This is a genomic window from Corallincola luteus (assembly GCF_004336975.1).
Lineage (GTDB): Bacteria > Pseudomonadota > Gammaproteobacteria > Enterobacterales > Neiellaceae > Corallincola > Corallincola holothuriorum.
This window is the reverse complement of sequence record NZ_SJXE01000002.1, coordinates 288,357-346,027: the sequence shown is the minus strand read 5'-3', so window position 1 is coordinate 346,027 and position 57,671 is coordinate 288,357. Positions and strand designations below refer to the sequence as shown.

General features: G+C 49.6%; 56 protein-coding genes and 2 pseudogenes (2 of these 58 cut by a window edge). 40 read left to right on the top strand and 18 right to left on the bottom strand.

Features of this window, described 5'->3' with window-relative positions; translation table 11 throughout:
- The 5 genes from EZV61_RS08010 to EZV61_RS07990 form a co-directional block, all read left to right on the top strand.
- Positions 1–565, top strand: partial view of a WavE lipopolysaccharide synthesis family protein gene (locus EZV61_RS08010; protein WP_114337673.1) — the 3' portion only. The gene continues 443 nt to the left of window position 1, outside the view; the window shows 565 of its 1,008 coding nt (coding positions 444–1,008); its start codon lies beyond the left edge, outside the window; it ends in the stop codon at positions 563–565.
- Positions 555–1,622 carry a glycosyltransferase family 4 protein gene (locus EZV61_RS08005; protein WP_131414893.1) on the top strand — a complete coding sequence of 356 codons (1,068 nt, stop codon included), beginning with the start codon at positions 555–557 and terminating at the stop codon, positions 1,620–1,622. Before EZV61_RS08010 ends, EZV61_RS08005 begins: the two co-directional genes overlap by 11 nt.
- Before the next feature lie 268 nt (positions 1,623–1,890).
- Complete coding sequence (locus EZV61_RS08000) at positions 1,891–2,994, top strand: glycosyltransferase (RefSeq protein ID WP_165569556.1); 1,104 nt, start codon at positions 1,891–1,893, stop codon at positions 2,992–2,994.
- A gap of 55 nt (positions 2,995–3,049) precedes the next feature.
- Complete coding sequence (gene coaD / locus EZV61_RS07995; RefSeq protein ID WP_114337670.1) at positions 3,050–3,544, top strand: pantetheine-phosphate adenylyltransferase; 495 nt, start codon at positions 3,050–3,052, stop codon at positions 3,542–3,544.
- A 34-nt stretch (positions 3,545–3,578) separates the two neighbouring features.
- The gene (locus EZV61_RS07990; RefSeq protein WP_131414891.1) at positions 3,579–4,292 is read left to right on the top strand and encodes a BUD32 family EKC/KEOPS complex subunit; all 714 of its coding nucleotides are present in this window, start codon (positions 3,579–3,581) and stop codon (positions 4,290–4,292) included.
- 42 nt (positions 4,293–4,334) lie between these two features.
- On the opposite strand, the gene mutM is transcribed toward EZV61_RS07990, so the two are convergent.
- From mutM to radC, 6 genes are all read right to left on the bottom strand, one after another.
- Positions 4,335–5,147: a bifunctional DNA-formamidopyrimidine glycosylase/DNA-(apurinic or apyrimidinic site) lyase gene (gene mutM / locus EZV61_RS07985; protein WP_131414919.1), complete on the bottom strand. Its 813-nt coding sequence runs from the start codon at positions 5,145–5,147 to the stop codon at positions 4,335–4,337.
- The gene (locus EZV61_RS07980; protein ID WP_114337668.1) at positions 5,140–5,640 is read right to left on the bottom strand and encodes a hypothetical protein; all 501 of its coding nucleotides are present in this window, start codon (positions 5,638–5,640) and stop codon (positions 5,140–5,142) included. Before EZV61_RS07980 ends, mutM begins: the two co-directional genes overlap by 8 nt.
- Positions 5,641–5,731: 91 nt before the next feature.
- A complete protein-coding gene (locus EZV61_RS07975) occupies positions 5,732–5,962 on the bottom strand; it encodes a hypothetical protein (RefSeq protein ID WP_131414890.1) in 231 nt (76 codons plus the stop codon).
- Positions 5,963–6,015: 53 nt separating this feature from the next.
- Positions 6,016–6,186, bottom strand: coding sequence for a 50S ribosomal protein L33 (gene rpmG, locus EZV61_RS07970; RefSeq protein ID WP_114337667.1), 171 nt, complete (start codon positions 6,184–6,186; stop codon positions 6,016–6,018).
- An 11-nt stretch (positions 6,187–6,197) separates the two neighbouring features.
- A complete protein-coding gene (gene rpmB / locus EZV61_RS07965) occupies positions 6,198–6,434 on the bottom strand; it encodes a 50S ribosomal protein L28 (RefSeq protein WP_114337666.1) in 237 nt (78 codons plus the stop codon).
- A 138-nt stretch (positions 6,435–6,572) separates the two neighbouring features.
- Positions 6,573–7,247: a RadC family protein gene (radC, locus tag EZV61_RS07960; protein ID WP_131414889.1), complete on the bottom strand. Its 675-nt coding sequence runs from the start codon at positions 7,245–7,247 to the stop codon at positions 6,573–6,575.
- Positions 7,248–7,486: 239 nt separating this feature from the next.
- Here radC and coaBC point away from each other — a divergent pair, with 239 nt between their 5' ends.
- The 3 genes from coaBC to slmA are packed head-to-tail and all read left to right on the top strand — an operon-like array spanning position 7,487 to position 9,780.
- Positions 7,487–8,689 (top strand): bifunctional phosphopantothenoylcysteine decarboxylase/phosphopantothenate--cysteine ligase CoaBC, encoded by a 1,203-nt coding sequence (gene coaBC, locus EZV61_RS07955; RefSeq protein WP_114337664.1) that lies wholly within the window; start codon positions 7,487–7,489, stop codon positions 8,687–8,689.
- The gene (gene dut, locus EZV61_RS07950; RefSeq protein WP_131414888.1) at positions 8,686–9,141 is read left to right on the top strand and encodes a dUTP diphosphatase; all 456 of its coding nucleotides are present in this window, start codon (positions 8,686–8,688) and stop codon (positions 9,139–9,141) included. The genes coaBC and dut overlap by 4 nt, the downstream gene beginning before the upstream one ends.
- Before the next feature lie 45 nt (positions 9,142–9,186).
- On the top strand, positions 9,187–9,780 hold the full coding sequence (slmA, locus tag EZV61_RS07945; protein WP_130566909.1) for a nucleoid occlusion factor SlmA: 594 nt from the start codon (positions 9,187–9,189) through the stop codon (positions 9,778–9,780).
- A gap of 1,521 nt (positions 9,781–11,301) precedes the next feature.
- On the opposite strand, the gene EZV61_RS07940 is transcribed toward slmA, so the two are convergent.
- Positions 11,302–11,766, bottom strand: a complete 465-nt coding sequence (locus EZV61_RS07940) for a BLUF domain-containing protein (protein WP_131414887.1) — start codon at positions 11,764–11,766, stop codon at positions 11,302–11,304.
- 638 nt (positions 11,767–12,404) lie between these two features.
- Here EZV61_RS07940 and EZV61_RS07935 point away from each other — a divergent pair.
- Positions 12,405–13,073 carry a DUF3313 domain-containing protein gene (locus EZV61_RS07935; protein ID WP_130566908.1) on the top strand — a complete coding sequence of 223 codons (669 nt, stop codon included), beginning with the start codon at positions 12,405–12,407 and terminating at the stop codon, positions 13,071–13,073.
- Positions 13,074–13,300: 227 nt separating this feature from the next.
- On the top strand, positions 13,301–14,557 hold the full coding sequence (gene glgC, locus EZV61_RS07930; protein WP_131414886.1) for a glucose-1-phosphate adenylyltransferase: 1,257 nt from the start codon (positions 13,301–13,303) through the stop codon (positions 14,555–14,557).
- Between the two features lie 28 nt (positions 14,558–14,585).
- Here glgC and pyrE read toward each other — a convergent pair whose 3' ends face one another.
- Positions 14,586–15,230 carry an orotate phosphoribosyltransferase gene (gene pyrE, locus EZV61_RS07925; protein WP_114337659.1) on the bottom strand — a complete coding sequence of 215 codons (645 nt, stop codon included), beginning with the start codon at positions 15,228–15,230 and terminating at the stop codon, positions 14,586–14,588.
- 11 nt (positions 15,231–15,241) lie between these two features.
- The gene (gene rph / locus EZV61_RS07920; RefSeq protein ID WP_114337658.1) at positions 15,242–15,958 is read right to left on the bottom strand and encodes a ribonuclease PH; all 717 of its coding nucleotides are present in this window, start codon (positions 15,956–15,958) and stop codon (positions 15,242–15,244) included.
- A gap of 92 nt (positions 15,959–16,050) precedes the next feature.
- On the opposite strand from rph, the gene EZV61_RS07915 reads away from it, so the two are divergent.
- From EZV61_RS07915 to EZV61_RS07840, 16 genes and pseudogenes are all read left to right on the top strand, one after another.
- Positions 16,051–17,037 carry a D-2-hydroxyacid dehydrogenase gene (locus EZV61_RS07915; RefSeq protein WP_240695170.1) on the top strand — a complete coding sequence of 329 codons (987 nt, stop codon included), beginning with the start codon at positions 16,051–16,053 and terminating at the stop codon, positions 17,035–17,037.
- A 66-nt stretch (positions 17,038–17,103) separates the two neighbouring features.
- A complete protein-coding gene (locus EZV61_RS07910; RefSeq protein ID WP_131414885.1) occupies positions 17,104–18,171 on the top strand; it encodes a glycosyltransferase family 9 protein in 1,068 nt (355 codons plus the stop codon).
- Positions 18,172–18,234: 63 nt separating this feature from the next.
- Complete coding sequence (locus EZV61_RS07905) at positions 18,235–19,098, top strand: SDR family oxidoreductase (protein ID WP_131414884.1); 864 nt, start codon at positions 18,235–18,237, stop codon at positions 19,096–19,098.
- 91 nt (positions 19,099–19,189) lie between these two features.
- Positions 19,190–19,507, top strand: a complete 318-nt coding sequence (locus EZV61_RS07900; protein ID WP_114337655.1) for a DUF3301 domain-containing protein — start codon at positions 19,190–19,192, stop codon at positions 19,505–19,507.
- Positions 19,508–19,542: 35 nt separating this feature from the next.
- A complete protein-coding gene (locus tag EZV61_RS07895; protein ID WP_131414883.1) occupies positions 19,543–20,097 on the top strand; it encodes a SixA phosphatase family protein in 555 nt (184 codons plus the stop codon).
- Positions 20,098–20,199: 102 nt separating this feature from the next.
- On the top strand, positions 20,200–21,069 hold the full coding sequence (locus EZV61_RS07890) for a YicC/YloC family endoribonuclease (RefSeq protein ID WP_199405187.1): 870 nt from the start codon (positions 20,200–20,202) through the stop codon (positions 21,067–21,069).
- 288 nt (positions 21,070–21,357) lie between these two features.
- Entirely contained in the window at positions 21,358–22,140 is a 783-nt protein-coding gene (locus EZV61_RS07885) for a DeoR/GlpR family DNA-binding transcription regulator (protein WP_131414882.1), read from the top strand.
- A gap of 36 nt (positions 22,141–22,176) precedes the next feature.
- Positions 22,177–24,012 (top strand): glutamine--fructose-6-phosphate transaminase (isomerizing), encoded by a 1,836-nt coding sequence (gene glmS / locus EZV61_RS07880; protein WP_131414881.1) that lies wholly within the window; start codon positions 22,177–22,179, stop codon positions 24,010–24,012.
- Between the two features lie 53 nt (positions 24,013–24,065).
- A complete protein-coding gene (locus tag EZV61_RS07875; protein ID WP_131414880.1) occupies positions 24,066–24,626 on the top strand; it encodes an HPr family phosphocarrier protein in 561 nt (186 codons plus the stop codon).
- A 2-nt stretch (positions 24,627–24,628) separates the two neighbouring features.
- Positions 24,629–24,688, top strand: a pseudogene (locus EZV61_RS19700) (hypothetical protein); the annotation flags it as partial.
- Between the two features lie 12 nt (positions 24,689–24,700).
- Positions 24,701–24,835: a hypothetical protein gene (locus EZV61_RS19650; protein ID WP_276320495.1), complete on the top strand. Its 135-nt coding sequence runs from the start codon at positions 24,701–24,703 to the stop codon at positions 24,833–24,835.
- 273 nt (positions 24,836–25,108) lie between these two features.
- Positions 25,109–26,431 carry an ATP-binding protein gene (locus EZV61_RS07865; protein ID WP_131414878.1) on the top strand — a complete coding sequence of 441 codons (1,323 nt, stop codon included), beginning with the start codon at positions 25,109–25,111 and terminating at the stop codon, positions 26,429–26,431.
- Positions 26,432–26,442: 11 nt separating this feature from the next.
- Positions 26,443–26,738, top strand: a pseudogene (locus EZV61_RS07860) (endoribonuclease YicC domain-containing protein); the annotation flags it as partial.
- A gap of 677 nt (positions 26,739–27,415) precedes the next feature.
- Positions 27,416–28,675: an AAA family ATPase gene (locus tag EZV61_RS07850; protein ID WP_131414877.1), complete on the top strand. Its 1,260-nt coding sequence runs from the start codon at positions 27,416–27,418 to the stop codon at positions 28,673–28,675.
- Positions 28,665–29,666 (top strand): hypothetical protein, encoded by a 1,002-nt coding sequence (locus EZV61_RS07845; RefSeq protein ID WP_131414876.1) that lies wholly within the window; start codon positions 28,665–28,667, stop codon positions 29,664–29,666. Before EZV61_RS07850 ends, EZV61_RS07845 begins: the two co-directional genes overlap by 11 nt.
- Positions 29,663–31,249: a DUF262 domain-containing protein gene (locus tag EZV61_RS07840; RefSeq protein ID WP_131414875.1), complete on the top strand. Its 1,587-nt coding sequence runs from the start codon at positions 29,663–29,665 to the stop codon at positions 31,247–31,249. Before EZV61_RS07845 ends, EZV61_RS07840 begins: the two co-directional genes overlap by 4 nt.
- Before the next feature lie 81 nt (positions 31,250–31,330).
- Here EZV61_RS07840 and EZV61_RS07835 read toward each other — a convergent pair whose 3' ends face one another.
- Positions 31,331–33,520, bottom strand: coding sequence for a DUF4928 family protein (locus EZV61_RS07835; protein ID WP_131414874.1), 2,190 nt, complete (start codon positions 33,518–33,520; stop codon positions 31,331–31,333).
- Positions 33,521–34,307: 787 nt separating this feature from the next.
- Here EZV61_RS07835 and EZV61_RS07830 point away from each other — a divergent pair.
- The 4 genes from EZV61_RS07830 (at position 34,308) to EZV61_RS07815 (ending at position 39,442) form a co-directional block, all read left to right on the top strand.
- Complete coding sequence (locus EZV61_RS07830) at positions 34,308–35,510, top strand: cation:proton antiporter (protein ID WP_131414873.1); 1,203 nt, start codon at positions 34,308–34,310, stop codon at positions 35,508–35,510.
- A 116-nt stretch (positions 35,511–35,626) separates the two neighbouring features.
- Positions 35,627–36,649 (top strand): Fe(3+) ABC transporter substrate-binding protein, encoded by a 1,023-nt coding sequence (locus EZV61_RS07825; protein WP_170308602.1) that lies wholly within the window; start codon positions 35,627–35,629, stop codon positions 36,647–36,649.
- 29 nt (positions 36,650–36,678) lie between these two features.
- The gene (locus EZV61_RS07820) at positions 36,679–38,319 is read left to right on the top strand and encodes an ABC transporter permease (RefSeq protein ID WP_205695345.1); all 1,641 of its coding nucleotides are present in this window, start codon (positions 36,679–36,681) and stop codon (positions 38,317–38,319) included.
- Position 38,320: 1 nt separating this feature from the next.
- Positions 38,321–39,442, top strand: a complete 1,122-nt coding sequence (locus tag EZV61_RS07815; RefSeq protein WP_131414871.1) for an ABC transporter ATP-binding protein — start codon at positions 38,321–38,323, stop codon at positions 39,440–39,442.
- Here the strand turns inward: EZV61_RS07815 and EZV61_RS07810 are convergent, their stop codons facing one another.
- From EZV61_RS07810 to EZV61_RS07800, 3 genes are read right to left on the bottom strand one after another with little or no spacing between them, the layout of a single operon-like run.
- Positions 39,443–40,069 (bottom strand): bifunctional 4-hydroxy-2-oxoglutarate aldolase/2-dehydro-3-deoxy-phosphogluconate aldolase, encoded by a 627-nt coding sequence (locus EZV61_RS07810; protein WP_131414870.1) that lies wholly within the window; start codon positions 40,067–40,069, stop codon positions 39,443–39,445.
- A 34-nt stretch (positions 40,070–40,103) separates the two neighbouring features.
- Positions 40,104–40,898 carry an IclR family transcriptional regulator gene (locus tag EZV61_RS07805; protein ID WP_131414869.1) on the bottom strand — a complete coding sequence of 265 codons (795 nt, stop codon included), beginning with the start codon at positions 40,896–40,898 and terminating at the stop codon, positions 40,104–40,106.
- A 46-nt stretch (positions 40,899–40,944) separates the two neighbouring features.
- On the bottom strand, positions 40,945–41,925 hold the full coding sequence (locus EZV61_RS07800) for a sugar kinase (RefSeq protein ID WP_131414868.1): 981 nt from the start codon (positions 41,923–41,925) through the stop codon (positions 40,945–40,947).
- 102 nt (positions 41,926–42,027) lie between these two features.
- Between EZV61_RS07800 and malE the strand changes: the two genes are divergently transcribed.
- The 3 genes from malE to EZV61_RS07785 are packed head-to-tail and all read left to right on the top strand — an operon-like array spanning position 42,028 to position 45,701.
- Entirely contained in the window at positions 42,028–43,221 is a 1,194-nt protein-coding gene (gene malE, locus EZV61_RS07795; RefSeq protein WP_114337617.1) for a maltose/maltodextrin ABC transporter substrate-binding protein MalE, read from the top strand.
- A 54-nt stretch (positions 43,222–43,275) separates the two neighbouring features.
- A complete protein-coding gene (locus EZV61_RS07790) occupies positions 43,276–44,271 on the top strand; it encodes an aldo/keto reductase (protein ID WP_114337616.1) in 996 nt (331 codons plus the stop codon).
- Positions 44,268–45,701 (top strand): glycoside hydrolase family 13 protein, encoded by a 1,434-nt coding sequence (locus EZV61_RS07785; protein ID WP_205695344.1) that lies wholly within the window; start codon positions 44,268–44,270, stop codon positions 45,699–45,701. Before EZV61_RS07790 ends, EZV61_RS07785 begins: the two co-directional genes overlap by 4 nt.
- A gap of 104 nt (positions 45,702–45,805) precedes the next feature.
- Here the strand turns inward: EZV61_RS07785 and EZV61_RS07780 are convergent, their stop codons facing one another.
- Genes EZV61_RS07780 through EZV61_RS19645 form a run of 5 tightly spaced genes read right to left on the bottom strand, consistent with a single transcriptional unit; the run spans position 45,806 to position 50,566 of the window.
- A complete protein-coding gene (locus tag EZV61_RS07780) occupies positions 45,806–46,357 on the bottom strand; it encodes a GNAT family N-acetyltransferase (RefSeq protein WP_131414867.1) in 552 nt (183 codons plus the stop codon).
- A 51-nt stretch (positions 46,358–46,408) separates the two neighbouring features.
- On the bottom strand, positions 46,409–47,632 hold the full coding sequence (gene arsJ, locus EZV61_RS07775; protein WP_130566886.1) for an organoarsenical effux MFS transporter ArsJ: 1,224 nt from the start codon (positions 47,630–47,632) through the stop codon (positions 46,409–46,411).
- A 14-nt stretch (positions 47,633–47,646) separates the two neighbouring features.
- The gene (locus EZV61_RS07770; RefSeq protein ID WP_131414866.1) at positions 47,647–48,651 is read right to left on the bottom strand and encodes an ArsJ-associated glyceraldehyde-3-phosphate dehydrogenase; all 1,005 of its coding nucleotides are present in this window, start codon (positions 48,649–48,651) and stop codon (positions 47,647–47,649) included.
- A gap of 34 nt (positions 48,652–48,685) precedes the next feature.
- Positions 48,686–49,717 carry an ACR3 family arsenite efflux transporter gene (gene arsB / locus EZV61_RS07765; protein ID WP_131414865.1) on the bottom strand — a complete coding sequence of 344 codons (1,032 nt, stop codon included), beginning with the start codon at positions 49,715–49,717 and terminating at the stop codon, positions 48,686–48,688.
- 12 nt (positions 49,718–49,729) lie between these two features.
- Positions 49,730–50,566 carry a metalloregulator ArsR/SmtB family transcription factor gene (locus tag EZV61_RS19645; protein WP_131414864.1) on the bottom strand — a complete coding sequence of 279 codons (837 nt, stop codon included), beginning with the start codon at positions 50,564–50,566 and terminating at the stop codon, positions 49,730–49,732.
- Positions 50,567–50,816: 250 nt separating this feature from the next.
- Here EZV61_RS19645 and EZV61_RS07755 point away from each other — a divergent pair, with 250 nt between their 5' ends.
- The 7 genes from EZV61_RS07755 to recG form a co-directional block, all read left to right on the top strand.
- Positions 50,817–52,067, top strand: a complete 1,251-nt coding sequence (locus EZV61_RS07755; protein WP_114337610.1) for a GGDEF domain-containing protein — start codon at positions 50,817–50,819, stop codon at positions 52,065–52,067.
- Between the two features lie 722 nt (positions 52,068–52,789).
- Positions 52,790–53,416, top strand: a complete 627-nt coding sequence (gene gmk / locus EZV61_RS07750) for a guanylate kinase (protein ID WP_114337609.1) — start codon at positions 52,790–52,792, stop codon at positions 53,414–53,416.
- A 60-nt stretch (positions 53,417–53,476) separates the two neighbouring features.
- Positions 53,477–53,755 carry a DNA-directed RNA polymerase subunit omega gene (gene rpoZ / locus EZV61_RS07745; RefSeq protein ID WP_114337608.1) on the top strand — a complete coding sequence of 93 codons (279 nt, stop codon included), beginning with the start codon at positions 53,477–53,479 and terminating at the stop codon, positions 53,753–53,755.
- Positions 53,756–53,781: 26 nt separating this feature from the next.
- Positions 53,782–55,890, top strand: a complete 2,109-nt coding sequence (gene spoT / locus EZV61_RS07740) for a bifunctional GTP diphosphokinase/guanosine-3',5'-bis pyrophosphate 3'-pyrophosphohydrolase (RefSeq protein ID WP_114337607.1) — start codon at positions 53,782–53,784, stop codon at positions 55,888–55,890.
- 27 nt (positions 55,891–55,917) lie between these two features.
- Entirely contained in the window at positions 55,918–56,301 is a 384-nt protein-coding gene (locus tag EZV61_RS07735) for a RidA family protein (protein WP_130566881.1), read from the top strand.
- A gap of 50 nt (positions 56,302–56,351) precedes the next feature.
- The gene (trmH, locus tag EZV61_RS07730; RefSeq protein WP_131414863.1) at positions 56,352–57,044 is read left to right on the top strand and encodes a tRNA (guanosine(18)-2'-O)-methyltransferase TrmH; all 693 of its coding nucleotides are present in this window, start codon (positions 56,352–56,354) and stop codon (positions 57,042–57,044) included.
- Between the two features lie 3 nt (positions 57,045–57,047).
- Positions 57,048–57,671, top strand: the 5' portion of a protein-coding gene (gene recG / locus EZV61_RS07725; protein ID WP_131414862.1) for an ATP-dependent DNA helicase RecG. 1,467 nt of this gene lie beyond the right edge of the window; 624 of the gene's 2,091 nt are visible here — the first part of the coding sequence; it begins with the start codon at positions 57,048–57,050; its stop codon lies beyond the right edge, outside the window.

The following is a 57,671-nucleotide window of genomic DNA, read 5'->3' as shown; positions in this document are numbered from 1 at the left end:
CCGAGATTACGCAAAAGGGTTACCGGTCGTGTTCCATGCCTGCGACTTCTTTTACTTTGGTCTGACCGAAGACTTGCTAGCGCTCTGGGATATACCTTGGTTTGATGATTTGCCCTACGACGAATCACGCAAAGGCCAAGAGCAACATGACGGCTACCCCTATTTTATGCCTGATTGCACACAAAAGTTTTGGCTCAAAGCATTGCAGCGATTTGACCCATCAATCCAAATTAAACACCTGCATGACTACAGCCCCAAATCAAAGCGCCAGTCAGATCTGTGTTACGCCAACAACCTCATCATCGGCGAGCCGGAAGTGGTTGGTTTAGGATTGAATACAAAATTTAGCGGCAGTGAACGAGCGAACCGCATTGGTAGCATCATCACCTACATACATCATTTGGCTTGGCAACGCCTGTACAAGAAATATTGTGATCCTAGCCACCACATTCCCGGTAATGCTGCGGACTGGCTAAGAACAAAATGCTTACGAGGCGCACTCTTATCCAGCAAATGGTTGGAAGGTAAATGGCGATTAAAAAAGAAGCTCAATAATGCTAAATGATAACGGTCTGGATCAACCTCATGCTGCCGGCCCGCATATCTGCCACGTCAATTTAGCCCGAGGTTTTAGCGGCGGCGAGCAGCAAACGTTTAATTTAGTGCAAGCACTAAAGCAACATGGCATACAGCAATCCGTTGTACTATTAAAAGGGTCTCCATTACTTCCGATGTTTGAAGCCATCGGTATTCCGGTTCACGAAGTCAGACATCATCTTTTCTCTTGTATCCCACCCCGTGGCATAAGACCTACGCTGTTTCATGCCCATGATGGCAAGGCCGCCTACTGGTGTGCGATACAAGCCAGATTACTTAACCTTCCCTATATCATTACTCGGCGAGTCGACAATCCAGTAAAGAAACAATGGATAGCCAAAAAAATATACAAAAAAGCAACTGTCGTTGCTTGTTTGAGTCGTGCGATCGCTAAGCAGGTAAAGATCCTTGATAAGAACATCCACACCACCATCATTCCCAGCGGTTATTCTGGTTTTGCTGCGCAACCTGATGCCGTTCAACAGATCAAAAATAGATACCCAAACAAAATTCTGATCGCCCAAATTGGCAAGTTACTGCACCACAAGGGCTATCACGTCACGATTGAAGTGGCGCGCCAATGCGAAGCCTCTCACCCTCAGTATCAGTTTTTATTTCTTGGCAGTGGCCCAGATGAATTGATGTTAAAAAAGCAAGCTGAAGGGCTGACCAACATCGACTTTCTTGGTCATCAAACAGACATCGGCAGTTATCTGTCCGCGGTTGATATCCTGCTTTTCCCTTCGCTATCAGAAGGGCTGGGTTCAACCATCCTTGAAGCATGGCAGCATGGTACTCCAGTTATCGGCAGTGACGCAGGAGGCATTCCTGATCTGATTACTGATGAAGAGACAGGCAAATTAGTCGCTCCCGGTGATGCCTTACAACTTCAACAGGCATTAATCACACTGATCGAAGACGAGCAGAAGCGCAATCAGTATTGCGAAAACGCATTAGAACGTCTTGCGGACTATTCTCCCGAAAGCATTGCAGCGCGTTATTACACTCTTTATAAGGAATTGTAATACCTATATACCAAATAATATCTGTCCTACGCCGGAACTTTAATCACTCACAAGACCCTATGGACTATATGTGATTTAGCGCACAAAAATGGTCCGGTGTAATAGATATGTTTTTCCTAAGAAGTATTGCTTATTTTGCTTTAAGCGAGTGGATTGCAGCGTCTAAGAAGTTAGTTGTTGCCAAGCCTGTTCTGAGCCCAACAATTCATCCGAACTCCCCCATGTTAAGCAACATATGCGGGACTTACGACGAAAAGGTGGCCACAAAATGAGCACACATGCAGCAATTCACCAAGCTAAAGTTATCGGTTTCGTTAACACATGCACCAGCTGGGGCGGGGGCGAAAAGTGGCACTTTGAGACAGCGCAGTTCTGCCACAACCAGGGATACTCGGTCATCTTTTTCTGTCGCCCGGGGAGTGAGATCGAATCACGACTGATAAAGGCCAACATACCGACGCGCCCTTTAACCATCAGCAATCTTAGCTTTCTAAACCTGACAAAGATGGTACTTCTTGCCCGTCAGTTTAAGCAATTAGGCATCACAACCCTGCTACTAAACACGCCGGCAGATACCAAGTTAGCAGCCCCTGCTGCAGTGATAGCGGGTGTTAACAATATAATTTTCCGCCGGGGAATGCCCCATCGCATAAAACGCAATTGGCTAAACTGCTACCTGTTTGAACGTTGCATTCATCGCGTTATCGCTAACTCAGAAGCGGTAAGAACAAGTCTCAGTGACCGCTGTGGTGGCATAGTTCCTGACCGAAACATCACAGTGGTTGAAAACGGTGTCAAATTAGATACTACGATGATTGATGCGCCGCCAATTTACGCAAAGCAAGCCCGCGAAATTGTGCTCAGTACCGCCGGGCGGATGGTCAAACAAAAAAATCAGCTGGCGCTCTTAGCCATGGCCGAAAAACTAAAAATGAAAGGCATCAATTTTGTTCTGCTGATCGCTGGAGCCGGCGAGTTAAAACAAAAACTAACAGAGGAAGTACTTCAACGAGGCTTAAATGACTGTGTGCGGTTTACCGGTTTTGTTACGCAGATGCCGTTACTGTTTAAGAGTACCGATATATTTGTCTTCCCCTCTCTCTACGAAGGTTGTCCGAATACCCTGATTGAAGCCGCGGCAGCGAGCAAAGCCATCGTCGCTTACGATATCCCTCCCCACAGAGAGCTCTTACCTGACGATAAATATGGTCGACTAGTGCCTCTAAATGACATTGATGGCTTAGTCTCAGCAGTCAGTGAATTGGCAAGCTCTGCCGAGATACGTGAAAAAATGGGATGGATGGCAAAGTTAAGGGTTTCAACTCACTACAATCTCGATAAAGCGCGAAAGAAACTACTGGCATTGATTTGATTCATTCTCCAGCAAAGCTATCATTGCCTCATTCTCGTTTTCTGGAACTAACTGAATGACAACTCGCGTTATTTATCCGGGTACCTTCGATCCGATTACTAACGGCCACACCGATCTGATTGAGCGCGCGGCTAAGCTGTTTGACGAGATTATCGTTGGCATTGCAGAAAGCCCCAGTAAAAGCCCATGGTTTTCGCTGGGTGAACGGATAAAAATGGCAGAGCAAGCCACCCAACATCTGCAGAATAAAGTACGAGTGGTTGGCTTTTCAGGCTTGCTGGTCAACTTCGCTAAAGATCACGATGCGACAGTGATGATCCGAGGCTTACGTGCCGTGTCCGATTTTGAATATGAATTTCAGCTCGCCAATATGAACCGCCGACTGATGCCAGGGTTAGAAAGCGTCTTTCTTACACCATCAGAATCCAACTCATTTATCTCATCGACTCTCGTACGCGAGGTGGCTCTGCATGGCGGAGACGTAGAGCAATTTGTTCACCCAGAGGTGGGACAGGCACTAATGCGCCTAGTCTCTGAAAAGCAGTCATAACTCCGTCTTTGAAAACACAGAAAGAAGATTAACATTGAGTAACCCGACTTCTCAGCTCGACTTTAAGCAGTTTTATCAGCGCATCAAACAAGGTGAGGCAACGATATTAGTTGATCAGCCCTTTCTCAGCGGTCGGCGCTTCACAATGAAACTTGATGATGCCGAACGAAGCTATGTGGCGAAACTTTTTACCTACGACAAAGATATGGAGTTGACCGAAAGTCGCCCGTGGGAGCATGAGGAAAATATTCTGCGAGCAATGAGCGGCGTTATCGCCCCCAAAACCTTTGGCTTTGAAAGCTGGCAAGAGGGGGACCAAATGGTCTTTTTATACCTTAGAGAATACCTTGAGGGTGATGAGCTAACATCGGTAGGCACCGACCAAATACCCGCCATGGCTAAATATTTGGCAAGTTTACATCAACAAGGTATCACCAGTAACGACCCCTATATCTATAATTTCATCACCATCGATGGCACGCCGCTGATCATTGATTTCGGTAAAGCAACTCAGCAAGCAGTAAACTCCAGCAAACATCATTACCTCGTAGGACGTGAACTGTTTAAGCTGTACCGAGGAACGCTGGGTTACGACGCCAAGTTAATGGAACAGTTTTGGCAGAGTTACTTCGCTCAATTTGAAAAGCAAAGCTGGTACCGGCAGGCACTGCTAAAATTCTCCGTCAGCCTGCACTCTTTGCGGCAGATGATTCGAAACATTGGCCGCAAACGCCCTGCTCGCTCATAACCCAAATTAGAGGTGAAATCTGCAGTGTGAGGTGACCATTCACTAACGCTGACATATAGCGCAGTACACAGTGCTGCGCTGCCCCAATTTAATCTCTTTCAGTTCAGCACCACAATTGGGGCAAGGCTGCCCCCCTTTGCCATACACTTTCAGTTCCTGAACAAAATAGCCCGGTTTGCCATCACTTTGAGCAAAATCCTTTAGCGTTGTACCGCCCTGCTGAATGGCGCGCGCCAGTACCGATTTGATCTCCTCGGTCAATAATTGGTAGCGGGCAAGCGAGATCTTACCGGCTGCAGTCTTGGGATTTATCCTGGCGGCAAACAAGGCTTCATTGGCGTAGATATTCCCCACGCCCACCACATTGTGATTATCCATAATAAATGTCTTCACAGCGCTCTTACGGCCACGGCTACGACCATAGAGTACATTGGCATCAAATTGTTTAGTTAATGGCTCAGGGCCCAATTTAGACAGCAATGGATGCGCTAAGGGTGTAGCGCCTCCCCACAGGAAAGCACCGAAGCGCCGGGGATCCGTCAGCCGTAACATTTTACCGCTACAGAGGTGGATCTGGATATGGTCGTGCTTATCAGCCACAGTAGTTGAATCAATCACCCGTAACCGCCCAGACATGCCCAGATGGAGTATCGCGCTGCCGATCGCGGTATCAATAAGAAGATACTTTGCACGACGGCGAACCGCTATGATTGTCTGCCCCTCCAGCTGATTAACTTCATCTGGCACCGGCCAACGCAAGCGCTTGTCACGCACCTCCACGCGCGTGATCTGCTTTCCCGTAAGAAAAGGGGTTATCCCCTGTCGACTCACCTCAACTTCAGGTAACTCAGGCATCATTTGCTCTCATTTGGCGTAGAGGCATGGGGGCAATAAACCGTATCGTCAGATCTGACAGCTCCCCCACTTGCTCACCTAAACGGACAAACCAGCGCTGCTTAAATTGACGCAGCAAAATAACTCGAGGGACAGCTTCCCCTGCCAAAGTAATACGAACCACCATATCGGGTTCAGTAAGGAGCTCACTGGCAGATGGCATCTCTTCTTCACTCAAAGGTAATGCCGTCAATCCCAACCACTGCTGCGCCAGACGCCCCGCCTCTTGTTCTGGCATCAAGTTCGCAGGAGAAACACGCCAGCCTTGACCAATCAGCTCCAGCTGGCCTGCTGGATAATCCAAAGTCAGGATAATAGCCTCGGCTGGAATAAGTTCTAAACGGGTATTGGCGTCACCAGATAACCACCGTTTGTGAGTGACATTAAACAGCAGGATCATTGCCAAACAGGCAAAGATCAAAATGTTGTTCCACTGCCTTCTGGTTAAGGCCATATCCGGTGTCCATTTTTGGCTAATACACAAATCAATATGCTAACACTAACCTTAGATAAGAGCATTGCAAGAGAGTCTGGAATTGAAGAGCCTAGGGAGTGAAGAACAAGGTAAAAGAAAAACGCTCAAGCCCCAACGGTAACAAGGCCGTAGTTCCTGTACATCGACGCTCCTGTGCATTAGCACACCCCACGCAGTGCCTTGGGTGCCATGCACCCGCGTCATACCGTACTTCCTGTACATCGACGGCCTTGTGCATTAGCACACCCCACGAAGTGCCTTGGGTGCCATGCACCCGCGTCATACCGTACTTCCTGTACATAACAAAAAGCCCGGCACTAGGCCGGGCTTTTCACTAAGCAAAACAAGTAAGATCTATTTGATCTTAGCTTCTTTATACATCACGTGCTGACGTACAACAGGATCAAATTTCTTGATCTCCATCTTTTCAGGCATGGTGCGCTTATTTTTAGTGGTCGTGTAGAAGTGACCGGTACCGGCTGATGAGTTCAGACGGATTTTCTCACGAACGCCTTTCTTCGCCATGATTTATCCCCTTAAACCTTTTCGCCGCGGGTACGAAGTTCAGTCAGAACTGAATCGATACCCTTCTTGTCGATGATTCGCATACCCTTGGTAGAAACACGAAGCTTCACAAACCGCTTTTCACTCTCAACCCAAAAACGGTGAGATTGCAAATTTGGCAGAAAGCGGCGCTTGGTCGCGTTTTTCGCATGAGAGCGATTATTACCGACAACCGGACGCTTGCCAGTTACTTGGCATACTTTAGACATGTCAGTCGTCTCCGATATAAAACTTTTTAGCTCGAGCGTACCGCGCCCCATATTCGGCCGTCGCCCAAGGCGCAGGAGGGCGCATTTTATACAGGAGACGCACTAGCAGATCAAGAAAAAATGTTATTTCAATAAAAACTATATCCAGCCGCGCGCAGCAAATGAGGTTGATTCAGTTCGACCAACTACCAAGTGATCAAGTACAGGCACATCAATAAAAGCCAATGTTGCCATGATCTTATCGGTAATATGTCGGTCTGCCTCACTCGGCTCACAGACACCGGACGGGTGATTATGACAGAGAATCACCGCCGCGGCATGTTCTTCTATCACCAAGCGTAAAACTTCTCGCGGATAAACCGCCGCCTGGTTAATCGTGCCATGGCTTAACTCTTTGTAAGCCAGCACCCGATTCTGGCTGTCCAACAACAAGAGTGCAAAGCGCTCTATCGGCGAATCACCCATTTTAACCCGTAGGTAACGCTCTACCGCAGCGGGATGATTCAACACATCAGACTGATGTAACTCTGCCTGAAAAACACGACGACTCAGCTCGACCACCGCCTGCAATTGGGCATACTTGGCTTGTCCCAGCCCTTTGGCGGCGCAAAATTGCTGTTGGTTGGCACGCATTAAGCGGGATAGACCATCGAATTGCCCGAGTAGTTGCCTGGCTAAGGTAACCGCATCCATGCCAGTCACACCGGTACGTAGAAAAATCGCGAGTAACTCAGCATCGGAAAGCGCTTCAGCCCCCTGCCGTAAAAGCTTTTCACGGGGGCGCTCTGCCGCTGGCCAATCAATAATTGCCATCAATCTATTCCTCCTTGAAGTGATCTACCTGTTTACGCTTCCTGCGCACGCAATCAGTGTAGTGCAAAAATCCAGCAGTAAGTGTTCACTGTAACCAAGACAGCTGTGAGCGCTCGCTTAAGAGACACAGCTTTCCAAAAAAACTGCGTGGTGTGAGAGCAAAAAGCAGCTAGGGAAACACTGTTCAGCGATTTAGGCTGTGGTAAAGTAACGGAAATTTTTTACCCCGATAAAGAGCTATGTCGTTACAAGGTAAAAAGATACTGCTAGGCATCAGTGCCGGTATCGCGGCTTACAAATGTGTAGAACTCACCCGTCGGCTGAAGGATAAAGGCGCAGATGTACGCATCGTCATGACCAAAGGGGCGCAAGCCTTTATTACTCCTCTGACCTTGCAAGCGGTTTCTGGGTATCCCATTTGTGACGACCTGCTGGATCCATCAGCAGAAGCAGCCATGGGCCACATTGAGTTAGGAAAGTGGGCAGATCTCTTGGTTATTGCCCCTGCCACCGCAGATCTCATTGCTCGCATCGCTGCCGGTATGGCGAACGACCTGCTCTCTACCGTTTGTTTAGCAACACCAGCACCTATCGCTATTGCACCAGCAATGAACCAACAGATGTATCTCGCCGTGCCGACCCAAGAAAATCTGGCATTACTGGCCAAGCGACAACATCTAATCTGGGGGCCTGGGCAGGGAGAACAAGCCTGCGGCGACGTTGGGCCAGGCAGAATGCTGGAGCCAGCAGAGCTTCTGGCACTGATTGAACAACAGTTTCAACCCCACCAACCGCTTGCTGGCGTGAAGATGATGATCACCGCAGGCCCAACTCGGGAAGCACTCGATCCAGTCCGTTACCTCAGTAATCACAGCTCTGGCAAAATGGGGTACGCCATCGCCGCCAGTGCTGCGCAGATGGGCGCAGAAGTCACCTTGGTTAGCGGCCCTGTTGCACTACAAGCCCCCACTGGCGTGCAACTTTTGCGTGTGGAAAGCGCGGCGGAGATGCATCACGCCGTGATGACCACGGCGGTACAGCAGGACATTTTTGTCGCCTGCGCAGCCGTTGCTGATTATCGCCCAGAAGCAGTCGCGGATTGCAAAATAAAGAAAGACAACAGTGAAATGAGCATTAGGCTGGTGCGCAACCCAGACATTCTCGCCGATGTTGCCGCGCTCAACAGTGGCCCTTTTACCGTCGGCTTTGCAGCTGAAACCCATGATGTAGAGACCTACGCCATTGGCAAGCTGCAACGAAAAGGTCTCGATATGATTGCCGCTAATGACGTTAGTGACAGCAGTATCGGCTTTAACAGCGACGATAATGCCCTCACCCTCTATTGGGCTGATGGCAAAACAGAGCTACCTGCCACCAGCAAGCAACAACTTGCTGCGCAACTCTTAGAACAGATCAACCATCGTTATCGGATCAAACAATGAAACAGATTGAAGTTAAAATTTTAGATCAACGTATTGGTGAAGAATTTCCACTACCAGAATATGCCACCCCCGGCTCTGCAGGTATGGATCTGCGCGCTTGCTTAGATAGCGAACTAACGCTAGATCCTGGCGAAACCCAGCTGATCCCTACCGGCTTGGCCATCCACGTCGCCGATCCGCAACTTGCTGCTGTGATCCTGCCGCGCTCCGGTCTAGGTCACAAACATGGCATCGTATTGGGTAATCTGGTCGGGCTTATCGACTCTGATTACCAAGGACAGCTGATGGTTTCATGCTGGAACCGCAGTAATCGTAGCTTCACCATCGCTCCCGGTGATCGCATCGCTCAACTGGTATTTGTGCCTGTTGTACAAGCTGAGCTAAGTATCGTTGACGAATTCCACGCCAGTGAACGTGGTGAAGGTGGCTTTGGTTCCTCCGGTCACAAATAATTTCATTTTCCGCTGATAAGAAGTAAGTAGTACAGGGGATAGTTTATGGCTGCAACGCAGCGCAAGAATCGCCGCCAAGAGATACTGCAATCTCTAGCTGGCATGTTAGAAACCGCACCTGGCGAACGGATCACCACCGCCAAGTTGGCAGCGGAAGTCGGCGTATCAGAAGCGGCGCTTTATCGCCACTTTCCATCTAAAGCCAAGATGTTTGAGGGACTCATCGAGTTCATTGAAGAATCTCTGTTATCACGGATTAACTTAATCCTCGACGATGAGAAAGACACTCTGGCCCGCGTGCATCATATTTTGCAACTGATCCTGGTATTCGCTGAACGCAATCCAGGTCTTTGCCGGATCCTTAATGGGGATGCGCTATTAGGTGAAAATATTCGCTTGAGGGGCCGAGTGCAGTCGTTAATGGAAAAGATCGAAGTGCAGATAAAACAAGTACTGCGTGAGCGCGCACTGCGTGAAGGGCAAGGGTTTCAGGTGAGTGAGACTATTCTTGCCAACATGCTGCTCGCCTATGCCGAAGGCCGTATCTGTCAATATGTTCGCAGTGACTTCAAACGCAAACCTAGCAGCGATTTTGAAACCCTGTGGTCAATGTTACGACATCAACTACTCACCGCTTAAAACAAAAAAAAGCCCGCTTCCTAGAGGAAACGGGCAACTTACCTGAGAGATTTCCACTTACGTGGCGCTGCCTTGACGAAAGTTCGCAGAGGCGCTTGTTGTTCTTATTCGGAACTTATTCACCAATGCATTACCCATTGGTAAATTAGTAATTGTCCTTGCTGCCCTCCACCATAATTTTTCTACCTCTCGCTGGCAATAGAAGTCGGTAATTGTCACCGCAGAGTGTGACTGACATAGCACAAACGCTTGCCATCGCCTTCAGAGATATGCCTTGAGCCGTGTGCGAGATATCGCACAAGAACGTGAGAGATACAGCTTTCATGATGTAGATACATGCCCCAGAAGAACACGCAACCCATTGTTTATGTTTGCTTATAAGGTTAATCATCAAAAAAGGAAATGATTAAATAATTTCACAACACGGGTTAATGCATTGTTAAAGATGGGTTAGAGAGTATTCTTATAGATGTCAGCAGGATGTTGGCACCTCAGGAAGAAAGTAGGGATACCGTTAGGCCGACAAGGAGTTGCGCCTTTGCAGGATGCAGAATGGACCCACTCAGGACGAGTTAAGGACACCTTCAGGATGAAGCGTTATGGCATAGGATATGTCATAAGTTAGGATGACACTAGGACCTCCAACGGATTGGTTAGGAAGTGGAACGGATCCACATTGACATGGATGCCTGCAGGGAAAGCACAGTTGAAACGGGATTGTTTCGAGACCGATTGTCGGGCACAGCGAAAGCTGTGCCCGCTTCGTTTATGGGTCAAACCACTGCATCACTACCCCAGCCCAAAAGCCACCATCAGCACCATATCAAAGGCTAACAAAGCAAGCGGCAGATCTGGGGGCATAATTTCACCCAAGAACCTGAAAGTTACCCATACCTAAGCGTTAAACCGACGATCATTTAGATCAATGACGCTTGTTCGAAGCTAAGCAAGGCTAACCACAGTCCATTTCACCGATGCTATTTGTGCGAGATCTCTTACAAAGGTGTGAGACATTTAGTAAAAAAATCACGAAAAACGCTGCAAAAATCAGACATAAACAATATTTATCAATGAGTTAAAGGTTGCCGCGGTAAAAAAGATGTTTCCTTTCCCTCCTCCTAACATTTTTAACCCATTGTTAACTTCGAGGCAGACGCTATCATTCTAACTGTCAGCAGGATGTTGACACCTCAGGAAGAAAGTAGGGACACCGTTGGGCCGACATGAAGTCAGCCTTTGCAGGATGCAGAATGGACCGCTCAGGATGAGTTAGGAATAGCTTCAGGATTGAGCGTTGTGACATAGGATTTGTCGCAAGTCAGGATGACACAAGGACCGCCAACGGATTGGTTAGGAAGTGGAACGGATCCACAGTGACATGGATGCCAGCAGGGAAAGCACAGTTGAAACGGGATTGTTTCGAAAAAGTTTGTCGGGCACAGCGAAAGCTGTGCCCGCTTCATTTATAGCGTTCAACAAAATGATAATTGCTCTATTCCGGGTATCGCAGCAATGCCCTGCCTACTCGCTGAGAAACGCTTTTATCAAATGAAAGGTCACAGAACAGTATTTCGCTCTAAGCAGCTTAAGCCTTGGATCTGCTAACCCCTTTCCCGAGATCAACTGATTAAAACCCACCTCCGCAGCTTTTTCAGCTACCGTTGTATCAAACCCCATACTCCAATCAGGAAATGAACGCGCCGGCACCACACCTTGATTCAGCAGCTCAATGTCGTAATGTCTGGGATCCGTAGAAATAGCAGCAAACACCTGTTCTACCGCTTCTCTTTCACCTTCGAGAATTTGAAAGAAGCACCCTGGCCGGTAAAGAAGCAGCCCTGTGACGCCCTTTTGCTTATTTGCCTGCCTGGATAGGGCAAGTAACTCAGCCAAGGCTTCTGGCGACCAAACAAGATCACTGACACTGCGATAGACCAATTCATAACAAGTGATGGTGGTGAACCTCTCAGGCTGTTTTGATAGCAATAACCCTAGCCAGTTTTACAACACAAGAACAGTGCCGCAGCAACAAGCTGTGCAATTAGCCAAAGTGATTGTGCGAGATCGCTTACAAAGCTGTAGGAGATTTGGGAGACAAAATGTGGAAACAGCGCATAGAACTCAGAAAAAACAATAAATATCAGATGGTTGAAATTCTATTTAAAAAAAGTTTGCCGAGATTTTTTTTTCTAACATTTTTAACGCATTGTTAACCTGCCACTGCGCGCTAATATTCTAACTGTCAGCAGGACGCTGCAACTGAGTAGACAGGGAGTCACAAAACGCGATTCATGATGAAGAGCGGCGCAGGAAGCGAAAAAGGATGAGGTCAAGGGTTGACCACAGTGGAGAGCTTCAGGAGGAAGCGCAGTAGCTAAGGACAGTTACTGGTTATGGATGACACAGGAACAGCCAGAGGATTGGTCAGGGCTAAAAAGCCCAGCAGGGAAGCGGCAGGGAACTATGTTCGGTGGACGGCATATTCTTTGTAACAGGGCGCATCTGAGATGCGCCCTGTTTTTTTTGTGTGCCACATATTAGTTCACCCCAGCTTTCAATCTTCCAGCGATCCCAGTAGAGTCTTTTATTAACAAACCATTAGCAAATTTCAGAGAGTTCTGCGCATGATCCGCCCTCTAGCACTGACACTGGCACTCGCGTTAATAGCAGCCTGCTCTTCTGCTCCGGAAACGGAACAGACATTTTCCGGCTACTTACATGACTACAACAAGCTAAAACCAGATCCTGAAGATGCCAGCAAACTGGTCTGGTACGCGGAGGATTATTCAGCAAACAACTACGCGATGATCGACGTTGAACCAGCAAAGATCTGGCTGTCACCGAAACTCAGTGATAAGGAGGTGGTACCCGCTGAAAAACAGCAAGCCTTTGCCACCTATCTAGTAAAATCTTTAAAAGAGGCGATCCCGGAGCATCTACGCACCGCGGCCGCGGGTAACAACACGCTAATTATCAAGCCTGCTATCACCGGCTTTAGTACCGGTTCAGCCGATCTTGCCGCCTATCAATACCTGCCCATCGGCCTGATTGTTGTTGGCGCTATGGAAGCAACTGACTCTAGAGATAAAGTACCAGTGATGTTTCTAGAAGCAGAAGCGATTGATAAGGACAGCGGTAAAGTGGTTGCCCAAGTGGTACGCCGCTTATCCGGTAAGGATATTGACCCCGATCTAATGACGGACAATATCGTTGAAGCTTTTTACCCCCAATTAGATGCCTGGGCTAAAGAGCTCGCTGACAACCTGCAAAAACAAGTAGAGAACATTAAGTAAGTTGTAACCAGGTCACAAGCCTCATAGCCACGCTAGGCTTGTGACTATTTGCCCCTGTTCTTGCCCTCTTCCCCCCACCTCAAGTTCTGCGCACAGCCAAGCCTCAACTAAACAACAAAAATATAACGCAAAATCAACAAGTTGACTGGCTTCACAATATCCATCAATGAACTAAACTTAATTTACCCTTGTTACTCCAATGGATATTTGGCCGCGGACGCAACATCATGCATATAGTTAAAAAACCGGCTCGTTTTTTCCCCGATGTATGCCAACGAACCTATACCCTTGTGCTGGCAGGCGGGCGTGGCACCCGATTACACGATCTAACCCAAGCACGAGCGAAACCAGCGACTTTTTTTGGCGGTAAATACCGCATCATCGACTTCACCCTTTCTAACTGCATCAATTCCGGTTTTCACCGTATCGGCGTGCTGACTCAATACAATGCCTTCTATCTGATCGCCCACATCCAGCGTACTTGGGCACGTTACAGTGGTGAACACGGTGAATATGTCGGGATCTTACCCGCAGAGCAGCGGAAAGAATCAGACTGGTATTCAGGCACTGCCAACGCTGTGTATCAAAACTTATGGCTGCTGGAGCGGCAACCGATAGATTTTGTGTTGATCCTCGCAGGCGACCATGTTTACACCATGGACTACCTAACAATGATGGACCAGCACGATGAAACGGGCTCCGATATCACCATCTCAACCATGGAAGTGCCGCTTGAGTTGGGCAGCCTGTTTGGTGTCGTGCTTACCGACGAACATAACCGGATCACAGGCTTTGTGGAGAAGCCTGTGGACTGTACGCCTTACCAAAGCAGCCCGGGCAAAGTACGTGTATCCATGGGCATATATGGTTTTCGCCTTCAGGCATTAAGCCAACTGTTACACGAAGATGCGAAGAACCTGGATTCACAACATGACTTTGGTTACGACGTATTACCTAAAGCGCTCGCTGAAGGCTACGTTATGCATGCCCATGACTTTATTGACGAAGATGGTTTACCCGGCTATTGGCGCGACGTCGGAACCATTGAAGCTTACTATGACAGTAATATGGAGCTGCTCGCTCCCTTGCCGAGGTTAAATCTATACAACCCGGTATGGCCCATCACCAGCTATCAGGAGCAGCGTGCCCCCGGCAAACTCTCCCGTGGTGTTAATGGAGAGCCAGGCACCGCCTGCGACTCGCTGATCTCAGCGGGAAGTATTATCTCCGGCGCCGAAGTTACAAGAAGTGTCCTGAGCTACGACGTATGCATTGCTGCCAACAGCGAAGTGAATCACTGTATTCTGTTACCTCAGGTCAAGATCGGCAAAAACTGTCATATCAATCATGCCATTGTCGACGAGGAGTGTGAGATACCTGACGGCACCGTGATAGGAGATGATGCGGAGTTAGATGCGGAACGCTTTTTGGTGACAGACGATGGTATCGTCGTCGTAACGAAAGAAAGATTGAACCGCATCTAAGCGGTTCAATCTGCAACATTAACCTGCTTTAGGCGATGCCATACTCCTGACGATACGCTTCGACCGAAGCCAGCTGGGCTTCTTTGCCCGGCTGTTGCGCCAGATAGCTGATCAGATCCTTCAGCGTCACGATAGAGATCACCTGACAGCCGAAGTCTCGCTCGACTTCCTGGATCGCTGACAATTCACCCTTACCACGCTCCTGACGATCCAACGCAATAAGAACACCCGCCAATCCCGCCCCATTTTGCTCAATGATGGTCATCGATTCACGGATCGCAGTACCCGCAGTGATCACGTCATCCACCAACATAATCCGGCCTTTCAGTGGTGAGCCTACTAAACTGCCGCCTTCGCCATGGGTTTTCGCTTCTTTGCGGTTAAAACAGTAAGGCGCGTCGACGTCATACTCATTGGCCAAAGCAACGGCGGTTGCACTGGCGATCGGGATACCTTTATACGCCGGACCAAACAGCACGTCGTAAGGAATAGCCGCATCTTGTAACGCTGCTGCGTAGAACTTGCCTAAGCGAGCCAGATCGCGTCCAGTGTTAAACAGGCCAGCATTAAAGAAATAGGGGCTGGTGCGACCTGATTTGAGGGTAAACTCGCCAAAGCGCAGTACCTCACGCTCCAACGCAAATTCAATAAATGCCTTTTGATACTCTTTCACGGGAATAGTCCTTACTCTGCCAACGCCGCGTTCTGTGCCGCGATGATTGTATCGATACCACTTTTTGCCAGCCCCAACATCGCGTTAAGCTCTTCAAAGCTAAACGCTTCCGCTTCTGCCGTACCCTGCACTTCAATCAACTTGCCTTGATCAGTCATCACCACATTCATGTCGGTATCAGCTGCTGAATCTTCCAGATACTCCAGGTCACAGACCGCTTCGCCTTTGTAGATACCAACAGAGACCGCCGCAACCATCTGCTTCAATGGATCCGTGGTGATCAGCTTTTCTTGCTGCATCCAGCGCAGCGCATCCACTAACGCCACACAGGCGCCAGTGATCGAGGCAGTACGTGTACCGCCATCTGCCTGCAGAACGTCACAATCCAGAGTGATCATATGCTCACCCAAGGCCTTTAAATCGACCGCTGCGCGTAACGAGCGTGCGATCAATCTCTGAATTTCTAAAGTTCGTCCGCCTTGCTTGCCCTTCGCAGACTCGCGTTGATTGCGGCTATGGGTTGCCCGTGGCAACATGCTGTATTCAGCGGTAACCCAGCCCTGTCCCTTGCCTTTCAAGAAGCGAGGAACCGAGGTTTCCACAGATGCAGTACACAGTACCTTGGTATTACCAAACTCAACCAATACCGAACCTTCGGCATGGCAAGTGTAGTTTCGGGTAATTTTAATAGGGCGGACCTGATCTGTGGTTCTACCGCTTGGGCGCATAGTGGCTCCGATTATTTTGAGTAAGATGTGTTAAAGGCCACTATTATAGTCTTCAACGATAGCGATAAAAGGCAAAGTTAACAGTGAGTCCAATGAATCTTTCCGCCACCCCAAAAATGCTGCATGGCGTTGTACTCGATTTGGACACGCTTCATCCGCAAGACCTCGACCTTAGCAAGCTGGATCGTTGTGTCACAAAGTGGCAGTACCACGGACATACCGCGCCTTCGCAACTGCATGAACGCCTGACTAACGCCGAAGTGATCGTCACCAATAAAGTGGTGATCGATGCCGCCGCCATCGCAGCTGCCCCAGATCTAAAATTGATCTGCGTAGCAGCGACCGGCGTCAACAACATCGACTTGGTCGCCTGCCATGAACACAATATTACCGTATGCAACTGCCGCAACTACGGCACTGCCAGTGTCGTCCAGCATACTTTTTCGCTGATCCTGGCATTGGCTAATCAACTACCGGCCAATCAAAAACTTATCGATTCGCAGAAATGGCAAAACGCAGCGCAGTTTTGTTTGTTGAACCACCCACCGCAGCAACTGGCTGGCAAATGCCTGGGGATCGTTGGCTATGGCACGCTGGGTAAAGCGGTGGCTCATGTCGCCGAAGCGCTTGGCATGATCGTACTGATCGCGGAACGTGCCGATGCCGAATCGGTACGCCCGGGGCGAGTCAACTTTAAACGCTTGCTGCGCAATGCCGACGTGCTGTCACTGCATTGTCCGTTAACGTCAGACACCCGCAATCTATTGAGTGCAGAGATGTTAGCGCTAATGAAACCCAACGCATTGTTGATCAATACCGCCAGAGGCGGCTTGGTTGACGAACAAGCATTGGTCAAAGCATTACAGGAGAACAAGCTCGGCGGCGCGGGCGTTGATGTGTTGAGCTACGAGCCGCCAAACAACGGCAATGATCTACTCGACACACAGCTCGACAACCTGATTGTTACCCCGCATATCGCATGGGCCAGTGCAGAAGCCCGGCAGATGCTAGTAGATCAATTGGTGGAAAACATTATCGCCGCTCAGAACGGACTGCCAATCCGGACGCTAGCACCATAACGTTTTGCGCAATACCGCTCGCCAGCGCATAATATCAGCTAGATCGCTGATTAAACGCTGGAAACTATGTCTTCGTTACCTTACGGTGCCCCCCACTCTATCTGCTTACTAAGGCTCTCCTCGATCGGAGATGTCTGTCATGCTGTCGCTACCGTTCAGGCGATCCAGCGCCGCTACCCCGGCGTGCCCGTGACCTGGATACTGGGTAAAGCAGAGGCAAGCTTGCTGCAGGGCTTACCCGATGTAGAGATCATCGTCTATGACAAAACGAAAGGGTGGCAGGGGATCCTAGACGTCAGACAACAACTAAAGCGACGCAAATTCGATGTCCTGCTGCATATGCAGGTCGCCTTTCGCGCCAGTATTCTCAGCGCTTTTATCAGCGCCAATAAAAAATATGGCTTCGACCGCGCCAGAGCTGGCGAAGGTCAATGGCTGTTTAGCAATCGCCGCATCGGCAAACAAACCCATGCCCACGTGTTAGAGGGATTTCAGGCATTCGGTGCCGCCATTGGTGTACCGCCACCGCCGCACCCCTTATGGCAGATCCCCGTCAGCGACAGTGACAGCCAGTATGCGCAAACAGTGATCCCCGACGGTCAGCCAGCACTGATTATCACGCCCGCCGCCAGTAAAGCCGAGCGCAACTGGACAGTAGCAGGCTACGCCGCCATTGCCGATCATGCCGCGCGGCAGTCACTCAAGGTGATCTTATGTGGTGGGCCTAGCGCCATGGAAAAAGCGCTGGGTGAACAGATCAGCCAAGCCTGCCAGGTGGCCGAACCGGATAATCAGATAGGTAAAAGCAGTTTAAAACAGCTGCTCGCACTCCTTGGCAGAGCACGGGTTGTATTAGCACCAGACACCGGGCCGGCTCATATGGCGGTCACACAAGGCACGCCGGTTATAGGCTTGTACTGTCATTCAAACCCTCGACGCACCGGCCCCTATCTGTGGCCAGATTATGTGATCAACCATTACGATCGTCTGTGCGAACAGCAACATGGTAAGCCGTGGCAAAATTTACCTTGGGGTACCCGGGTAAAAGGCGATGGCCTCATGGCTGAGATCACCATCGACGAAGTCAAAGCGATGTTTAACCGCGTACTGGTAGAGCAATCTCAACGCAGCTAATGCAAACCAGTTTGCACTGAAACGCCAGCATTTCACCATAAACGGATCCCAAAGGACGATAGCATGGCAAATATACTGATCGCCGGTTGCGGCGATGTCGGCACAGCCCTCGCCCAACGCTTGCTTGCCGCTGGCCACCAAGTCACTGGAATACGCCGTCATCCGCCACAAACAAGCAGTGCGCTGCAATATCTAGCGCTGGATATGACTCAGCCCGATAGCTTGCTTCAGCTTACCCAGCCGTATGACTACCTGTTTTTCCTACCAACGCCAGATCAACACACGGAATCAGGCTACCGCGCAGTGTTTGTCGATGCCTTTACCCATCTCAGCCAACGCCTGCAACAACTCGCAGCTCAGCACAACACAGCATTACCAACGATCTTTTATATCTCATCGACTGGCGTCTACGGACAGAACCAAGGGGAGTGGGTCGATGAAACATCCACCACCGCTCCTACCCGCTTTAGTGGCCGCGTTTTACTTGAGGGCGAAGCACTGGCAGCCAAACTTGGCGGCACCATTATCCGTTTTTCCGGTATCTATGGTCCGGGGCGAGAGCGCTTAATCAACAAAGCCCGCGAACTGAAGCAGATCGCAGCCACGCCGCCCAGCTATACCAATCGCATCCATCGCGACGATTGCGCTGGCGTACTGCAGTTTCTGTTACAGCTGTCAGAACAGCAGCACAGCTTGGCGCCGGTTTACCTCGGCACAGACAGCGATCCTGCGCCGCAGCATCAGGTGCTCGATTTCCTCGCCCAAGCCCAAGGATTGGCACCATTGCAAACCGTGGCCGCAGCCGCCGATGCCACCCAGAACAAACGCTGTCGCAACCAGCGCCTGCTCGATGCCGGCTACCAGTTTATCTACCCCAGCTATCGCCAAGGCTATAAAGCGGTGATCGATAATATGGCCAAGGGCTAGGTGGCACCAGCTCGCAGATGACCAACAGACGGATGATCCCTCCCAGAGTTTCGGTTAGAGTGCTTGCACTCTGTTTGTTGTATGGCTGGTTATGTATATAGATTTAGGCTCTTTTAGTTGGCTGATCCTGCTGTTTGTTATTGGCGGTTATTGGTGGCGCGCCCGTGAAGTAAAGGAGCTGGCGCTGAAAGCCGCCCGTGCCCATTGCGAACAGATGAATGTGCAACTGCTGGACTATTCAACCTACCAGCAGCGCCTGCGTATTAAACGCGGTAGTGATGGTAAACTGCACCTTTTGCGCACCTTTCAGTTTGAATTCTCTTCCATGGGTGAAGATCGTTATCTCGGTAAGATCGAAATGCTTGGCAAACGTATGCAGCATATTGAACTGGCACCACACCGCATCTAACAGCATCGGCCACACGCTCGGGGCATAAAGCAATTATGAGATTCACCATCAGCAAGAACGGTATCCGCCTCCTGAGCATCATTAGCCTCTATGTTGGCAGCAGCCTTTATTCATTTGCCCAACCCGACCTGATCTATCTGTTGCGCCATGCGCCAAAACAAACCGACGCAATCGACAGCAAAAATCCGCCCATCAGCGCCGACGGAGAGAAGCTCGCACAACGACTGGCTGTGCGCCTTAAAGATGAACAGATATCCGCAGTGATCAGCAGCCATCTGCTGCGCACCCAACAAACGGCACAGCCCACAGCCAACGCCCATCAGCTAACAGTGACCATCCCCAGTCAAGCCACCTCACTCACTGCCCATGTCGATGAAGTTGCCGCGCTGGCCATGGCGCAAGATGGCGTCGTTCTGATCGTGGGTCACAGCAATACCGTGCCGATGCTGATCAAAAAACTAGGAGGGCCACCGCTGACCAATCTGAGCGAAAATGCCTATGGCGACCTGTTTATCCTTAGATTGACTCCCGATCCGACACCCAGCTCCAAAGTCGGCCCCAAACTCCAGCAGGAACGGCTAAGCTGGTAATTAGCTGATTAATCACAAAACAGAGTCGATCAACCGTTTAACCATGGTGTCGGCTCCCCTATAATCCGAGCATCAATTTTTGACGCATTAGCAAGGTTGCCAATGACTATTCACAGCATGACCGCCTACGCACGCCACACCCTGAAGGGTGAATGGGGCACCGCCGTATGGGAAGTTCGCTCCGTTAATCAACGTTACCTGGAAAGCTACCTGCGCCTGCCTGAGCAGTTTCGCGGCTTAGAGCCAGTATTACGCGAGCGTTTCCGTAAGCGCCTGAATCGCGGCAAGCTGGAGTGTAACCTGCGTTTTGATGCCAGTGCCGAGAAGCAATCCAAACTGCAAATAAACGAGGCGCTAGCCAAAGAAGTGATGCGCTGCGCAGGCTGGGTGAATGATCAAACCTCAGGCTCCATGCACTTGAACCCCCTCGACGTGTTGCGCTGGCCCGGTGTGATGGAAAACGAAGAAGCGGATATTGATACCATCTCCACCGAACTGTTAGCCGCATTCGACGAAACCCTGAACCAGTTTATCGCCGCCCGCGCCAGCGAAGGCGACAGCCTGGAAACGATGATCAGCCAACGTCTCGATGGCGTGATGGTTGAAGTCGCCAAGGTGCGCGAGCAGATGCCAGCAGTAATGATCTGGCAGCGTGAACGCCTCACCAACAAACTGGAAGACGCCAACGTCGAACTCGACAACGGCCGTTTAGAGCAAGAGATGATCCTGCTGGCGCAACGCTTAGACGTTGCCGAAGAGCTAGACCGCCTCGAAGCCCATGTGGCAGAAACCCGCAAAATCCTGAAAAAAGGCGGTGCTATCGGCCGTCGTCTCGACTTTATGATGCAGGAGTTTAACCGCGAATCGAACACCCTCGCCTCCAAGTCGATCAACCAGGAAGTCACCCAGTCAGCGGTAGAACTGAAGGTATTGATTGAACAGATGCGCGAGCAGATCCAGAATATCGAGTAAACGCATCTAAGCCTGATATCCACCGAAAACAGAAAATGCCGCTTTTAAGCGGCTTTTCTATATGTGACCAAATCATACGGCTTCAATATGCTTGCCATGGCAGAAACACATTGTGCGAAACATTCGTAACTTTATTTAGCCAATCGAAAGATCCCCTTTACTCAACACCAACTATAATTGCTTTCTAATCGCCATTTTAGAGCTTCAACTTAAACTCAAAAGTTTCGTTTGACCCAATAAGTTTCGAACTGGTATAGTCGCAGCCCCAAAAACGAAACATTAGGTGTTATGTCTAAACGCAATACACAAAACCGCCGACACCAAATCGTTGCCCAGCTGCAAGCGCAGGGTGAAGTCAGTGTTGACCGACTCTCCAAAGAGTTTGATACATCCGAAGTCACTATCAGAAAAGATCTGAGCGCATTGGAGAAGAGCGGTATATTGCTGAGACGCTACGGTGGCGCCGTGCCTTTACCGAAAGACCTGCTCAGTGATTCAAGTGAAGCAGACGATCAAAAAGTTTCGAAACAAAAGAAACCTATCGCTTTGGCTGCAGCTGCGCGTATACGAGATCACAACCGGATCATCATTGATAGCGGCAGTACCACAGGCGCGCTCATTCCCGCCCTGAATTCGAAACAAGGCCTAGTGGTGATGACGAACTCAATAAAAGTCGCCAACGCCTTACTTGAACTGGAAAACGAACCCACGCTGTTAATGACGGGCGGCACCTGGGATCCGCACTCAGAAGCATTTCAAGGCCAGGTCGCTGAACAAGTACTCAGGGCTTACGACTTTGACCAGCTATTTATCGGTGCGGATGGCATTGATCCGGAACGCGGCACAACCACCTTTAATGAGTTAGTCGGTTTGAGTCAGCAGATGGCTGAAGTCGCACGAGAAGTAGTGGTGTTAATCGAATCAGACAAAATCGGTAGACGGATCCCAAATTTAGAGTTGCCATGGAGCAATATCGATACTTTGGTTACTGATGCCGACATATCACCACAAATAAAAGCAGATATTGAACGCCATGGTGTCACCGTCGTTTGTGCCACGATGGATAGATAACCTAACAACGAATATGAATTTTCTGGAGAATCGAACATGTGTGGAATCGTAGGTGCCGTAGCGCAACGAAACGTAGCTGAAATCTTGGTAGAAGGCCTGAAGCGTCTAGAATACCGCGGGTATGACTCAGCGGGCATCGCCGTACTAGATGCCAATGGTGAACTACAACGCGTACGCCGCTTGGGCAAAGTGAAAGAGCTAAGCGACGCTGTCACGGCCACCGCGACCAATGGCCCTATCGGTATTGCGCACACCCGTTGGGCAACCCATGGCGAGCCAAGCGAAATTAACGCCCACCCACATATCTCCAGCGGCACCCTATCCGTCGTTCATAACGGCATTATCGAGAACCACAATGAGCTGCGTGAAATGCTTCGCGGCAAGGGCTATAGCTTCGCATCACAAACCGATACCGAAGTGATTGTGCACCTGGTTCATCACGAGTTGAAAACCGCCAGCAGCCTACGCGAAGCAGTGCAAAAAGCGGCCACACAGCTGGAAGGTGCTTACGGCACAGTAGTATTGGACAAAAATGACCCTGACCGTTTAGTTGTTGCACGCTCAGGTAGCCCGCTGGTTATCGGCTACGGTATCGGCGAAATGTTCTTAGCCTCTGATCAGCTGGCTTTGTTGCCTGTTACCCGTCGCTTCAGCTATTTAGAAGAGGGGGATGTCGCAGAGCTTACCCGTGGCGGTGTAGAAGTTTTCGACATTGATGGCACACCTGTTCAACGCGAAGTGATCGAGTCTGACGTAGAGCATGATGCCGGTGGTAAAGGCAATTTCCGCCACTTTATGGAGAAAGAGATCTTCGAACAGCCAGTGGCATTGCAACAAACCCTGGATCAACGTGTATCTACGAGTGGCGTCAATATTGACGCTTTCGGCGAAGGCAGTGAGACACTGCTTTCCAAAGTAGAACATGTACAAATCTGCGCCTGTGGCACCAGTTATAACTCAGGTATGGTGGCCCGCTATTGGCTGGAAGCGATTGCCGGAGTGACCTGTAATGTTGAGATCGCTTCAGAGTTTCGCTATCGCAAATCTGTTGTGCGTCCCAACAGCTTATTTGTCACCCTGTCTCAATCAGGTGAAACCGCAGACACCCTCGCCGCATTGCGCCTAGCAAAAGACATGGGTTATATGTCTAGCTTGGCCGTGTGTAATGTACCGGGCTCTTCTTTGGTACGTGAATCAGACCTCGCCTTCATGACCAAAGCCGGCGTAGAAATTGGGGTGGCTTCCTCTAAAGCGTTCACCACGCAATTGGTTGCGCTGTTGCTACTCACCTTAGGCATCGGCCGTTTGCAAAACAAGATCACGGCAGAGCGCGAAGCGGAAGTGATCAGTGAGCTGAAAGCCGTTCCCGCCAAAGTGGAACAACTGCTGCGTGGTTCTAAAGCCATTGAAGCCTTAGCCGCTGACTTTGCAGATAAACAACACGCATTGTTCTTAGGCCGTGGTGATCAGTACCCCATCGCGATGGAAGGGGCGCTGAAACTCAAAGAGATCTCCTATATTCATGCGGAAGCGTATGCTGCGGGTGAACTCAAACATGGTCCATTGGCATTGATCGACGCAGAGATGCCGGTGATTGTGGTGGCGCCTAATAATGAGCTGCTGGAAAAACTGCATTCAAATGTAGAAGAAGTACGCGCCCGTGGTGGCCTGATGTATGTATTCGCAGACAAAGATGCGCAATTTGTCAGCGACGACACCATGCAAGTGCTGGATGTTCCTCACTGTGACGACTTGGTCGCGCCGATCCTCTATACGGTACCGCTGCAACTGCTGTCCTACCACGTCGCCCTGATCAAAGGCACCGATGTCGACCAGCCACGCAACCTAGCCAAGGCTGTCACCGTGGAATAATCCACCAAAACGAATCATGCAGATGAATAGCCGGGCCATACCCGGCTATTTTTTTGCCTAAAATAGCTGACAACCGCCTACGCTCGCTGGTTTCTCTTCTTGGTTTGGGAAGTCGACTCGGCGACGAGATCCGCGTGCAGGCTTCAGGGCCGGATGCCGAGGAGGCGATCATCCAACTAAGCCAAGCTATCCGCAATGGCCTTGGCGAAGCGTGTGGCAAAGCACAAAGTTGTGCAGCAACTAACGCAACTCCTCTACCAGAAGAACAACCACTTTTAGGCCAAACCAACGACGATCCGAATACGCTCAGTGGCGTAGCCGCATCGCCAGGCTTAGCCATTGGCCAAGTTTTTCAGCTGGTAGAAGAAACCTTTGAGTTTGCAGAGCAAGGCACTGACGTCACAACTGAACAACAGCAGTTAAGTGATGCGATAGAGAAAGCCAAGCAACAGCTGCAAACATTAAAAGCCGATGTCATCTCCCACGGTAGTAGCGAGCAAGCGGCTATCTTCGATGCGCACCGAGAACGGCTCAATGACCCAGAATTGACCAACTGCACGGCAGAGAAAATTACCCAAGGCAAATCGGCGCTCATAAACACGGTAAATGGGTAGGCGTGTGCGGCGGGATAGCATCCGACACCCAAGCCGTTCCCCTATTGATTGGCCTCGGCGTTGATGAACTTTCAGTGAGCGTCCCCACCCTACCAGCGATAAAAGCACAGGTGCGTGAGCGTTCGTTAAGTGATTGCCAATCACTGGCGCAACACGCACTCACACTGGAAACGGCGGCAGAGGTGAGAAACGCCAGCCCAGTGCGCTGAAACTATTTCTCGACGGAACGCGCGCAACAATTGAAACGTCGCTGATACCAGCGGCGTTTTTTTTCTTTTCACACCCAATATGAATAGCGAATATGCCCTCTCTACGCTTGCGCAACATCATGCGCCAGCCAATACCCAACATGTATCCCACTCGGTTTTATGCGCATTAAAAAGAGAGAACCAACACTTTAGTGCGCATAAAAATGCGTAAAGTTGCTTTTTTATGCGCATTAAAGTGTAATAAGTAGAGTAAAACATGCTCATGGGAAGACGATGCAGAGATTATTGCTCGAAAAACTACTGCTCTGGAAAGCCAAACCAGCGCGTAAACCCCTGCTGATTGATGGTGCCCGCCAGACAGGAAAAACCTACCTGCTGCAATCCCTGCTGGGAGATAGCTTCGAGCATGTGCTACGCGTTGACTTTCTTGAATCACCCGAAATGGCCGAGGCCTTTGCTGGTTCATTGACGCCAGAAGAGGTAATAGTCAACCTTGAGTTACTCACTGGCGAACAATTTAATCCCATCACAGACCTACTGATCCTCGATGAAATCGGCGAATGCCCACGTGCCGTCACGGCGCTCAAATACTTTGCCGAAAAAGCACCACAAATGTATGTGGCCGCCAGCGGCTCCAATATTGGGCTACTGAATGCTTTCCCGGTAGGCAAAGTCGAGCAACACAACCTGCGCCCACTTACCTTCCGCGAGTTTCTAATCGCCTCTGGTGAAACAACGCTTAGCAAAGCATTTGCAAGCCAAGCAAACTCAGCCGCCGCCCACAGTAAACTGTTCGACAAACTCACTGACTACTATTTTACCGGCGGCATGCCTGAAGCGGTGCGGATCTGGTTTGATATGAAAGAGCACAGCATTATTGAACGAGTGCAGGCCGTTTCAAACCTCCATAGCGATTTGGTTTCCGGTTACCAACGAGACTTTGGTAAATATTCCGGCAAAGTAGACGCAGGCTTGATCGAAGCCGTATTTAGCAATGTGCCATCGCAACTCTCTTCCGTCATTGACGAATCGGTGAAACGGTTTAAGTTCAAAGGGATCCATCAACGAAAATCACGCTACAGTGAGCTAGAAAGTGCCATCACATGGCTGGATAAATGCCGCTTAGTACTAAAAAATTACCCTATTGATGGCACACCACGAAACCCGCTCGCTGCATATCAAAAACAAAACATGGTTAAATTATTCATGTTTGATGTTGGGCTGCTTAACCATATGCTGGGTGTCAGCTACAGAGAAATCAAACAACAGGGCTATGAATATAAGGGATTCGTCGCGGAAAGCTTCGTGCAGCAAGAGTTTGCAGCACAAGGTATCGACCCCACTTTCTCTTGGGGCGATGCCCGCGCAGAAATCGAATTCATCGTCGCGGATGACCAAGGCAACATCATCCCCATCGAGGTGAAAAGCGGCAAACGCACCAGAGCTAAATCCCTACAGTCCTACATCAACAAATGCGCGCCAAATAAAACAATAAAACTGACAGGAACGCAGGGATCATCCCCAGTAGAACGGCACAACATTGTGTTGCCGCTCTACTACAGTGAATATGCTATTAGTCGGCATTTGAAGCGGTAACTAGCAAACTGGAAGATGCCAACGTCGAACTCGACAACGGCCGTTTAGAACAAGAGATGATCCTTACGGCGCAACGCTTAGACGTTGCCGAAGAACTCAACCGCCTCGAAGCTCATGTGGCAGAAACCCGCAAAATCCTGAAAAAGGCGGTGCTATCGGCCGTCACCTCGACTTTATGATGCAGGAGTTTAACCGCGAATCGAACACCCTCGCCTCCAAGTCGATCAATCAGGAAGTCATCCAGTCAGCGCTAGAGCTAAAAGTGTTGGTTGAACAGATGCGCGAGCAAATTCAAAATATCGAGTAGTTTTTTACCCTTCCAATAAGCAACAGCTAAATCCAAAGCCAATTGGGTAGTAAAAAGGGCTGTCACTTAGCCTGCTCCACAGTTTTCTTTTGTGGAACAAACGTTTACTAGCCACGCCACTTCAACAACAATAAGCAATAGATGAATTACGGAGTGTCGTATGAGTAAGCTCAAGGCCAAGACGATAGAGTCAACCCTAAGAGCTAATTAACTTGGACGTTATAGCGATGGTGGCAGCTTATATTTGATGCCCCCAAGGCGATAAGCCTTACTTGATACTGCTTTACTACGGCAGAAAGCCCAACAAGGTGAAGATCCGATCGCCATGCATGATACTAAAAGGCTCGACCATCTACATGTACATCTCCGATGAATATATTTCCTCAGCCGGAGCCTCTCGGTAAGTGCAATGTCATATGGGTAGAAAATAAAATATATGAGTGGACAATAGAAAATATTGAGCTTCGCGATAAAGAAACGTTAAATTAAGCAGAAGGAGTGCAATTGCACTCCTTCTATGCTGCAAAGCGTTCAATAGCTAGTTTAAGATCAAGCTAGCAGCGATCATGAAGTGACAAACAATCATATGTGTTAGAGTTGAGAAAAGATGACTCACAAGGTAGCTCCCCCCAACTGCCTGATAGTACTAGCTTAAATTAAGTATTCTTGAGGATAAAATGCACGCTTTAGATAACATTGGTTTTGATAACTTCAAAGCCTTTAGAGAACGCCAAGACGCTAGTGTATCCACCGTTTCTTTGTTCTTTGGATACAACAACTCTGGTAAAAGCTCGATTTTAAGAGCTGTTAAATTCCTTTCGGATAGTTTTAAAGCGAAGCACACCAATTTCTTTACCGAATCGGTATTAGACTATTCTAGCTCTTCGATGAGAGGGGCTTCTCATCGAGAGCTGGAACACATTGTTGGTCACGGCCTAGGCTTTTCGTTAGGGTGGGGAGACACTTCACTTAGTTTCAAGTTGAAACAAGGTGGTATTGATCCTGAAATCGTCGAGGAGCTAGTTGTTACCCTCGATGGAAAGGAGCACCATTTTCTGCCTTCTCTTGGCGAGGACAGCTCAGCTAACGCGTTTGCTTTGAAAGGAAATGATGAAGACGAGTTATTTATCCATGGAATGCGGCTAGTTAGCGACAAGTATGATTTTTCTCCAATTAATGAACTCCTTGATTCTTTCTCAGAATCAGTATTTCACCTTAACTCAACCAGAGCTTTCCCGCCCCGCGAGTTCTCTGTAGGCATTGGGGTACCTTTGGAGATAAGTCCAGATGGTTCAGGAACAGCTGAGTTGATTTGGCATCTCGCAAGCATTGACTCCCCATCATTCAAAGACATTAACGATTGGCTAGAACAAATATCTGGAAGGGTGATTAGTGTTGATGGCCCTTCATTAAGCGCGGGAAATGGGAAAAGAATGGTTCGGCTAGAAACTGTTGGCTCAAAAATGACGCCCGGAGACGGAGGTGCTCGGCGTGTTTCGGTATTGGACTCTGGGGAAGGTATTGCACAAGTACTACCTGTGATTACGCTATGCGCACAAGCTGCAAATGGCGAGCTGGGTGACTTTCCAATCGTCACAATAGAGCAACCCGAACTACATCTTCACCCCGATGCAACTGTCGCACTAGCAGAGTTCATATGCAATTGCGCGCACAAAAACAAAAACGCTCGATTCATCATTGAAACCCACTCAGAGAGCTTTTTGTTGTCCCTTCAAAAAGCACTTGTTGAAAAGAAGCTATTGAATGAAGACTTCTCTTGCAACTGGGTATCTAAAAATGGCTCTAGTAGTTTGATTAGTAAAGTGTCGTTCGATGATGATGGCTATATTCTCGAGAACTGGCCAGAAAACGTATTCGGTGAAATCTTTGCTCAGACCAGAAGCTTGATCGACGCGAGGGAAAAGAGTGCGTCTTAACCTTCATCAAGATTTATTCGACAGCCAATATGACGCTGAATTAACGCAAATTTTCATTGAGGCATACAGAAAACGAGTTTCGGTTCACATAGAGCACGCTGATAGCTTCCAGTCTTGGCTAGGTACTAAGGACAAGGCGACCAAAGAGAGGTGTGCATATGTATTGAGCGCCTCAGCTGCCCTGCACGCTGGGTGCAAGTCACCATGTACATTTAGCATTGTGGCAAATGGTCAAGGCTCCGATTGGGATTCTAACTCGCCAACAGTGGAAGCTTGTGAGGTTGATTATTTACTCCAGCTCCCAACAACCATTTCTTTGGAAAATGGACGAAATGATAGAAATTTCCTGCTCTCATTCTGTAAGAAAGAGCTGCGGGCTAGGCTTTTGGAGCTAGAATCTCAAAAAGCCTTGGAGTTTGATGGAGCTGGAGGTATCAATGAGCAAATTAACCATATGAAAGACAGGTATGTTCAGCACCCGGCCAACAAACATAAGTATTGGCTTCTCTTTGATGGTGACTCTCCTAGTCCAGGTCAGACTTCTGAGCCTGCAAGAACACTAATAGATCTTTGTAAGGAACACGGATTCAAAAACTTCCACTGTTTAGCTAGGCGAGCAATTGAAAACTATCTTCCCGTATCACCTAAAAAAAACATAGCGGAAGTCTACCATTTGTTTGGCCTTGATGATGAAGAACTAAGAGAACAAATAGAGTGCTTTAGTGAGCTCAGCGATGACCAACGGAGCCACTTCCACACGAAAGAAGGTCTGAGAAACCAAAGTTGTAAAAAATCAGGCTTATTCACAGACATCCCTCGCCAACTCAGAAGAGGGTTTAGAGTCAGAGTGGACTCAGTGTTTAATCATGGCCCTAATGCCAAATGTGAAGATTTTGAACCTCTGCATAGCCTCCTTGAAAGTGAAGGTATGATTGAGGAGCTACGGAAATTTCTAAAACAACTCGATTTTACCACTAGGAAAATAAGATGACGTTTCAAGCTATACAAGAGCCTAGAGTATCTTATCTCGAACAAATCATGCTTGAAATTGAATCAGGGCTAGTCAAGGTTCCGCGGTTTCAGCGAAAAGATGTATGGGATTGGAAAGCTCAAAGAGATCTTCTGTGTAGCATATATGAAGGGCTGCCAATTGGCGCGATTCTACTATGGCAGACTCGTCTGCCCAACATTAAGTCCCGAGATAATATCGGACCATTTCGGGTACCGAAGCAAGAGTTCAGCCCCAATCATTCCTACATACTAGATGGCCTACAAAGGCTAACGACCTTGTATTCGATGGTCTTTCACCCCAGAGAAAGCGTGGTGACAGAGAAGAAAAGCACTCTTCCTAGCTACGAAGTATACTGTGATTTAGAAGCATCAACTATTGAGGACAAGTTCGTCCTAGCCTCCCAGCTACAAAGACTTGATATCGATCCCTTATCTCCAAATTACTATCCAATGAGATTCGTTTTCAATTCAAAGGAGACGATGAGATTTCAAAGGAACATCAGCGAAAAGAATGAAAGCTGGATTGACAGTATTGATGAGTTAGTTTCAGCATTCAAAAACTACAAGCTTCCGATTGTTCCTCTCTCTTCTGATGACCAACAACTAGCCACTAAGAGCTTTGAAAGAGTGAACTCACGAGGTGAAGACATGTCTGAGACGCACATGTTAAACGCTTTGAGTTACTCAGATAAATTTGAACTCCTTGAACAAATCGAGGTGTATTCTGAGAAATACTTAAGCGAAACACCTCTTTGGCAGGACGGGCTCGACGACGAATTCATTCTAATGGCAATGAAGCTGGCTGTAGGAAAAGGACCTTACTTTAAGCAAACTGATGAACTAGCCAGCTTAATAGGGAAAGAGCAAGTAGAAATCGTCTACAAAGCCATCAAGCGAATGATTGACTTCAGTCAAGCGGAACTGTTTATCGAAGCTCCAAACGCCTATCCATATAAGCTTCAAATGCTTGGCTTGACGTATGCGTTTATGAATGACGCTACAATCGAAAACAAAAAGCTAAAAGCCTGGTACCACCTAACATCATACTACGGTCTTTTTGGCTTAACAGGACGAGTTTCAGAGAACGCCCTAAATGATTTGATCAGATTTGTTGATTGGGGAGTGTACAACTGGAGCTCCTCATTGCCAGTCAAACTACTTCCAATTCCCCAAGATGTTAATTACAGATCTTCGAGAGCTAAAGCTCTACTTTACGCAATGGCTGCTAGGCTAGATGGTAGAGTTGATTCGGAGTATCGCCAAGACATTGCCAAAAAGAAAGGCCGCTCTGTTTCTCTGGCCAAAGAGTTTTCTGACGAAAATAGGCGAGTTGGTTTCTTGTTTATGACAAAAGATAATGACTTCTCGGTTTCTGCGTTGCCTGAAGAAGAATTAGAACTACATTTCCTTAACAGAGAAATTCTGGACTTGTACCAGAAAGGACTTCTGAATGAGTTCGCAAGTGCTAGAGAAGAACTCATTTTCAAGTGGGAAGTTAGTCAGTTTGTAGACCCCTCCTTGGATGAGCTCAGTATATCCCTTGATGAAAGATTGCAAAAGTAATCTTACTTGCTGCCGATAATGTAGCTATATCACTTAAAAGAGGGAGGGAACTTATTACTCCCCCCCTCTTTAGGATAAGCACTATGCCATGTCAGGTATCTGAATTCGTAGAGACATGTCGTTCTCATTCTGTTCAATAAGCAGGTTGTATACCTCGAGAAGCTGACGAAGTTTTGTTATCGCCTCTACTCGCTCAAACACAGCTATTTCATCGATGTTTTGAGCAATGAACTGCTCAAGAGAAAACACTTCCACTTTCTTGGAAAAATCGGAACACAGTCCTTCATGTTTGGCTTGAGCCGTCTGTGAATCAACGACCCCGCTCGGCACAAGCAGATAGACCTTCCTACCACTATTTGCATTTTCAAGCGCTTTCTTTCTATGGTCAGCTGTTGGGGTTTTAGTTACATGAAATACGGTCTGGCCAACTTCAAAATCTCCTAGTCTGCCAGTTTGAATGTCTGCGGTAGTCACTCCGTGGTGTTTAATTTTGACGTCTTCCCTATCCTTATAACGAAGCTCCAGCTTTGCGCCAACAAGGTGTTGAGCTACAGCACCTGGGCTAGTTACTTTTGCCTCGAGTAGTTTAGATACAAATGCTGATAGGGTCTTAGAGCTATCAAAAGTGACATCGATGCCTCCAAGTTGGTGATGCTTTTCAAGTACACCAATAACATATCGATACAACAGCCCAAGGGTGTATTCTGTCGCGTTATCTCCAACACTCTGATCTTTTGAGACTATGCTGTATACCTCATAAGCTAAGCGCATAAATTCAAGACCAGCTCTCTTCGTGGCTGTACTTGTTCTTCCCTGCTCGCCATCAGATGCCAAATAAGATTTTCCTTTCTGAGCTAGAGCGAGCTTCACCCTATGTGCAGTATGGAGCCGGACTGAACGATCACTAAAAAAGACTCCCTTGTCTGTAGTCTTAGCATCCTTCAACTGTTCGAAGGACCAGTATCCATCCTCCAAATTGTAAAGAACAACCAAGGCTGAATAGGTGCGTCCCTTTTCAGGTAAACCTGAAACTTTTTTAATGTGTGCATCATTCCATTCGTTAATTAAGTGCTCCATTTGATATGCTGTAGATTGCATTGGCTCGGTCAACACTTTCTTTTTCTTCTCCTGTGGCAACGCCACCTTTTTCTCTCTGGTCCTGTAAATAGAATAAAAAGGCGTCAAATAATTCTCATCTATCCACTCAATAACCTTGGTACATACCGCATCACCAAGACAAAACAAGGCATCGCTCACAGAAGTCTTAGAGGCAAAGTTAAACGACCCAGCTCCCATTAAACGCGCGCATTCAAGTGGCGAAAGCAATCTAGCGTCAAACTGCCCTTGACCAGCCCTCACGACTATTTGCTTTGCGCTTCCTCCCTTAGCGGTCCTCAAGCAACCTGCAATTCCATCCGTTCTCAATTCTGCAGTTGACTGTTTCTTACCATCCCTTGCTCGCATCCTACGAAAAGCCGTAGCGTATTCGTAGTTTTCTGCATTAACACGAGAATTTATCCACTCCTTATGCCTTTCGAACATTTGGCTGAACAAATACTCAGTTCGCTCTTTATCCCACCACTTTTCATCAAGGTTCAGCATCTCACTAAAGACACCGTTATTGATGGGTAGCAGAGGGAGATCTCCCAAGAACCATTCGAGATCACTATTTTTGGCAATAAAGTCTATTAGTTGTTTAGGCCTAGCTGGATGCGGAACCTCTTTTTCAATTCCTGTAGTTTGAGTAACAACGCCATAATCGGTGCTATGTCCTATTAAGAATACTCGTTCTCTACTTTGAGGAACAAAGTGCTTAGCATCTATCAAAAAGATATCCACTAAATAACCAATATCATTTAAACGCTGCACTAAGAACCTGAGATCTTTGCCATTATTGCTTGTAATCAATCCTTTTACATTCTCAAGCATTATCATGGCCGGCTTGTTTTCGCCCATCTCAAACAGAATCCTCAGAAAGCTGTCGATTGCTGAAGACTCTTTTCCTTCTTGACTTCCTTCCCGAGAGCCAGCTGAGGATACGTCTGTACATGGGAACGAAGCATGTGCGAGAAATACTGAAGGTAAATGCGCCCCATTAACATCAAATACATCTGCAACTACGTAATTAGAATCATTACCAAAATGATTTTGATGCTGCCTGAACTTCAGTAAGCTACGGTCGAAAGAAGCGGTATGCTCCCAGCCTCCGTTTTGCAACCCTATCTCTACCAGTCCTATCCCAGCAAAAAAATCTAAAAAATCTTTCTTCATCTAATATTTCCCAAACATCCCACTTTTAACAGCCGCACCTCTGGCTTTCTTAGGTTTTAAGTAGAGTTTTCTATTGAAGTTCTAAAGTCCACATCAAACTCTGCCATCTCTCCCATAAGGACCCACTATAACAGCGAGGTGGTCTGGAACCTCTCCTTTTCTCTTGTGTTGGTGTCAGTGTTTGAGTCCTGTCTCAGCAATTCAGCTAGCTCTCTCAACGAAAACCAAGCCTTCCTAAGGTGACGCCTAAACTCCTGACGCCGCAGATATTATCCCCCCCAAAAAACACATATTTTATTTGCATAGCACTTAAAAAAATTCTTTCGAGAAACTCTGAATTCTTCGTGCACCCGCATTCAAACCAGACCTTGTAGCGAGGACTGAGACATTGATCCCTCAACAGCCCTTATTCCTCGCTAATCTGCTAAGCGAAGTTAGGCGTCTGCATGGTTTTGGTTAAAAAATGGGCGGGATGCAGTAGCCAGATAGATAACAATCATCGTTCAGCTTTCTGACGGCTTCAGTATTTAGTCTGTGCCCCAACCAATTTAAACAGTGTTGACACACTTACATTGGCTATTTCGTCAAGTGAGTAACGCTCTTCCCCATAGCGCTCCAAACTTCCCAAGAATGACGCCCCGCTCCAGCCCCTAACTAACGAAAAGTTAATTATAAAAAATCCGGTATAAACAGAATAATGACATAGACTTAGAAGCAACATCCGCCCCGCCATGTCGTTGGTAACGACGCGGTGTTATCTAGCGCTGAAGATAAACAGGGAACCAGCATGTACGTCAACTTAGCGATCTTAGCCGCCTTTATTTTTGTTTATAGCATCACCTGTGGCGGGCTTTCCCGCACCCCCATTAATGGCGCGGTGGTGTTTTCTGGCTTTGGTCTCATGGTTGGCCCCTTAGGGCTGGGCGTTCTAGATATATCGCTGGATACAGAACTGCTTAGGTTATTAGCTGAGCTCACCCTAGCGATGGTGCTGTTTACCGACGCCTCCAACGCCAATCTTGCGGTGCTCAAACGCAACTTGCAGCTCCCCCAACGTTTACTTTTAGTGGGCTTGCCTCTGACGATCATCTTAGGTGTTGGGGTCGGCTGGCTGCTATTTGATACGTTGACATTATGGGAGCTAGCCCTACTTTCAGTCATTTTGGCGCCCACCGATGCCGCGCTTGGTAAAGCTGTAGTCACTGTTCCCTCCGTTCCGGCACCCATAAGAGAGGGGCTAAACGTAGAAAGTGGCCTTAACGATGGTATCTGTGTCCCGATATTGTTTGTGTGCTTGGCGCTCGCCACTGGTAACAGTGCCGATGAAAGCTCGACGATGCTGGCCTTACACCTACTGCTGGAAGAGATTGGTATCGGTTTGATAGTTGCTGCCGCAGTGACTGTCTGTGGGTGTTGGCTGTTTAAGCAATGCAATGAACGTGGCTGGGTGACTAATACCTGGATGCAACTGCCGGTGCTTACGCTGGCGGTTTCATGCTTTACCGTGGCGCAGGCCTTAGGTGGCAGTGGTTTTATTGCTGCGTTCTGCGGGGGCTTGCTGTTTGGTTGGCTGATCAAAAGCCAGCAAAAACATAAATTATTGCTCGCTGCCGAAGGCTCTGGCGATACCCTGGCACTGATTACCTGGGTGGTATTCGGCGCAACGGTGATCGCACAATCGATACCAGCGTTTAGTTGGCATATTTTGCTTTACTCAGTGCTCAGCCTCACTGTTATTCGCATGCTTCCAGTATTCTTGGTACTCAGTGGACTTAAAATGCCCGCCCGCGAAAAACTGTTTATTGGTTGGTTTGGTCCCCGCGGCTTAGCCAGCATCGTATTCGCTGTGATCGTACTGGACACGCATTTAGCTGGCGCAACGACGATTACCATGACAGTGGCCTGTACCATCATTCTTAGCGTGTTAGGGCATGGCCTCAGCGCCAATCCACTGATTGCCGCTTTAGCCAGCAGATTGAAGAAATCATAAACCGTTTTAATCCTCAGCATGATGACGGTTTTATTTAGTTTTGAACCATAAATGAGAATGGCTATCATACGCATTGATGCGCTGTAATTAATCAACTCTGATGAGTAGGAATACAAATGAACAAGGCACTATTGACCATCACGATCACCCTTTTTCTGCTCTTTTCTGGCTTAGCTCAAGCCGCTTCTAGCGAAGTGAATGTCTACTCCTCACGCAAAGAAGCGCTGGTCAAACCCTTACTCGATAAGTTCACTGCTGAAACCGGCATCAAAGTGAACCTGGTGACAGGCAAGGATGATGCGCTGATCACTCGCCTACAAAAAGAGGGTAAACGCTCACCGGCAGATCTTCTGATCACCGCAGACGCAGGCCGCTTGTATCGCGCCAAACAAGCCAACCTGCTGCAGGTCATCAACAGCGATGCAGTCAATAGCAACGTGCCAGCGCATTTGCGTGATGCAGAGAACTACTGGGTAGGGCTGACGATGCGTGCCCGCCCGATTTTCTATGTTAAAGAGAAGGTGCAAGCCAGTGAATTGTCGACCTATGAAGCATTAACTGCGTCGAAGTGGGCAGGTCGCATCTGTATCCGTTCCTCCAGTAATATCTATAACCAGTCCCTTATTGCTTCAGTGATTGCCGCAGACGGTGAAACCGCCGCCGAAGCGTTCGTGGCTGGCTTGGTAAAGAACTTCGCACGCCCACCAGCGGGTGGCGACACCGACCAACTAAAAGCCGCGGCAGCAGGTATGTGTGACATCGCCATCGCCAACACCTATTACTTTGGACGCCTTGCTACCAGTAATAAAGCGCAAGATCAGCAGGTAGTGAATAAACTGGGTGTGTTCTGGCCCAACCAACAAGGTCGCGGCACCCATGTGAATGTCAGTGGTATCGGCATCACCCAAGCAGCCAAAAATGTACCGGCGGCAACCCAACTCATTGAGTTTATGCTCACCCAACAAGCACAGACCTGGTATGCCGAGGTTAACAATGAATATCCAGTGGTCACTGGCGTTGCTCCCTCAGCCACACTTACCAGTTGGGGTGAATTCAAGGCTGATGCCACCAACTTAACCAAGCTCGGTGAGCTCAATCGACGTGCTGTCGAGGTGATGGATCGCGCCGGTTGGAAGTAAGTGGTTTTTATTAGCAGTAGAGAGATAACTTGCTCAGACTTCGAGCCAACAGACTAACTTCTATCGCCTTGCTGGTGGCACTGCTGCTAGCCACGCCGATCTTGGTCGTGTTCGTACAAAGCACCCTTGGCACGGAAGAGGTATGGCGCCATCTGTGGGACACAGTACTGTTCGATTATGTCAGCAACTCTTTGTGGCTGGTGGTTGGCGTCGGCGTCTGTGTGTTACTGCTTGGTGTGCCCGCGGCATGGCTCGTCGCCTGTTGCGAATTTCCATTTCGGCGACTGCTGACGGTTTTACTGCTGTTACCTATGGCGATGCCCGCCTACATCATCGCGTACACCTATACCGGTATTTTTGACTTTGCCGGGCCCGTTCAAACTCTGCTCCGCGATCTAAGCGGACTCGGGTATGGCGAATATTGGTTCTTCGAGATTCGCTCACTTCCCGGCGCCATCATGATGCTGGCGTTGGTCCTCTATCCTTACGTGTTTTTAATGAGCCGGGCCGCCTTTATATCGCAGCCCGGTAATATCTTAGATGCCAGCCGCAGCCTTGGCCTGTCGCCTATTCAGGGATTTTTTAAAGTGGCCCTGCCAATGGCGCGGCCAGCTATTGTCGCTGGTTTGTCTCTGGCACTGATGGAGACTTTGGCGGACTATGGCACGGTGGAGTATTTCGGTATTGCCACCTTTACCACCGGCATTTTTCGAACGTTTTACGGCTTTGGTGATACCGCCGCAGCAGCACAACTGGCGATGTTACTGCTCTCTTTTGTGCTGGTTCTGCTGGTAACTGAAAAGTATTCCCGGCGAAAAATTATCTATTTCAGCGCCGCCGAGCACACAACCAGCAACAACAGGCATGAGTTACGCGGTGGTTGGGGGGCACTTGCCACCCTCGCTTGCGCCATCCCATCGCTGTTTGGCTTTGTGTTACCTGCCGCCATGTTGCTCTATTGGAGTCTGGGCAGTGAAGAGCTGGCCAGCGCGGCGTTTCTAACCATCGCATGGAACTCTTTTTCCCTCGCGGGTATGGCCGCACTGATCTCGGTGCTGCTGGCGCTGATCATGGCTTACGCCCTGCGGATCCATAAAAATACCGTCACTCGAGCCGCGGTGCAGTTCGTTTCAATGGGCTACGCCCTACCCGGTACTATTATCGCCATTGGCGTGCTGGTGGCCTTAACCTGGGTTGACCATCAACTGGTGGCAAGGGTCGAAACCGCACTGAATCACGCCGGTGCCGATATCGATTTTGGCTTGCTGTTCTCCGGTACTCTGGTGGCGTTGCTATTTGCCTATACCGTACGCTTTTTGGCGATCTCGCTGGGCGCCGTACAAAGCGGCCTGCAAGCAATTAAGCCTAGCCTCGACCAATCCGCGCGAACGCTGGGGCATACGCCGGTGCAGGTGCTGAAAAAAGTACACTTACCTTTGCTGAAAGGCAGCGTACTCACCGCCCTGCTAATTGTTTTTGTCGATGTTTTGAAAGAGTTACCAGCAACCTTGATGTTGCGGCCTTTTAATTTCAATACCTTGGCGGTACGCGCCTATGAACTGGCGTCAGACGAACGCTTGGTCGATGCCGCGCCAGCATCCTTGATGATCGTGCTGGTGGGACTACTGCCCGTGCTACTGTTAAACCGTTCTATTGCAAAGAGTCATTAGTATGCCTTGTTCAGCGACACCGTCAGCACCCGTATCAGGTTATGTCGCCGCTTCGACTGCGCAGCCGGTGCAGTTAGATCTGCAACAATTGAGCGTCAACTACGGTGATGTTAGCGCAGTAAAGTCGGTCAGTTTACAGCTGCACCAAGGGGAAATCGGCTGTTTGTTGGGCCCCAGTGGTTGTGGCAAATCCACTTTGTTACGCACCATCGCTGGCTTTGAAACCCTGCAACAGGGGCGCATTACGATGCACGGCGTGCAACTGGCTGAGCCAACACATCAGCTCCCCCCAGAGCAACGCAAGATCGGCATGGTGTTTCAGGATATTGCGCTGTTCCCTCACCTCACCGTGGCGCAAAACATCGCTTTCGGATTACGCCAGCAGACCAAGCAACAGATCCAACAGCGGGTCTCCGAACTGCTGAAACTGATCGGTTTGCCGGATACCGAAGAGCGCTATCCCAGTTCATTGTCTGGCGGGCAACAACAGCGGGTGGCCTTGGCCAGAGCGCTGGCTCCTAAACCGGATCTGCTGCTGCTGGATGAGCCATTTTCAGGATTAGATGCGACGCTGAAAGAGACTCTGGTGCCGGAAGTTAGACAGATACTGCAGAAAGAGAATATCACCGCGCTGATGGTCACCCATGATCAAATGGAAGCCTTTGCCATCGCCGATCGCGTGGCCATTATGCAGCAGGGAAAAATTCACCAGTTTGATACGCCATACGAGATCTACCATGCTCCGAAAACCCGCTTTGTGGCCGACTTCATCGGTCAGGGGCATTTTGTTCCAGCATTGGCGTTTAATCACTGCGAGATCAAAACCAACTTCGTCAATGCATCACTGCAATTTGAACATGGCTTCGACGTTGAGACCCCAATAGAGCTGCTGATCCGTCCTGATGATCTGGAACATGACGACGACAGTGAGCTCACTGGCACCATCATCAGTAAACAGTTCCGTGGCACCTCCTTCCAGTACGAAATTGAACTGCCTTGCGGCGAACGGGCGCTATGTATCGCTTCAAGCCACCATGATCATGGAGTGGGAGAAGCGATAGGGATCCGGCTGGATCTGCAACACGTGATTTTCTTTGTTAAGGACAGCCCCGGCGAGGACTGACTAATCCAGCTGGCTGGTGGCCTTAGCTAAATCAGTGATCCCCTGCCAATCACCGGCTTCAACCATGGCATTAGGGCAAACCCACGAACCACCGACACACACCACATTGTCGAGGGCAAGATAATCAGCGGCATTGGCCTCGCTGATGCCACCCGTTGGACAAAATTTGAGATTGCCAAACGGGCCGGCAAATGCTTTCAACATACCCACACCACCGGCTTGCGCTGCGGGGAAGAACTTGAGCAAATTAAAGCCATACTGCTGCGCTCGCATCACTTCGCTGGGCGTACTGACACCGGGAATTAAAATGAAATTGTTGGCAACGGCAGCCTCTGCTAACTGATCAGTCAGCCCCGGTGATACCGCAAAATCAGCCCCTGCGGCTTGCACTTGCAGCAACTGTTCCGCGCTACACACAGTACCGGCACCTACCAGCGCATCCGGCACATCTTGTTTAATCGCCTTAATCGCATCGAGCGCACACGCTGTGCGCAGTGTCACTTCAAACACATCGATGCCGCCCTTCGCCAGTGCCGTTGCCAACGGCACGGCGTCAGCTAAACGCTTAATGACCATGACCGGCAATACCGGATAGGTGCGTTCAATCAGTTGTTGCATTTTGTCCATGTCTGGTCCTCATATCCCGTTGTAAACCTTTAGCTTATGCCAGTTTGTCTGGCTGAAAACCCAATTGACGTTGGATCGCCTGCGCCGCTTTCATGCAAGCAGTGATCGCCCGCTCTTGCGAGACACTGGGTTCATTCAGGTTATCGCTGTAAGCACCCAAATAGGGCACGGTCAGTGCCGCAAATGCTTCACCCTGTTCATTACAGATCGGAAAGCTGATGTTAAGAATGCCTTTGATCTGCATGCTTTCTCGTACCAAGCGGCGATCCCGACGAATACTGTCTAATTGCGGTGCTAACTGTTGTCTTAACTTTGGGTTAACCGCCTGACTGTTCCATAGGCGCTGCTGCATCGAATCACCCGCTAAAGCCAGCAACAACCAGCCAGAGGTTGACTCAAACACATCCACTTGTGTCCCTAAACGTACAGTAAAGCCCATTTTTCCTGGGCTTTCCTGTCGCGCTGCGACCACTAAATTCTCTTCTTCGGGTACCACTAGATGGCACGATTGCACCAGCTCTTGGCTAAGTTGCTGCATCACCGGCAGCGCCATTGCACGCAGCCGGTCTTGCGGTGGGTAACGATGAGCCATTTGCCAAAGACGCATACTGAGTTGAATACCACCCGCGTCATCAATCCGCAGATAACCGCGGGCTTCGAGGATCGAAAGCATCCGAAAGATCTCGTTGATACTTCTTTCTAATTTTTCGGCAATTTGGTTCTTACTCAATGGCCCAGACTGCTGTGCCAGCAGCTCTAAAATGTCCAACCCTTTCTCTAATGCGGGGGCCGTATAGGATGATTTTTCTGACTGTGGTTTTGTTGCCAAAACAAGACTCCCAAACTGATATAAAAACAGGCACAACGAAAACAGCTCAATACTTTAACGCAGGCATCATGGCGACGGGAATAATTGCGCCAAATTGTGAGATGACGCTGGCCGCCAGTATGTGGCCACAACGCGCAGCAGCCTCGCCACCAGCGCCCGTGAAACGGGCTGCAAGATAACCGGCATTAAATGAATCGCCCGCCGCCGTAGTGTCTTGCACTACGGCTAGCACGCTAGACACGGCAACACATAGGCCATCGGCCTGAACATGAGCCGGGGCTTGCCCACACTTAATTACCCCTTCACAGCCTTTGGGCAAAATAGCATCAGCCACGAGGTCTCGGCCGTGTAATGCAGATTCGTCTTCCAACGTCAGTAAGTTCAAACAAGCCATCTGCTTCGCTTGCTGCATCCACTGCATCGCGTGCTGATGATTGCGCCACAGTTCTGGTCGAAAATTACTGTCGAAAATGAGCCGCCCCTGCCTTTCAACAAAGCGTACCAATTCCGCCATCAGCTGCTCACGCCCTTGGTCATCGAGAATGGCGAGGGTAACACCGGTCAGATAGATGGCATCGTAGGGCTCTGACCACCCCGAAGGTAGGCGAGACAAATATTGTGATGCAGCGGAGCCTGCCCGTTGATAACGAAAGCTACGTTCACCGTTTTGGTCGAGATGGATCTGATAACGTCCGGTGGCTTGCTCAGACAACAGGGGGACACCGGAGCAATCCAGCCCCTCCTGTCGCCAAGACGTAAGCAGTTCGCGACTGCTGTCGCTGTCTCCTAATGCTGAAATAAAGCAAACCTGCTGCGCATCCCCGACCAATCGTTTTAAGTAGATGGCAAAGTTAATGGCATCGCCACCATAAACGGTCGCTGAATGATCGGCCGACGACTCCTCTAAACAGGCATGCGCACGCTGTTCCAGCATCGCCTCACCGACCACCGCCACCGACTTAACATCCTGCCAATGAAACTCATCGATAAGTGATGTTGATCTCGTTTTTTCAATTTTTAGGTTCACAATCAGTCAACCCTCTGCAATTTTATATACGAAATTATTTTTCACCAAAGAAAACAAGAGCGCAAGCTTTAGATTCAAAATCTTGCCATAACAGAGGTGAACATGAACAAAATCAGATTTACTACAACGCGGCTACTGCAAACCAGCATCGTATTCACGGCGGCGCTACTGGGATCGGCGAATGCAGGGATGAAGCAGGGCGCATTAGAAATTTGGGCAGATAAGGGCACGGTGCAGATGCAAGCCGTTGCAGCCAAGTTTACCGAGGATACTGGTATCCCTGTCACCGTGGTTAAACAGGGCGATGCTCCCGGGATGTTTGGCATCGCCGCTGGCGGTGGCGAAGGCCCTGACATTATGTTGTGGGCTCATGACAGATACGGTGATTGGGGCACTGGCGGCTTGATCCAACCGCTGAAGCCCAGTCGACATATTCTGGAAAATACTCTTGATTACGCTTGGGATGCCGTCACGGTGAATGGCGATATCTTCGCTTATCCCATCGCCATTGAGGCGGTAAGTCTGATCTACAATAAAGCCCTCATCGACCAAACACCGGCAAGCTTTGAAGCGATGTTTGAGTTACATAAATCACTCATGTCTGAAAGTAAGGTCGCCGCCATCGCATGGGACTACAACAATACCTATTTTACCTGGCCAATACTGGCTGCCCATGGTGCCAGACCATTTGCCAAAACCGCCAAAGGTTATGACACCAGTGAAACCGGTGCCAACAGCGAAGGTGCCATCTATGGTGCGCAATTACTTAAACGCATGATTGATGAAGGACTGATGGAAAAGCATATCGATTACTCCGTCATGGATATGAAATTCTCGAAAGGTGAAGTGGCGATGGTGATCAGTGGCCCATGGTATTGGGATGATCTGGATAAAACGGGTATCGACTTCGGCGTCGTGCCACTGCCCAGAGTCAATGGTCATCACAGTAAGGCATTTGTTGGTGTCTATGGTGCAACGATTAACGGCAACACCCCAAATAAAGATCTCGCTGTCGAGTTTATTGAAAACTATCTGCTCACCCAAGATAATTTGACGCTCTACCACAGCAGTAATGAACTGGGTGTTTCTGCCAATAAACAATTAAGGCAGGTCATGCTCAAAGACTCCCGCCTTGCAGCAACCTATCGCAGTGCTGAACTCGGCGAGCTGATGCCGAATGTCAACAAAATGGGCCAGTTTTGGTCGGCGATGAATGCAGCACTGTCCAATATCACCACCGGGCGGCAATCACCAGAATCAGCCCTCAATGCCGCGGCCAAACGTATTGTACGCTAAGCAACGAGCACCATTTGCGGCACTATTTTTCATCACTTACAGAGACATCATGTTATGAAATTCAAACAACCTAAACGCCTTAATCGCGCAGTCTCTGCACTGGGTTATGGCTGCTGGGGCATCTCCGGTGGCGACAGCTGGACCGGCGGCAGTGACAAAAATGCTATTCAAGCCATTCACGCAGCAATCGCTGGCGGCATAAACTTTTTTGATGTCGCACCTGTCTATGGCTTAGGGCACGCGGAAACCATTTTAGGTAAAGCCCTGCAAGGAAAGGCACGCCAAGACCTGATCATTGCCAGTAAGTGCGGCCTAGTTTGGGACAAAAACAACAACGTCAGCAATGACTTGTCAGCCGCCAGCTTGCTAAAAGAGATCGATGACAGTTTGACCAGAATTGGCACTGACTATCTGGATATCTATCAGATCCATTGGCCGTCAGCCGATCAGCCGTTGCCGCAAACTCTAGAAACACTGCAAGCGATCCAAGCCAGTGGCAAGGTGCGCCATCTAGGGGTGAGCAACTTTTCACTAGCTGAGCTCGAACAAGCCGATACGCTGGCGCCAATTTGCAGCTATCAAGGGCTGTACAACATGCTCGAACGTAACCCTGAGTACTATCACTTCATTGCTTTGAGCTATCGCACTGAGCAACAGATCCTTCCCTACTGCACACAGCAGGGACTCGCGTTCTTTCCCTACAGCCCATTAATGCAGGGCTTACTCAGTGGTCACTTCGATGTCGACGCGCCTCTGCATGAAAATGATGTACGCCGTCACAACCCCAAGCTCCAAGGTGAGCTGCTACCTAAATACATGCAGATCATTAACGTACTGCAGGAGTTCGCCGGAGCATTGGGCAAACCGCTCAATGAGTTGGCCATTAATTGGTTAGCAGATCAGCCTGCGGTCACCTCGGTTATTGCCGGGGCGCTCAACGCCGAACAGGTGGAAGCCAACCTCAACGCCATGACATGGGAATTAACCGACTATGATCGCCAAGCCCTAGAGCAATTACTGTCACCCTATCAACAGGAGGGCTTACTATGACGACCATTAAGCCATCTCAATCCGCTGATATCGCGACTCCTGACTGGGTCAAACAAGCCGTTTTTTATCAGATATATCCTGATCGCTTTGCCCGGCGTGAAGCGCCTGCTCCATTGGGGGTTAAATTCAAACCCTGGGGGACACCCGCAGAGCAGCAAGGCTTTCAGGGGGGTGATCTGTATGGCGTTATCGACAAGTTAGATTATTTGCAGCAGTTAGGCATTACCGCGATCTACCTCTGTCCAATATTCAGCTCCGCCAGCAATCACAGGTATCACACCTTTGACTTTATGCAGGTTGATCCTCTGTTGGGCGGTAATCAAGGGTTACGAGAACTGCTGGACGAAGCACATCGGCGCGACATGAAAGTCGTGCTAGATGGGGTCTTCAACCATGCCAGTCGCGGCTTTTGGCCATTCCATCATATTTTAGAATGCGGTGGTGACTCCCCTTACATTGATTGGTTTAAAATCCAAGATTGGCCCCTCAATCCCTATCCAAGCAATGCTGATGAGCCCACCAATTATGCCGCTTGGTGGGATCTGCCTGCCCTGCCTCAGTTCAACCACAGTAATCCCGGCGTGCGTCAGTATATCTATGACGTAGCCAAATTCTGGCTAGAGTTTGGCATTGATGGCTGGCGTCTTGATGTTCCTTACGAGATCGACGATGACGAATTCTGGCGCGGATTCAGGGATGTGGTTAAAACCGCTAATCCTGACGCTTACATTTGTGGCGAGGTGTGGGAGAAAGCACAGCGTTGGCTGCAAGGTGACATGTTTGACGCCACCATGAACTACACCTTTTGCTGGGCAAGTTTAAGCTACTTCGGTGCTCATACCCTCAATGGCTACCAGCGCAACCACCTCACCCTGGAACCACTCGACAGCAAGGGCTTTCAGCAGGTTATTAACCAAATGCATGGCTGGTATGACTGGCAGATAAACTTCGCCCAGCTCAACTTGTTGGGCAGTCATGATATGGCTAGACCGTTGTGGATCTTATCGGAGGACAAAGCGGCACTACAACTATGCTGGCTGTTTATGATGACCATGCCAGGAGCGCCCTGTATTTACTACGGTGATGAAATAGGCATGTCATCTGCAGACGATCCATATTGCAGAGAGGCCTATCCGTGGCACGCCCCGGAGCAGCAGGATAACAACATGGCGGCTCAGCTAACGACATTGATCCAACTGCGTAAACAATATCCGACCTTGGCAACGGGTGATTTCTGTTTTCAACAGAGTGACGACAACGTGCTCCGCTACCAGCGAAGCTCACAACACCAGACTCTACAGGTGGCAATAAACCGTAGCAATACAGCGCAACCGCTACAGATTGATGATGCCAACATCGTCTACGGAGAGCTTAACGACGGCTATTTGCCAGCACAATCCGGTGTGGTGCTGCTACTGAACAAGCGCTGATTAACTGCAGGTAACTAGTCAGAATGAAAACGGCAAAGCCACCCAGCAGGTAAATCAGCCTCACGCTCGATTTGCCTGCTGTGAGCCAATGAAGGATCGCGGGGTTAAAGTACTTTTTGATACAGTGCTAAATCCAACCAGCGGTCAAATTTAAAGGCCGATTCGGTTAGAGTGCCGGCGTGGACGAAACCGAGCTTTTCGTGCAAGCGAATACTGGCGGTATTGTCGGCATCAATGGCGCCAACCAACACATGCACCGACTGCTGCTCTGCGCGCTTGATCAAAGCCCGCAGTAGCAGCTCCCCTAATCCCAGCCCCCGATGCTGCGGGTGGATATACACGGAATGTTCCATGGTCTGATTGGCTGCGGGTTTGTCACGAAACAGGCCGTAACTGGCAAAACCCTGTAGGTAACCTTGCTCATCAACGGCACCAATCACCGGATAGCCAGCCGCCTGTTTTTGTTGGAACCATTGCGCGATATCCCCTTCACTGCGCGGCTGGTATTCGTACAATGCGGTGGAGTTGAGGATCGCATCATTGAAGATCTCTCTGATCACTGCACCATGCTCACTCATATTGCAATCTACCAGCTTGGCAGCGGGGCTTGCCGCATAGGCATCGTGTGGTGGTAAAGGCGGTAAGGCTGACGACATAACTATTCCGGTGATTGATACGGCGAACAGATCAGACACAGCTTAACAAACTCATCGAGTTACCGGCAGTGGCTTATGTTTGGGCAGTGCAACGGAGATGGCTGCAGTCATCAGCAAGAGCCCCACCGAGAACCAGAGGCACGCCGCTAACCCCCAATATTGATATATAACGCCAGATAAAACGGTCCCTAGCAGTCGTCCCATGGCATTGGCCATGTAGTAAAAACCAACATCCAGCGACACACCATCTTCGCCAGCATAGCTAACGATCAGGTAGGAATGCAGAGACGAGTTCACTGCAAAGACCGCACCAAAGGCCAGCAGGCCGATTACAATCACCCACTGCGGCTGCCAGCCCGCTTGCACCGAGACAGCCACCCCAGTGGTTACTATCGCTAACAAGCCAGCCCAGACTAGGGCTGAGTGGCCATCGGGTACCCGGCTTTGCGCCTTGCCCGTTAGCTTAGGTGCCACACTTTGCACCAGACCATAAGCGATGACCCAGCTGGCCATAAAGCCACCAACCCAGAGGTGGCTCCAACCAAACACGCTACCCAGATAAACCGGTAACGCCACCACAAACCAGACGTCTCGCGCAGCAAACAAACAGAGCCGGGCGGCGGATAAGATATTGACGCTGCGGCTTTTCGAAAAAATCTCGGTGAATTTGGGTTTGCGCTTAGTTTTGCCTAAATCTTTTTGCAACAGCATCAGGCTGGCTATCAGCACCAAACACAATACGCCAGCCATCAAAAACATTGAGCCACGAAAACCGATCCATGCCAGCAATGCACCACCGATAAAGAAGCCGATCCCTTTCAGCGCATTTTTCGAGCCAGTCAGGATCGCCACCCATTTGTAGAGCGTTCCCTGCTGGCCATTAGGCACTAACAGTTTAATGCTGCTTTTGGCGCTCATTTTATTGAGATCTTTGGCAATACCGGAAAAGGCCTGCGCCAGCATCACCAAGGGCACCGTTAGCCAGCTGTCTGGCACGGTTAACATCATTAACGCCAGCACCTGCAATGCCAAACCGACATTCATGGTGCGATTTAACCCTAACCGCGCCCCCAACCAACCACCGACAAGGTTGGTCACCACACCAAAGATCTCGTAAAACAGGAACAGCATCGCCACCTGCAGCGGCGTGTAACCCAACCCATGGAAATACAACACCACCAACATACGCAACGCGCCGTCGGTCAAGGTGAAATTCCAATAGTTGAAAGTGACAACTAAGTACTGCCGCACTTCGCTAGATAGCTGCTTTATCATCTGAGAACTGCCCGTTAGCCCGCCAAGCCGACTTTGCGTACTAACTCAGCGGTACGCGTGGCATATCCCATCTCGTTGTCATACCAGGCATAGATTTTTACCATGCGGTTTTCGACCACCATAGTGGAGAGCGCATCGACAACGGTCGAACGCTGGTCGCCTTTGTAATCGATCGACACCAATGGCCGCTCTTCATAACCCAAGATACCCGCCAACTCATTCTCGCTGGCCTCTTTCAGCAAGGCATTAACCTCTGCCACTGACGTATCCCGCGCCACATCAAACACCATGTCGGTCAGCGACGCGTTAGCCAACGGCACGCGCACCGCATGACCATTAATTTTACCTTTTAACTCAGGGAAAATTTCAACAATGGCGGTTGCTGAGCCGGTGGTAGTTGGGATCAACGACATACCGCAAGCGCGCGCTCGACGCAGATCTTTGTGCGGTGCATCCAATATAGTTTGGGTATTAGTGAGGTCGTGGATCGTGGTCATCATGCAGCGCTCAATACCGAGCTTTTCATGAATAACCTTGATCACGGGCGCTAGGCAGTTCGTCGTGCAGCTAGCGGCGGTCACGATAGGATGCTGCTCAGGATCGAAAATATGCTCGTTCACGCCCACCACGATGTTGGCGATACCCGGCTCTTTTACCGGCGCAGACACCACAACCCGCTTCACGCCTTGGGCCAGATATTGCTGTAAAATTTCAGTACTGCGATGCACGCCGGTGGCTTCCAGCACCACATCACAACCAGACCAATCCACATCAGCAATATCACGCTGCTGCGTGCATCTGATCGGCTTACCATCGATGATCATATTGTCGCCATCGGTAGCCATCAGATGATCCCAGCGCCCCTGCACTGAATCAAACTCCAGCAGGTGCGCCAAGGTGGCGGTATCACCGGCCACATCATTGATCTGCACAAACTCTAACTCAGGCCAATCATAAGCCGCGCGCAAGGCCAAACGGCCAATACGGCCAAATCCGTTAATGCCTACCTTAATCGTCATGCTGTCATCCTTTATCAAAACAGATTCGTGTCATTTAGTTCGTGGCGTCGGTGCGAAACCAGTGCCTTGTGCGGTTGGCAAATGCCACCAGTGAAAGCATTACCGGTACTTCCACCAGCACCCCTACCACCGTCGCCAACGCCGCCCCGGAATGCAGGCCAAACAGCGAAATCGCCACGGCCACTGCCAATTCAAAGAAATTTGAGGTTCCGATCATGCACGCTGGTGCGGCAATGTTGTGGGGCAGCTTTAACCGTTTAGCAAGGTAGTACGCGATGGCAAAAATGCCATAGGTTTGCAGCATCAATGGGATGGCGATTAACACAATCACCTGCGGCTTGGCCAAAATGGTTTCCGCTTGAAAACCAAATAGCAGAACCACGGTTGCCAGCAAACCAACTATCGACCAAGGCTTCAACATCCCACTAAATTGCTGCAAACGCTGCGGTTGTTGATCGCAGTGCAGCAATTTCCGCGTCACCACGCCCGCCACCAGCGGGATCACCACATACATCAACACTGATAACAGCAGCGTTTCCCAGGGCACATGAATATCTGTTACGCCCAGCAGAAAACCGGCAATGGGTGCAAATGCAAACACCATAATCAGATCATTAACCGACACCTGCACTAGCGTGTAATTGGCGTCGCCTTTAGTCAGCTGACTCCAGACAAACACCATGGCGGTACAAGGCGCAACGCCCAGTAACACCATACCGGCTATGTAAGCCGTTGCATCAGCCTCTGGTACTAAGCTGGCAAAAAACACACGGAAAAATAACCAACCCAATGCCACCATGGTAAAAGGCTTAATCAGCCAGTTAATCACCAGTGTCAGTACCAGTCCTTTCGGGCGCTTGCCGACATCTTTAATGGCGGACAGATCCACTTGTACCATCATCGGATAGATCATGATCCAAATAAGCACCGCCACCAGCCAGTTAACATGGGCATACTCCCAACCTGCCAATGTGGCAAACAGATCAGGCATGGCAACGCCCGCAACCACACCGGCAACAATCGCTAGTCCCACCCAAAGCGTTAAGTAACGTTCAAATATACCCACGTTAATAGCCTCTTAGTTACAGCACTGCTGAACCCGTTCAGGGCGGTCACCCATCGCTTTCAGCCGTGCTTTTTCATTATTAATCAGTGCAGGATTACCGATCCGTGTGGTTGCCAGTACATGCACAGCCCATGGCGGCAAGGCATCACTCAAGCGATAAAAAACCCATTGCCCCTGACGCTTATCCTGCAACACGCCCTGCTTACGCAGCTGAGCCAGATGGCGAGATATTTTCGGTTGTGAAAGTTGCAATGCCGTGACCAGCTCGCAAACACACAGCTCGCCTTCATCCTGCAGCAACATCAATATCGACAAACGAGTAGAGTCCGTCAGCGCCTTAAAGAATTGGTCGGCTGACAGATCGGAGGATTGCGGCTGTGGTTCGTTTGCATCAGTGTGCTCCCCCCTATTGCCACGCAGGGGCGCTGTATAGCTGTGCAACAACACGGCCACTCGCTGCTGAATATCGGCAAAGGCGTTGGCAAATGCCAGACTATCGCTGCCAATTTTTGGGTCGCTGATATCCCAGTGCAACTGCGCTACCGCTACTGGCAATGCACCACACTCCTGATTCGCTTCATTGCACAGGGTAATAATCAGGTCAAAATCATCGAGGCAATAGTCCGTTAGCGGTTGGCTGCGCAAGCGATTAACGTCAACGCCCTCAGCCTGCAATAACGTCAGCGCTCTGGGATCGATCGGCTCTGGCGCCGTTCCGGCGCTGGCCACCTCAAATTGTTCAGCGCCAATATGGCGCAGCCAAGCTTCAGCCAGTTGGGAACGGGCTGAATTGCCGGTACAGAGAAACAGTACCTTGGCTCGCTGACGCTGACATTGATTAACTGGCATGGGACTAATTAAACCTTCAAGTTACATATGGATTTCCATATATGCGACATTCCATATGTTAGTTATGGATACCTCATCCGTCAATGACAAATGCCCGCAACACGGAAATAAACATCACCGGCGTCTAACAACGACAGTCGACAAATAGTCCGAAAAAATGCAGCAAGCTCTCTTGCTGCGGTAAGTTGGCGTTTTAGGTTGGGATATTTTTACTGGAGCTGTGTCATAAAAATTTACAGCACTTGATGGTATGCTCAGCCTAATCCTAGGCCGCTATATTCGATTCATGCCTGTAGTCACATCATTAGCACTACCTACACTGTTGCCACTGTTGGCTCTATTCCTGATCGCACCGCTATCAGGATTAAGCTTGGACTATCAGCAACTCTTAAAGTGGTTACCTTATCCGCTGTTTATCATGGCTGCGGGGCTTGGTCACATGTATAGCTTGGGCAGACCAGTCGCCCTCGCTTTAATTCTGACTGCCAGCTACTTAGTGCTGCAGGGGCCGCTGCAAAGCAACCTGTCGGTAATACCCACGCATCAGCTATTTGTACTACTCACACTGTTGCTGCCTTGCTCGCTGCTTACCCTCTCTTTTCTACCGGAATCTGGCTCGCTCAACCGTCGCTTTGTTCTGCTGTTACTGCCCACTGCCGCACTCACCGGTATCGCTGCTATTTTTTGGCAGCCATCGGCAACAGCTCCCAGTGAGTGGCAAACGCTATTTAGTCTACGACCAGCCCCCGCGGTGTTTGCGCCGATCTTTAGCCTGTTGCTTGCGGTGGTCATCGCGTTAATCCTGCTATTTCGACAAACATTGCTGCAATGCCCTTGGCAAGGCACGTTGCTCGGCTGTTTAGTTGCAACATCACTGACATGGGCGATGTTCGATAAGACACTTATCTCTAGCCTGATGTTTTGTACCGCTGCGGTGGTGCTAATTTTGTCCGTGCTATTTCAAGGCCACTATTTGGCATTTCGCGATCAATTAACCGGTTTACCGGCACGGCGCTCGTTAGAAAATGCATTTAAAGGGGTTGGACGGCGCTACGTCGTCGCCATGATGGATGTTGACCACTTTAAAAAATTTAATGACACCTATGGCCACGATGTAGGTGATGATGTGCTGAAGATGGTGGCAGCTCATATCGCGCAGGTCACCGGAGGTGGCACCGCTTACCGCTATGGTGGCGAAGAGTTTACCGTGCTGTTTAAACGTAAAACCTTAGATGATTGCATTGAACATCTGGAGGCCGTACGTGAAGCCATCGCCGACTACTCCTTGGTGATCCGCGACAAAGAGACACGCCCAAAAGACGCTAAAGCTGGCAAGCAGCAACGAGGCCAGGCGATCCGCGGGCGGCGAGTTTCAGTGACCATTAGTATTGGCGTTGCCGAACGTGAGCCCGGCGTCGACCAACCTATGCAGGTATTAAAAGCCGCAGATAAAGCCCTATATAGAGCGAAGCAAGCGGGCCGAAACTGCTTAAAGGCATAACAATTAGTTGAGTAGCAGAAACACCCATATCCGCAGAAAGCTTCACGCCGCTGAACACAGTGGGTGTACGACCGCCAAGGATAGCGGAAATGTCGAAATAGCAGGGAGCACTTCTCGACCGTACATCCTGCACACAGTGTGCCCCGCGCAGCGTTTTGGGCATCGTCGCTCCTGTGCATTAGCACACCCCACGAAGTGTACTGGGTGCCATGCACCCGCGACAAGGCTCACCCCGCGCAGCGCAGTGGGTGTACAACCGCCAAGGATGGCGGAAATGTCGAAATAGCAGGGAGAACTTTTCGACCGTACATCCTGTACACAGTGTGCCCCGCGCAGCGTTTTGGGTATCGTCGCTCCTGTGCATCCATGCACCCGCGACATACCGTACATCCTGTACATAAAAAAATCCCCGGACAGGCCGGGGACTAAAATAAGGGAATGTTTTTAAAGAAACGGTTTTTGACTAAAACCAAAGCACTTTCTTCACTAGGTAAGAGTGAGCTGTACAAAGAAAGTTCAGAAAATATTTCAAAATATTTCAAAACGCCAAATAGTGTGAAGCAGGTCGCATTAAATCCACTATATTGCGAGCCGTTCCAAAAATAATAATCCAACCCATCACTGTGACATCAGTGCATAGGTGGGAAATTGTAATTTTTTTCTGCCATGTTAGGCTATGTCGCCTTTCAAAACAGACGAAAGCGCTCGCGCCAGGAAATCCGATGAACGCGCCCGGAACTCTCTTTATTGTTTCAGCTCCCTCTGGAGCTGGTAAATCTAGCCTGATTGCTGCACTACTTGCGCGGCACCAGCAGGCCACCATGGAAGTCAGTATCTCCCATACCACCCGACAGGCGCGTCCGGGCGAAGAAAACGGCAAGCACTACCATTTCGTTTCAGTAGCTGAATTCAAATCACTGATCACCGCAGATGCCTTTTTCGAACATGCCGAAGTATTTGGCAACTTCTACGGCACCTCAAAAGTGAACATTCAACAGCGACTGCAGGCTGGCGTGGATATTTTCCTGGATATTGATTGGCAAGGGGCGGAACAAGTTCGCCAGCAGATGCCGGAAGCGAAAAGCATTTTCATTCTGCCACCCTCGCAAGCGATCCTTGAACAACGTTTGAGTCACCGAGGACAAGACAGCGCTGAAGTGATTGCCCAACGTATGACCAAAGCGCGCGCAGAAATGAGTCACTATCCGGAATATGATTTCCTCATTATTAATGATGAATTTGAGAAAGCGCTGGACGATTTAGACGCGATCGTACGCTGTCATGGACTGCGCCGAACTGGACAAGCGATTCGACATAACGATATGCTCAAGCAATTACTGGCAGAATAGGCCTGGATCGGCTAGAATTCGCGCCCTTTTGATAAAACTTCCTCATGACTGGAGAGACAGATGGCTCGCGTAACCGTTGAAGACGCCGTAGATAAGGTCGGTAACCGTTTTGACCTGGTTTTGGTTGCGGCTCGCCGTGCCCGCCAAATTGCTGTTGAAGGCAAAGAAGTGCTGGTCGACGAAGAAAATGATAAGCCAACCGTATTGGCACTACGTGAAATCGAAGAAGGTCTGGTGACCTCATCAACGATGGATCAAGAAGATATCCAAGCCGTGCGTGAGCAGGAAGCAGCCGAATTAGCCGCTGTTGCCGCAATCGCCGAAGGCCGGTTAGGCTAGGCGAACGGTAGGGCAGGCGGCCACGCGTGTACCTATTCGAAGGATTGAAGGAGCAGATCTCTGGATATCTTGAACCTGCTCAAGTGAGCCAGGTTCAGCAAGCCTATATTGTCTCCCGCGATGCCCACCAAGGGCAGATGCGAACAAGCGGCGATCCGTATATTACCCATCCGGTCGCCGTGGCTCGCTTCCTTGCTGATATGCGCCTCGATCACGAGACGCTGATGGCAGCGCTACTTCACGATGTCATCGAAGATACCGAGCTTAATCGTGAAGATCTGGCCGAACTGTTTGGCTCTACGGTGGCAGACTTAGTCGAGGGCGTTTCCAAACTCGATAAGATCCAGTTCGACTCGAAAGAGGAAGCCCAAGCAGAAAACTTCCGCAAAATGATCATGGCGATGGTGGTCGACATCCGCGTCATTCTGATCAAGCTGGCCGACCGTACCCATAATATGCGAACTATCTTCGTCCTGCGCCCTGATAAGCGTCGCCGCATCGCCCGGGAAACGCTCGAAGTTTATGCGCCATTGGCAAACCGGCTGGGTATTCATAATATTAAAAACGAGCTGGAAGATTTAGGCTTTCATGCCATGTATCCAGCCCGCTATCGGGTAATTAAAGAAGCGGTACGTAAAGCAGCAGGTAACCGCAAAGAGCTGATGCGTAGCATCAAAGAAGAGATCGAAGGACGTCTGCAGGATGCAGATGTTCCTGGCAAAGCCGTCGGACGCGAAAAACACCTGTACAGCATCTATCGCAAAATGGTCAGCAAAGAGCTGCAGCTGCATGAGGTGATGGATATCTACGCGTTTCGTGTCATCGTCCACTCAATTGATGACTGTTATCGCGTTCTGGGCGTCATGCACCGTTTGTATAAGCCAAGACCGGGACGTTTTAAAGACTATATCGCGATTCCCAAAGCCAACGGTTATCAATCTTTACATACCTCATTAGTTGGTCCCCATGGTGTGCCCGTCGAGATCCAGATCCGTACCGACGATATGGACCAGATGGCAGACAAAGGGGTAGCGGCACACTGGGTTTATAAGCAAGATGGCGATCGCTCAGGCACCACAGCACAAGTTCGCGCACGCCAGTGGATGCAAAGCCTGCTGGAGTTGCAACAAAGTGCAGGCTCCAGTTTCGAATTTATTGAAAACGTAAAAACTGACCTGTTCCCGGAAGAGATTTACGTATTCACCCCAGATGGTCGCATTATTGAACTGCCAGACGGTGCGACACCGGTCGATTTTGCCTATGCCGTGCACTCAGATGTCGGTAACACCTGTGTCGGTGCCCGCGTTGATCGCAAAGCCTTTCCACTGTCACAAAAGCTGAAGAGTGGTCAAACGGTCGAGATTATTACCTCTCCAGGCGCCCGACCGAATGCAGCATGGTTGAATTTCGTCATCACCTCGAAGGCGCGAGCCAAGATCCGTCAGTTACTTAAACGGTTGCGCAGTGAAGAATCGACGGCACTAGGTAGACGTTTAATCAATCATGCATTGGGCGCTAAGCGCCTCGAAGATATTCCTGAAGCGCAGATTGAGCGCGCACTCGAAGCGCTGCGTCAGCCATCCCTCGAAGACCTGCTCAGTGAAGTAGGTTTGGGTAATGCGATGAGCGCCGTGGTCGCTCGACGTTTGTTAGGTGAATTAGACGATGCGTCAGGCACAGACAGAAACCACTTCCCGATCCGTGGTGTCGAAGGCCTACTGCTTAGTTACGCAAAATGTTGTCATCCGATCCCTGGTGACCCGATTATCGCCCATGTCAGCCCCGGAAAAGGCTTAGTGATCCACCATGAATCCTGCAAAAATATTCGTGGATATGATAAAGAGCCTGAGCGCTATTTTGCTGTTGACTGGGACGAAGCAAGGCTCGATGAAGAGCAATTTCTTGCGGCACTTCGCATAGATATTGTTAACCATCAGGGTGCACTGGCAAAATTGACCGCGCTCATTGCCAATACTGATGCCAATATCCATAGTCTGAGTACTGAAGAGAAAGATGGCCGAATTTATCTCATCCATCTGGTACTCACCATCAGGGATCGTGTTCATCTGGCCGGTGTCATGCGCCGGATCCGCGTGATGCCTGATGTACTAAAAATCAGTCGTAACCGAAACTAAAATAACAATCTTACGAAGGCAAAAAAAATGGCAAAGACCATCATTGCAACAGACAAAGCACCAAAGGCTATCGGCACCTACTCACAGGCAGTTAAAGTAGACAATACCGTTTATCTATCAGGCCAAATCCCTTTAGTACCAAGCTCCATGGAACTGATCAGTGAAGACTTCAGTGCTCAAGTCAGGCAGGTATTCGATAATTTGACCGCCGTATGCGAAGCCTCTGGTGGTTCACTGAACGATATCGTAAAGCTCAATATCTTCTTACTCGACCTAAGCCACTTCGCCACGGTTAACGAGATAATGGCCGAGTATTTCCAACAGCCCTACCCTGCGCGAGCAGCTATCGGTGTTGCCGCATTACCAAAAGCAGCACAGGTCGAAATGGATGGCATCTTAGTCACCGAATAATCCTTTTTCGCAAGGCCGCAGATGCGGCCTTTTCTTTTGTAGATTGATCCATGAACCATTCTCGATTCTCCCGCATATCCGCCCTGCTTGACCGACGCCAGCCCGATCTCACCGTGGTCATGGATGAAGTGCATAAGCCGATGAATATGGCCGCTATAATTCGTAGCTGCGATGCCATTGGCATCCCTAAAGTGCACGCCATCTGGCCAGAAAAATCGATGCGGATCTCTGGCAATACCGCCTCAGGTAGTCAGCAGTGGGTCGACGTTGCTGTTTATCAAGATGCCGAAAGTTGCTTAAGTAAGTTAAAAAGCGAAGGGATGCAGCTTGTGGTGACCCATCTAGATGCCAAAGCTGTCGACTTCCGACAAGTGGACTACACACGACCCACAGCCATTCTTGTTGGTCACGAAAAGTTTGGCGCATCAGAAACGGCTTTGGCCTGCGCCGATCAAACCATAGTGATCCCTATGCTTGGCGCAGTCCAATCACTTAATGTCTCTGCTGCAACCGCGGTGGTACTCTATGAAGCACAGCGACAACGAGAGATGGCCGGCATGTATCAACAACCTAAGCCACTAGACAGCAGGGTACGTCACCGCATGTTGTTTGAATCCTGCCATCCGATATTTGCCAAGCTGTGTAAGAAAAAAGGCCTACCCTACGCCGAGCTGGATGACGACGGTGAGATTATCGCTACAGATGACTGGTGGCAGCAGATGCGAACAAAAAGCAATGGATAGCAGATGAGCGACCTCCGCCAAAGCAAGGCATTAGCGCAGCTGAAAGTGACCGAGCTTAACGGTGTAGGCCCCAAAGTTGCGGAAAAATTGGCGAAGCTAGGGTTGGTGGTGATCCAGGATCTGCTGTTTCACCTGCCCTATCGTTACGAAGACAGAACCCGTATCTACCCTATCGCAGCCCTAATGCCCGGGATCCACGGTAGCGTCTGTGGTGAGATCATCAGTAGCGATGTCACCTTCGGTCGCAAACGCATGCTTAGGGTAAGGATCAACGACGGGGGAGGTGTACTCACCCTACGTTTTTTTACTTTCAGTGCCGCGCAAAAAAACAGTTTTGTTAACGGTAAGTGGGTGCGTTGCTTTGGTGAAATAAAACGTGGTCAGCACGGTTTTGAGATCATTCACCCCGAGTACTCCGTCGGCGAGCAAACCACGCTGCACACCATGGAACAGGCGCTTACACCTGTATATCCCACCACCGAGGGATTAAAACAGATCAGCCTGCGTAAGCTTTCAGATCAAGCCTTAGCCATGCTCAGCCGTCACGGCCTGCCGGAATTGATCCCAGCAGACTTGATGGCTCATCCTATTACCCTGAACGATGCTCTCCAGCAACTCCACAGACCG

Bases quoted from the DNA above. Each gene is read 5' to 3' on its own strand.
- EZV61_RS07790 (WP_114337616.1), top strand. From the start codon at position 43,276: ATGAAATTCAAACAACCTAAACGCCTTAATCGCGCAGTCTCTGCACTG.
- rpmG (WP_114337667.1), bottom strand. From the start codon at position 6,186: ATGGCGAAGAAAGGCGTTCGTGAGAAAATCCGTCTGAACTCATCAGCC.
- EZV61_RS07735 (WP_130566881.1), top strand. From the start codon at position 55,918: ATGGCAAAGACCATCATTGCAACAGACAAAGCACCAAAGGCTATCGGC.
- EZV61_RS07770 (WP_131414866.1), bottom strand. From the start codon at position 48,651: ATGACGATTAAGGTAGGCATTAACGGATTTGGCCGTATTGGCCGTTTG.
- malE (WP_114337617.1), top strand. From the start codon at position 42,028: ATGAACAAAATCAGATTTACTACAACGCGGCTACTGCAAACCAGCATC.
- mutM (WP_131414919.1), bottom strand. From the start codon at position 5,147: ATGCCTGAGTTACCTGAAGTTGAGGTGAGTCGACAGGGGATAACCCCT.
- rpmB (WP_114337666.1), bottom strand. From the start codon at position 6,434: ATGTCTAAAGTATGCCAAGTAACTGGCAAGCGTCCGGTTGTCGGTAAT.
- EZV61_RS07815 (WP_131414871.1), top strand. From the start codon at position 38,321: ATGCCTTGTTCAGCGACACCGTCAGCACCCGTATCAGGTTATGTCGCC.
- EZV61_RS07980 (WP_114337668.1), bottom strand. From the start codon at position 5,640: ATGGCCTTAACCAGAAGGCAGTGGAACAACATTTTGATCTTTGCCTGT.
- dut (WP_131414888.1), top strand. From the start codon at position 8,686: ATGAAACAGATTGAAGTTAAAATTTTAGATCAACGTATTGGTGAAGAA.
- EZV61_RS07915 (WP_240695170.1), top strand. From the start codon at position 16,051: ATGAATCTTTCCGCCACCCCAAAAATGCTGCATGGCGTTGTACTCGAT.
- EZV61_RS07850 (WP_131414877.1), top strand. From the start codon at position 27,416: ATGCACGCTTTAGATAACATTGGTTTTGATAACTTCAAAGCCTTTAGA.
- EZV61_RS07935 (WP_130566908.1), top strand. From the start codon at position 12,405: ATGATCCGCCCTCTAGCACTGACACTGGCACTCGCGTTAATAGCAGCC.
- EZV61_RS19645 (WP_131414864.1), bottom strand. From the start codon at position 50,566: ATGCCAGTTAATCAATGTCAGCGTCAGCGAGCCAAGGTACTGTTTCTC.
- EZV61_RS07780 (WP_131414867.1), bottom strand. From the start codon at position 46,357: ATGTCGTCAGCCTTACCGCCTTTACCACCACACGATGCCTATGCGGCA.
- EZV61_RS07885 (WP_131414882.1), top strand. From the start codon at position 21,358: ATGTCTAAACGCAATACACAAAACCGCCGACACCAAATCGTTGCCCAG.
- EZV61_RS07905 (WP_131414884.1), top strand. From the start codon at position 18,235: ATGGCAAATATACTGATCGCCGGTTGCGGCGATGTCGGCACAGCCCTC.
- EZV61_RS08000 (WP_165569556.1), top strand. From the start codon at position 1,891: ATGAGCACACATGCAGCAATTCACCAAGCTAAAGTTATCGGTTTCGTT.
- EZV61_RS07865 (WP_131414878.1), top strand. From the start codon at position 25,109: ATGCAGAGATTATTGCTCGAAAAACTACTGCTCTGGAAAGCCAAACCA.
- glgC (WP_131414886.1), top strand. From the start codon at position 13,301: ATGCATATAGTTAAAAAACCGGCTCGTTTTTTCCCCGATGTATGCCAA.
- EZV61_RS07900 (WP_114337655.1), top strand. From the start codon at position 19,190: ATGTATATAGATTTAGGCTCTTTTAGTTGGCTGATCCTGCTGTTTGTT.
- EZV61_RS07895 (WP_131414883.1), top strand. From the start codon at position 19,543: ATGAGATTCACCATCAGCAAGAACGGTATCCGCCTCCTGAGCATCATT.
- EZV61_RS07975 (WP_131414890.1), bottom strand. From the start codon at position 5,962: ATGTACAGGAAGTACGGTATGACGCGGGTGCATGGCACCCAAGGCACT.
- EZV61_RS08005 (WP_131414893.1), top strand. From the start codon at position 555: ATGCTAAATGATAACGGTCTGGATCAACCTCATGCTGCCGGCCCGCAT.
- EZV61_RS07910 (WP_131414885.1), top strand. From the start codon at position 17,104: ATGTCTTCGTTACCTTACGGTGCCCCCCACTCTATCTGCTTACTAAGG.
- radC (WP_131414889.1), bottom strand. From the start codon at position 7,247: ATGGCAATTATTGATTGGCCAGCGGCAGAGCGCCCCCGTGAAAAGCTT.
- coaD (WP_114337670.1), top strand. From the start codon at position 3,050: ATGACAACTCGCGTTATTTATCCGGGTACCTTCGATCCGATTACTAAC.
- EZV61_RS07835 (WP_131414874.1), bottom strand. From the start codon at position 33,520: ATGAAGAAAGATTTTTTAGATTTTTTTGCTGGGATAGGACTGGTAGAG.
- trmH (WP_131414863.1), top strand. From the start codon at position 56,352: ATGAACCATTCTCGATTCTCCCGCATATCCGCCCTGCTTGACCGACGC.
- EZV61_RS07785 (WP_205695344.1), top strand. From the start codon at position 44,268: ATGACGACCATTAAGCCATCTCAATCCGCTGATATCGCGACTCCTGAC.
- EZV61_RS07830 (WP_131414873.1), top strand. From the start codon at position 34,308: ATGTACGTCAACTTAGCGATCTTAGCCGCCTTTATTTTTGTTTATAGC.
- gmk (WP_114337609.1), top strand. From the start codon at position 52,790: ATGAACGCGCCCGGAACTCTCTTTATTGTTTCAGCTCCCTCTGGAGCT.
- EZV61_RS07755 (WP_114337610.1), top strand. From the start codon at position 50,817: ATGCTCAGCCTAATCCTAGGCCGCTATATTCGATTCATGCCTGTAGTC.
- rpoZ (WP_114337608.1), top strand. From the start codon at position 53,477: ATGGCTCGCGTAACCGTTGAAGACGCCGTAGATAAGGTCGGTAACCGT.
- EZV61_RS07840 (WP_131414875.1), top strand. From the start codon at position 29,663: ATGACGTTTCAAGCTATACAAGAGCCTAGAGTATCTTATCTCGAACAA.
- rph (WP_114337658.1), bottom strand. From the start codon at position 15,958: ATGCGCCCAAGCGGTAGAACCACAGATCAGGTCCGCCCTATTAAAATT.
- slmA (WP_130566909.1), top strand. From the start codon at position 9,187: ATGGCTGCAACGCAGCGCAAGAATCGCCGCCAAGAGATACTGCAATCT.
- EZV61_RS07810 (WP_131414870.1), bottom strand. From the start codon at position 40,069: ATGGACAAAATGCAACAACTGATTGAACGCACCTATCCGGTATTGCCG.
- arsJ (WP_130566886.1), bottom strand. From the start codon at position 47,632: ATGATAAAGCAGCTATCTAGCGAAGTGCGGCAGTACTTAGTTGTCACT.
- coaBC (WP_114337664.1), top strand. From the start codon at position 7,487: ATGTCGTTACAAGGTAAAAAGATACTGCTAGGCATCAGTGCCGGTATC.
- EZV61_RS07825 (WP_170308602.1), top strand. From the start codon at position 35,627: ATGAACAAGGCACTATTGACCATCACGATCACCCTTTTTCTGCTCTTT.
- EZV61_RS07890 (WP_199405187.1), top strand. From the start codon at position 20,200: ATGACTATTCACAGCATGACCGCCTACGCACGCCACACCCTGAAGGGT.
- glmS (WP_131414881.1), top strand. From the start codon at position 22,177: ATGTGTGGAATCGTAGGTGCCGTAGCGCAACGAAACGTAGCTGAAATC.